We start from the raw sequence: 55,890 nt of genomic DNA, 5'->3' as shown, positions 1-55,890 counted from the left end.
ACCGCCATGACGTCGTTGCCGTCCACGCTCGCGCCCGGTATGCCGTACCCTTCGCTGCGGTCGGCGATGTCGTTGATGTTCATGCCCGCTTTCTGGTAGTTGGAAATGCCGTACATGTTGTTCTCGCAGACGAAAACGACCGGCAGTTTGTGGATCGAGGCGAAGTTGATCCCCTCGTGGAACGTTCCCCGATTCGAGGCCGCGTCTCCGAAGAAGCAGACTGTCACATCGCCTGTCTTGCGGTATTTGCAGGAAAACGCCGCGCCTACGGCGATCGGGAATCCCGCTCCGACGATCCCGTTGGCTCCGAGGATGCCCAGATCCACGTCAGCGATATGCATCGATCCGCCCTTGCCCTTGCAATACCCTGAGGCCTTTCCGAAGAGCTCGGCCATCATCAGATTGACGTCGCCTCCCTTGGCCAGAAGGTGTCCGTGCCCGCGGTGGGTGCTTGTGATGTAGTCGCCCTTCTTCAGATTGGCGCATACTCCCGTGGCGACGGCCTCCTCTCCCACATAAAGGTGGACGAAGCCGGGGATCCTTCCGGCCGCGAAGAGCTCGGCCGCCTTCAGTTCGAAGGAACGGATCATGAACATCGTCCTGTACATGTCCAGAAGTTTCTCTTTCGTGACCTTCATGCCTTTACCTCCTTAAAAAATTCTCGTTCACGCGAGTCCCTGCCGGCCGCTCATTCCACGCAGACAGTCAGAGACGCCAGTGCCACTACGATGGAACTGCCCTTTCCCAACTGAGGAAGATGGAGCCCCTCCGTAACCATTCCCCCCTCCTGAACGGTGAGCTCCACTGTGCCAAAGGGGACCGACTTGATCACTTGTTCCTTATCCAGCAGTTCCGGCGTGGGGCAGCATATCTTCAGGCGAATGCACATGTCGTCCGGTTTCTCCAGCTTGGCTACCTCGAAGATCCCGCAGAGGCAGCTTTTGGAAACAGCGTCGCGCACCGCTCGCTTCGCCGCCTTCGTGACGTCCCCGCCGTGAAGATCCGTCCCCATGCCCAGCTCCACGATGAAACGCTTCATGGGTGCAAAACCTCCTTTCATGTCTTACTGTGAAGTCTCTTCCGAGTGGCGCAACCTCGAGTGACATAATCCGCTTCACCGCACCGGAAACGGATTAAATATTTACAAGAAGAACTAGCATATTTTTTATCTTTGTGTTATATTTTACACCAAAGGAGTTGCTATATCAATGGTGTCGAAAAATAATGTCATAAAAAACGACATACCATTAGAAAAAATGTCATTCGAACAGGACGCGCGCGGCGAGAAGGAAGGGGGAGTGTCGCCTGACGAGAACCTCGAATACGGTTCCTTAGAGTGGTGGCAGAAGACGGTGGACATCGCCAAACTGGAAGAACTCTTCCGAAGCTTCGCCGATCTCTTTCGGGTTGGGGTTTCCCTGCTGACTCCGAAGGGGCGGAAAGTGATCCTGGTGAATGCCTCGGCGTTCTGCGAACACGTACATTCGATACGCAAGGGCAAAGCCATTTGCGACGCGTGCGACAAAAGGGCCATACGAACTTCGCTGAAACAGGGGGACATTCACATGTATACCTGTGCGAACGGTCTGACCGATCTGTGCGCTCCGCTTTATATCAACGGCCGCCTGGCGGGGTTCTTGGCCTCGGGGCAGGTCCATTCCAAGATCGTCGGCAACGCGGAGCTCGAGGCCGTCTCGAAGCGGTGGACCTTTGTGAGGAACGACGAGGAGCGTTCCTTTTTAATCGAGAAGTACCGGCAGCTTCCCATCCTGGATGAAACCGAGCTGAAACGGGCGCTCGAGATCATGCGCCTTCTTTCCACGCAGATCGTCGAATTATGCGAGATCAATCTAGCTCGGCAGAAGATTCTCGAGCAGAGCCTTTTGTTGTCCCAGCAAAGGCAGAGAGGCGCGGATATGGAACACGCGCTCCATCGTGCCCAGCTAAAAGCTCTGAGGAACCAGATCAATCCGCACTTCCTCTTCAACAGTCTGAACTGTATCGCGCGCTTGGCTCTTTTCGAGGCCGCCAAGAAAACGATGGAGATGACCGAGCAGCTCGCGGACTATCTGCGCTATACCCTGCAGGAGCAGAGTGAACATGGATTGGTCTGCTTCGGCGAAGAACTCCAGTGCGTGCGCAGCTACCTTGCAATCTACCGGGTTCGCTTCGGGGATCGCCTCTCTTTCTCCGTCGAGGAGGATCCGGAAGTGCGCGAGTGTCTGGTCCCTTTCATGTTGCTCCAGCCGTTGGTGGAAAACGCCCTGATCCACGGGCTCGAACCCTCGCTTCGGAAGGGGAAGCTCCTCTTGGCGGCGAGAAAAGAAAGGAACTCTCTCCATATCGTTCTGAAAGACAACGGGGTGGGGTTCGAGATGAACCGTTTTCGGGAAGGAATGGGACTGGCAAACGTTCGGAAACGTTTGCACCTCTACTACGAGAAGTCTGCTTCCATAGAAGTCAGGAGTATCCCCCGCGGAGGAACCCGCATCGAACTGCGGCTTCCGGAAAGGCCGGTGAACCTTCCATGAGCTTGGAGTCCGCTGTGTCTGCGCTTGAACTTCCATCGATCCAGCCGTTGAGAGCGCTCGTCGTTGAGGACGAGAAACTGGAGCGCGACGCGCTGGTCCTGCTGCTCCACGGTTTTTTCCCATCGCTCGAGATCGACGAGGCCGGAAACGTTCCTGAATTCGAGCGTCTTGCCCGGGAACGCTCTCCGGACATCGTGCTGCTGGACATCAGCCTTCCCGGCGGGAACGGGATGCTGAGCTTGGAGCGGTTGCGCCGCGGAGGTTTGGGCGCTCAAGTCGTGGTCGTGACGGCCCATAATACCCTCGCGAACCTGGCCCGTGCCTTGGAGGACGAGGTTGCCTCTTTCCTCTGGAAGCCGGTTCGGGCGGAAGCTCTGCGGGAGGCGATGGAAAAGTGCGTCCAGCGCCGGCAGGCGGAGATTCGTCAGACCATGCGCATCAAGGCGCTGGAACAAGGGTTCACGGAGGCGCTCAAAAAGTTGGCGGAGCATGGGAACTTTCTCTCCGCCTCCGTGGAAGGGACGGACGATGCGGAACGCTCGCCTGTGCGGAGAGCCGTGGCTTTCATCCGAGAGGAACCTGGCACAGCGTCGCTGGAGGAAACTGCAAAGCACGTCGGCGTCAGCCCTGGACATCTCAGCCGCCTGTTCCGGGAGGAGGGCGTCCGTTTTATGGACGTCTTGAAGGACGCCAGGATGCAGCGGGCACGAGGTCTCCTTCTCGCGGGGGCTTCCGTGCGGCAAGCTGCCCGGGAATCGGGATACGGCAATGTCGCCTACTTTGGGCTCGCTTTCAAGAAAGTATTTGGAGTCGCGCCGAGCACCTTGCGAAGAAGGCCGGCGTTAACCGGGGAAAATCCCGACTCTTAGGCAGAGCTCTCCCAATCTGTGTGACAAGGAGGAAAGATTATGGCGGAAGGATCAAAGAAGGTCGTGGTCATCGGCGGAGGAACCGGCGGATACGTTGCCGCACTGCGCGCCGCGCAGCTGGGAGCCGCCGTCGTCCTTGTGGAGAAAAATGCGCTGGGAGGAACCTGTCTCAACAGAGGCTGCATTCCGACCAAAGTGCTGCTGCACACGGCGGAGCTGGCCTCGGCCGTCAGGGAGGGAGAGTCCGTCGGTCTCTTCGTAAAAGGGGCTCGCGTCGACTGGAAGGTCCTGATGCAGCGCAAGGCGGAGATCGTCGCGCGCCTCGTCGAGGGAGTCGGTTTTCTGCTGGGAGCCAATGGAGTGGAAGTCGTCCGCGGAAGCGCGGTCTTTCGTTCTCCGAAAGAAATCGTCGTCACGCAGGAGGACGGCGCGGTGCGGTCCCTGTCAGCCGATGCCTTCATCGTCGCGACGGGATCCGTTCCGGCGCTGCCGCCCGTGCCCGGGTTCGACCTGCCCGGGATCCTCACGAGCGACGGAGCTCTGACGCTGGATGCTTTGCCGAAGTCTATCCTCCTTGTCGGCGGCGGCGTCATTGGCGTCGAATTCGCTTCCGTATTCTCCGCGTTGGGGGTCAAGGTCACTGTCGTCGAAATGCTGCCGGAGATCCTGCCGAATATGGATGTCGAACTCGTCGAGTACCTCAGGCAGATTCTGGAGGCCCGGGGCATTCGGATCCTGACTTCCGCCACGGTCAAGGCGGTTCGCCTCACGGAAAACGGATACGCGACAGTCGTCGCGACGGACGCGGAGGAGGAAATCGTCACGGAAAAGGTTTTCGTCTGTACGGGGCGCCGTCCTTTCACGCAGGGACTCGGACTCGAGGAGATCGGGGTCCGCACCGAGCGCGGACGCGTCGCGGTCGATGAACGGATGAGGACCAGCGTCCCCGGCATCTATGCCATCGGCGACTGTGCCTCGCCTATCATGCTGGCGCACGTTGCCTCGACCGAAGGGGAGGTCGCGGCGGAGGTCATCATGGGACACAAAGCGGCTATGGATTACCGCTGCGTCCCGAGCGGCGTCTATACCGCCCCAGAGCTTGCGGGAGTGGGCCCGACGGAGGTGGAGCTGGCCAAGTCGGGACGCCCCTTTACCGTCGGACGCTTCCCGATGAACTCCAACGCCAAGGCGTTGATCGCGGGGATGCCCGACGGGATGGTCAAAGTCCTTGCGGACAAAGAAACCGGCGAGATCCTGGGCATGCACCTTCTGGGGCCCAGGGCTACGGATTTGATCGTGGAAGGGACGCTCGCCATGAAATCCGAGCTGACGGTCGACGAAATCGTTGCCACGATCCACGCGCATCCTACCCTTGGCGAGACGGTCAAGGAAGCGTCGCTGGACGTTTTGAACAGAGCGCTGCACCTGCCGCCCAAGGGATAAGGCCAAGGGAGCAAAGGAGAGGAAACTCTTTATTGCAATATCACCGCCCCGAGGCGATTGATTTTCGGGAGGAGGTGAGGGCAAAAAGACGATCTGCGTCAACATCCGAGGCGTCTGAAGGTAAAACCGGAAAACTACCGTAACGTGAAGAAAGGGAGGGAGTTCTTGTGAGCATTCAGATTGATCTGAAAGGGAAAACCGCGCTGCTCACCGGAGGCGGACGCGGCTTGGGCAAAGCGATTGCGGAAGTGTTGGCAAAAGCGGGCGCCAACGTCTTCATCGGCAACCGGAAGGAAGCCGAGGGCGAGAGCGTCGTCGAGGAACTCCGCAAACTGGGAGTCAAAGCCGATTTCAAAAAGGTGGACGTCTCCGTCGACGCCGAGGTAGAGGAGTTCTTCAGAGCCGGAGAGGCATTTGCCGGCGGCAAAATCGATTTTGTCGTCAACAACGCCGGGGTCATCGAGACGGTTCCTTTTCTGGAGCTGGACGGAGAGGGCGCCAAAAGAGTCTACGACATCAACGTCATCGGACTCTCCAACGTGGTGCGTTGCGCTCTGAAGAAAATGATCGCCCAGAAGGAAGGACGGATCGTCACGACCTCCTCCATCGCAGGAATCGCCCAGCTCGGGATGCTGGAACATTACAGCGCTACGAAGGCGGCCGTCGTTTCTCTGACGAAGAACCTCGCCAAAGTGGCGGCGCCTTATCACATTAACGTCAACAGCGTCGCTCCGGGGATCATTCGCACGAAGATGTGGGAGGAGATTCTGGACTCCATGACAGGCGGTTCCGACAATGCCGATTGCCGCAACAGCACCTTCGACGACAGCGTCAAGAAGCTGATCCCCTTCGGCGTTCCCCAGGTGGAGGAGGACATCGCCGACGCGGTTCTCTTCCTGTGCAGCCATCTGTCCAAGGAAATTACGGGGCAGGTTATCGCGGTAGACGGCGGTACGACGGCTTAGGTCGATTCCGCCGGAGATCGCCCGGAGAGGACACGGTTTTCCGTTTTCGCTGCGAATGCGAAAATGCGTTCGCGCCCGAACGGTGAAACTCGTCGAGGCGTTTTCCGATATTCCCGCGATCCTCTCCGGTTCTTCTTCGGGGGAATTGCGATTCCTTTGTTGAGGTACGCACGATAATTCACGTACGAGAGCGAGAATGAAAAGGATGTTTCAGCATGGCAGTCACGGTTATTTCTCCGTCGCGTTATGTTCAGGGCCGTGGAGCGATGAACGACGTCGGCATGTATGCGGCCAAGCTCGGAAGCAAGGCGCTCTGCTTGATTTCCGCCGGCGGCATCGGCCGCGTCGGCGAGCGGATCAAAAAGAGCTTTGCCCAAAGCGAGGCTTCCGTCGTCTTTGAGAAATTCAACGGCGAATGCTCGCGGACGGAGATCGATCGCCTTGTAAAGCTCGTAAAGGAACAGGGTTTTGACGTGATGATCGGCGTCGGCGGCGGCAAGATTTTCGACACGGCCAAGGCCGCGGCGTACTACGCCGGGATCCCTGTCGCCATTTGCCCTACGGTCGCTTCCACCGACGCGCCCTGCTCCGCCCTTTCGGTCATTTATACCGACGAGGGCGCTTTTGCAGAGTATCTGTTCCTGCCGGCCAATCCCAATCTTGTGCTGATGGACACTGAAGTCATTGCCCAAAGCCCGCTGCGCCTTACCGTCTCCGGCATGGGGGATGCCATGGCTACGTACTTCGAAGCGCGCGCCTGTGTGAACTCCGGCGCCGGCAATTTTGCCGGCGGCACCGTTGGCGTCACATCGTTCGGCATCGCCAAACTGTGTTATGACACGCTCGTCAGCGACGGCTTGAAAGCGAAAATCGCTCTAGAATCACAGGCGCTGACCCCCGCCGTCGAACGCATTATCGAAGCGAACACGCTGCTTTCGGGGCTTGGCTTCGAATCCTGCGGCATCGCCGCCGCGCACGCGATTCACAATGGGCTGACCCAGCTTCCGGAATGCCATCACATGCAGCACGGCGAAAAAGTAAACTTCGGTACGCTGACCCAGCTGGTGATGGAAAACATTCCCGAGGAGGAATTGGCGGAGATGCTCGACTGGATGATCGCCGTCGGATTGCCGGTCACCTTCGCGGAACTCGGCGTCACCGACACCAGCCGCGAACATCTGATGCCGGTGGCGGACGCCGCATGCGCGCCGACGGACACGCTGCACAACATGCCCTTCAAGGTCGACGCGGAAATGGTTTACAACGCCATGATCGCCGCCGACGCTTACGGGCGCAGGGCATTGAACGCCGAACGTTAAGCCGCGCGACGCGTTTGGGTCCTGTCGGAGAAGGCTCGAAAAAACAATCTGTCCATAAAAAAGGTCCCCGTGCAGTGCGGCCGCACGGGGACTTTTCAAGGAAGAAGATCTTACGGAAACGGCGGGATGAATCGAATGAACTTCAGCTACATTCTGAACGACGCTCACGATCCGCGCTACAACCTTGCCCTCGAGGAAGTCCTTTTCGAAGAAGCCGTGAAAACGCGGGAAGGGTTCCTCATGCTTTGGAGCAACGATCCCACCGTCGTCGTGGGGCGGTTTCAGAACACTGCTCAGGAAGTGACGCGCGAGTTCATCGCGCCGCGCGGGATTCACGTCGTGCGGCGCATAACGGGCGGCGGCGCCGTGTATCACGACCGCGGCAACCTCAATTACTCCGTGATCCTGCCGTCTCGTGATGGATCACGGTTGGATATCCAGGCGTTCAGCGTCCCGCTTTTGCAGTATCTTCAGTCTCTGGGAGTTGCGGCGGAACGCTCGGGGCGCAACGACGTGACGGTGAAAGGATGCAAGATCTCCGGCGTGGCGCAGTACGCAGCGGCCGGAATGGTGCTTCACCATGGCACGATCCTCTTCGATTCCCGCCTTGAAGACGTGGAGCGCGCCCTGCGGGTCAAACCGGAGAAATATCAGTCAAAAGGTTTTCGATCCGTCCGCAGCCGCATTACCAACCTTCTGCCGCACCTTCCGCAGAAAATGACGCTCGAGCGTTTTCAGACAGGATTCGCGGCGGCGTTGATCCGTTTTTATCACGCAGAGACCGTGCGCTCGCCTACGGCAGCCGAGGCGCTCAATGCGCGGGAGCTGGCCGTAAGCAAATACGCCTCGTGGAACTGGACATGGGGCAGTTCGCCCGATTTCACCGTGAACAGCGAACGCCGTTTTTCCGGCGGCACCGTGCAGATAGGCCTTGTCGTCAAGGAAGGGTGCGTGGAAGATTGCCGCATTTACGGCGATTTTTTCAGCTTGGGGACTCCCGGAGAAGTCGAAGCGCGCATCCGCGGCCAACGTTATCCTTTTGTCGGATTGGAAGCGCTGCTTCCCGACGAACTGCTCGAGAGGAGTTTTGTCTCCGTTTCGCCCGCGGAGTTCCGCGCTTTCCTTGCCGAATAGAACTGCATGAGCGCACAAGAGTCTGCCTCTTTTCCCCGGGGAATGGGGATTTCGAGGCAGACTCTTTTTCATGGGGAATGTTCCACGTGGAACATTTTGCATGGAATCTTGTTGTCGGCTGCGTTTGTGACAGTTCGCCAAAAAGGCGTCTGTTGGGTTTTGCCGACGCGAGACGGAGCTGTGAGGTTTCGGTGTCCGCTGCCCTATGACGGTTCCGACGGCGCGGCGGCGTTCAGCTTTTTCCACGCGCGCCAGGTGGTGGCGAGTCGGTTTTCGTCGTTCAGCGCGCTCTCGTCGATGCGCGAGGCCAGAGCGGCGTTGTGCGGCGCGGTCTTCACGATTTCGGGGTCGGAGCGGGCTTCGGCGGCGATGGCGGCCATGGTTTCGGCGTAGCCGTCGATGTCGGCCTTTGAATACGTTTCGGCCGGTTCGGGCGTGAACGGCTCGGGGATGACGCGCGGGTGGTGGCTGGAAAAGTAGCTCTGATACCCGTAGTCCACGACGCGGCGGTCGATATCGTCGGTGGTGACGCCGGTCTCGTCGGTCAGCGTCCGCCAGCTGAGGCGGGCCTGTTCCATGCGCCGTTTGCCGGGGGCCCAGGGCAGTTTGAGCCCGTCGATTTCCAGCAGCTTTTTGATCAGATAGTTGTTGTTGAGGATCGACAGCTCGCTGGCCTGTTTCAGCCCGTCGGGGCCGAGGCTGCGGATATAGGCGTAGGCGCGCAGGACCACGGCGGGCACGCCGAGGAACTTGCGCAGATAGCCGACGCTCAGCGGCGCGTCGCCGACAAGATGATATTTTTTGCCGTCGAAGGCGACGCGGGGCAGCGGCAGGAACGGCTCCAGTTTTTTCACGGCTCCCTGAGCGCCGGCGGCCGGCCCTTGGCAGCCGTGCGGCGAGCCGAACGACTTGTGCAGGTTGAAGTGGCACAGGTCGAAGCCGGCCTCGCGGGCGCGGGCGATGCCGAAGGTGCCGTTGGCGTTGGCCTGATCGTAGGCGCACAATCCGCCGGCCCGATGGACGAGATCGACGAATTCGGTGATGCGCTCGTTGTAGATGCCGGTGTCTTCCGGGTTGGTGATCAACAGCCCGGCGGTGCGCGGCGAGACGGCGCTCCTGAGCGCTTCGAAGTCGGGCGTGCCGTCGGGGCCGGGCGTGAGCGTGATCACTTTGTAGCCGAGCGTGGCGGCCGCGCCGGGGTTGGCGGGGTGGGAGAGGATGGTGGTGATGATCTCGTCGCGCTGCGTTCCCTCGCCGCGCGACTCGTGCCAGGCGCGGATCACGGCGACGTTAGCGTAGATGGCCTGGCTGCCGCCGGCGGGCGTCAGGCAGAAGGCGTCCATGCCGGAGATGGCTTTGAGGTATTCGCCCGTGTCGTAAATGATTTTCAGGATCCCCTGCAGCGTGTCCTCGTCCTGGCAGGGATGAAGCTCCGCGAACTGCGGCGAACGCACGAACTGTTCGTGAATCTTGGGGTTGTACTTCATCGTGCAGGTGCCAAGGCCGATGTCGGCGTTCAAATCGGCGCCGACGGTCTCCTGCGAGAGGCGCAGATAGTGCCTCAGCAGCTGCATCTGCGAGATCTCGGGCAGCCGCGGCGCACTTTTGCGCTTCAGCGCCTCCGGGATTAACGACGCGGCGGGGCCGGCGGCCGCGGCGACCTTGGCCTCGGTTTTCGGCACGAGGATGCCGCGCTCGCCCGGAGCGCCCAGCTCCATGATGATCGGTTCGTTCCAGCGGGCTTCGTGAAAGACGGCTTTTTTCATGAACGTTCGCCTCCGGCGATTTCCGCCAGCGCCGCGGCGAGGCGGTCGATCTGCGCCGCCGTCACCGTTTCCGTGACGGCGTAGAGCGCGCTCTGTCCGTACTGCGGGAAGTCGCGGCTCAGGTCCTTGCCGCCGAAAATGCCGCGCGCGAGCAGCTCTTTGTTGACCTGCGCCGCGGTTTTGCCCGCGGCGTCGAAGTTGACGGCGAACTCCTGAAACACGGCGCCGCCGAAGATGTGGACGCGCAGGCCGGGCAGCGGCGACAGCGTTTTGATCGCGTAAGCGGCGCGCTGCATGATCGTCTCGCCCAACTCCTTCATGCCCAGCGGCCCCATGGAGGCGAGGTAGACGCCGGCGACGATCGCCCACAGCCCCGACTCGGTGCCGAAATATTCGCGCGCCTTTTCGCGGCTGCCGTGCGAGCAGCGCGAAAGCAGCGCCCGCCCCCAGCCGAAAGCGTTCGGGTCGGCGGTGGGCGCCAGCCCGTAAAGGTACGTCGGCAGCTCTTCGACGAAGCGGGAATCCTGCGGCCCGGCGATGAAGCCACCGCAGCCGCCGCCCAGCTGCAGGTGCATGCCCAGCGGCTGGATCTCGCCGCAGACGAAATCCGCGCCGTAGTTCATGGGCGATTCGAGCGCGCCCAGCGAAGCGACCTCCGGCATCACGACGCACAGCGCCCCCGCTTCGTGCGCCAGCGCCGCGATGCGCCGCGGCTCTTCCTCGAGAAAGCCGAGATAGGACGGATTTTCGAAAAACACGACGGCCGTCCGGGACGACAGTTTTGCTTTCAGGTCGGACAGGTCCATGCGCCCCGTTTCTCGGTCGGCTTTTACCGGCGTCACGCTTCCCGCGCTGCGGCAATACGTGCGTGCCTGCGAAAGTATCTCGGGATTCATCGTCTCCGGAACCAGCGCCTCGGTTCGCCCCGTCATGCGCATCGCCATGCGCAGCGACGAGCACACGGCCTGCCCGCCGTCGTACGTCGTATAGCTGACCACGTCGGCGTCGAGCAGCTCGCCCATCATGCTGGCGTATTCGAAGATGGCCTGCATCTTGCCGTGATCGGAGTAGGTGTCGCCGCAGTAAGCGGTGAGGAACTCGGCGCGATTGGCGATCTCGTCGCAGAGCGCCGGCACGTGGTGGCGGTAACAGCCCGCGCCGAGAAAGCTGACCGCGTCGGCGCAGCTGACGTTTTGACTCAACAGACCCAGCACATGATCGGCCAGCTCCGCTTCGCTCCCGATGGCCTCGGGCAGGCCGAGACGGCCTTTGAACAGAAGTCTGTCGGGAATGATGCTCCTGTAAATTTCCTCGACCGACGAAATCCCCAGCTCCTTCAGCATCGCCGCCCTGACCGCGGGCACGCCGTTGGGCATGTAAGGATGAACGAACGTTTTCTCCGTCATGATCGCACCTCCCTTGAACGACGCCATCATTTTCAACCTTCCCGCAGAGGGAAGGTCAAGGGGAAGTTGAGAGCGCGGCAGACAACATCCGATTTTACGCATGTGTTGCTGTGCTAAAAGGGTTATTCTTGATTTTATAATATTCCCTGGCATGGAGTACTTCGCGGTAAATATGGCTGATAAAAACTTGCAGTTAAGTGATTATGATGTTATAATCTTATGCAATTCACAGAGTTACATGATTAAATTAAAAGTTTTTATAATGTTATATGGAGGCTGAGCAATGCTGTTGATGAAAGAGATGAACTTTGTTGATTACCGTACCGAGATTGCCAAGACTCGCGCGATGATCCTCCCCGTCGGTGCGTTCGAAGTCTGGGGACCGCACCTTCCCGTCGGCGCTGATACGTTGGTGGCTGAAGAGATCGCCAATCGTATTTCCGAAAAGATTGGCTGGGTCGTCGGCCCTTCGGTTCCCGTTGGCTATTCGGAGAGTCTTTTTGCGCCTGAAGGCGGTACTGTTACGGTTCGTCCCGAATCGCTGCGCAATTATCTTTATGACATTGTCGATAGCCTTGCGGAAACGGGAGTGAACCGTTTCTGCTTTGTCGGTCCCCATCTGGGCAACGTGTCTGTCATTACCGAGATTGCCACACATCTGCGCCGTACCAGGAACGTGAAGTGCTGCCTGATCGACTGGTGGCGGATCATCCAGCCCATTTGCAGGGGGATTCTCAAGTATGACGGCCGTCCTGCCCATGCCCATGCCGCTGAGGCCGGTACCTCCACGTTTATGTATCTGCGTCCCGACTTGGTCAAGGGGGAGCGTCTGAAGGATGTGGGGCTTGTCGCCAACGAATATCCCGATATTCCTCAGTTCATTCCCTTTGTGGAAACGTATCCCGAGGCTCATGTAGGGGATCCCACGCCGGCCAGCGCGGAGAAAGGCGAACAGATCGTCGGCAAAACAGTGGACCGCGTCGTCGAGTTTCTCAAGCAATGGCATTAAAGCGGTTCGATGAATTAGATAAGAAGGAGATTGCGACATAGATGAGAAAATACCTGATGGCCGTGATTCAAATGGATACGCGCGACAATAAAGACGCCAATCTGAAGGCTGCCTGTGACTTTATCGACGAGGCGGCGTCCAAAGGCGCGAAGTTTGTCTCTTTCCCGGAAGTTTTCAATGTAATTGACGAGGGGCAGGAAGCGCCTGAACTTGTTCCCGAAGGACGGACAATTTCCCTGATGGCTGAAAAAGCCCGCCGGCATAATCTCTGGATCCATTGCGGCAGCATCGCCGAAGTGAACCCGGAGGGTGACCGCAAGTTCAACACGACCGCGGTATTGAATCCCCAAGGCAGAATGGTTGCCAAATACCGCAAGCTTCACACGTTCGACATCACCCTTCCCGATGGCAGCGTGGCTGAGGAATCGGCCCGCATCAAACCCGGCCGGGAGATGGTGACGGCTGACACGGAAATGGGTTGTCTCGGGCTGTCGATCTGCTACGATATCCGTTTCCCCGAGCTGTACCGTTATCTGGCCCTGCACGGCGCGCAAATCCTATTCGCGCCGGCCAACTTCCGCATGGCGACGGGGAAGGATCACTGGGAAGCGATTTTGCGCGCCCGCGCTATCGAGAACACCTGTTACGTGGTGGCGGCCGGGCAATACGGCAAAAAACACGGAACGTCCGATTCTTTCGGCAACAGCATGATCATCGACCCATGGGGAACGGTTGTCGCCCGTGCTTCCGAAGGCGCCGGCCTCGCTGTCGGCGAGATTGACCTCGACTATCTCGACAAGGTGCGCTCTCATTTGCCGTCGTTGAAGAATCGCCGCGCCGACGTGTACGACACGGTCAGGAAGTAGGTGTCTGCCATGGAATGGACGCCAGAACTGGTAAAGCGCTTTATGAGCACCGATCCGGCAACTTACGGACATTTTCCCGGCGTCAGCTTCATGATGCCACGCATCAAACCGGTCAGCCGTTCGATGAAAATGATCGGCCCCGCTTACACAGCGCGCATCCTCGGCAAGGATTCCTGCGCCATGTATAAGGCCATTCAAGAGGCTCCCGGAGGCTCTGTGCTGGTCATTGACCGTGCCGGCGACGAGGTCTTTGCCTATGTCGGAGAGATGGTGGCGCGCAACGCTCGGGCTCTCGGTCTGGCAGGGATCGTCATCGACGGCCTGGCGACCGATTCGGTCTGGATCGACCGTATGGGGTTCCCCGTGTTCTGCGCCGGTATCTCGGTAGCGACGACCAACGTATGGGGGCTTTCGGGGCAGTACGACATTCCCGTCAACTGTGGCGGCGCTGTCGTGCATCCCGGCGATATCGTTTTTGGCGACGCCGACGGCGTGATCGTGATGCCTCCCGATAACTCCGAAGCGTACTTGGCCAAAGCCGAAGCGGCGACGGTACGAGAAGCAAAGATGCGTGAGGATTTTGCCGATGGAAAAATTTCGCTGCGCAGCGTCGATCCTCTTATTGAGGCGAACATGGAACAGATTGTCGCCGATATTCGTTCCGGCACGAAGAAAATGTAGTCTCTGCGTCTCTGTGGGGGAGCGGCCCTGTGGCCGCGGATTGAATCTCATCATATTTGTTCTGCAGGAGGGAGAAATATGAGAAAGCTTTTTGTAATGGTTCTGTGCGCTGTGTCTCTGATGGGTGTGTGTGCCATGTCTGCCCCCGCGGCTTTCAAGGACACGATCACGATGGTGAATGAACTGGAGCCGGACACGCTGGACCCTCGGCGCGGCAACGGCATTTCCAACAACATCGTCATGACGCTGATCTACGATTCGCTGGTGGATCTTGACCGCGAGGGCAAGGAGATTCCCCGTCTGGCGACGAGCTGGGAATTCATCGACAGGACGCACCTGAGGATGCATCTGCGCCGCGGCGTGGTGTTTTCCAACGGATACCCGCTGACTGCCGAGGACGTCCTCTTCAGCCTGGCGCGCACCAAGGACGATTCCACCTCCTATTCGACGATGATCTGGTACGATGAAAAGAACTCCCGGGCCGAAGATCCCTACACGGTGGTCCTGTCCATGCACCAGCCTTACGCTCCCGTGTTCAACGTGCTGGCCAGCGGACGTTGCTGGATCGGCTGCAAGAAGGCCATGGAGGAAATGGGCGAAAAGGATTATGCCCGCGCTCCTGTCGGTTCCGGCGCTTACAAGCTGGTCAAGTGGACCAACGGCGCCAGCATGCTCTTCGAACGCAACGAAAAGTATTGGGGCACTCCCGCCAAAACGAAGAAAGTCCTGCTCAAGTTCGTTCCCGAACCCGCTTCTCGCGTGATTGAGCTGGAGACCGGCGCCGCCGACTTCGCGTTTTACATCAACGGGTCTGACATCGATCGCGTCAATGCGATTGACGGCTGCCACGTCGAATCGGGGCGCTCCGAAAAGTATTATCTGATCACGATGGCCATGAACCACCCGATTCTGTCGAACCAGAAAGTCCGTCATGCTCTGTCCTACGCCATTGACATTCCCGCTTTGGCCGACGCGGCCTTCGACGGTCACGCCCATGCCATGACAGGCGTATATCCCTCCATCGTCGAGGGCTGGAAAGATATGGGCGGTTGGGAATACAACCCGGAGAAAGCCAAGCAGCTTCTGGCCGAGGCCGGCTATCCCAACGGCTTCGACGTCGAGCTGCACCTTCTGCCTGAAGCTCTGTATCAGCAGATGGGGGAGATTGTTCAGGCGTACTGGGCAGCCGTGGGCGTGAACGCTCACATCGAACAGAGCGCCCTGGCGACCCGTGAGGCGCAGGGGCCATGGGAGGCCTCGATCCGTACGGCGACGGCCAACGAGATCTCCAATATTCTCATCATTTACGAGAAAGAATTCGGTTCGCGCCTGGCTCCCAACGACGTGAAACTTGACGGCATGCTTAAGAAGTTGAAGACGTTGTACGATCGGGAGGAACGGAAGGTCCTGCTCGGCGAGATTCAGGATTACCTCTATGAGAAACGCTATTCCATTCCCTTTGCCGAAGCCGACACGATCTTCGGCGTCAGCGACAAGGTCAAGAACTTCGTCATGCCTACGACGATATTCCGTGTCAACGTCAAGGACTGGGAGGTCGAAGAGTAGTATTCGCGCCTCGTCTTTACGTGCCACGCTTGGGCAGCCGGACTCTTCCGAAGAATCCGGCTGCTTTTTAGAATGAGTTTTTTACGAGGAAGGGGAAATCCGGCGCATGCTTAAATTCATCGGCAAACGCATCCTGATGATGGTCCCGGTCATGCTGGGCGTCGTTCTGCTGGTCTTCAGCATGATGTACTTTTCTCCCGGAAAGCCTGAGGATTACATCCTCGGTGACATGGCGACCGTAGAGGACAAGGCAAAATTCCGGGCTGAAAACGGCTTGAACGATCCATTCATCATCCAGTATTTCAACTACATCAGGAAGGCCCTGACGGGGGATCTGGGCATTTCCTACACGACGAAGCAGCCTGTGGTCACCGAGATCATGAGCCGCTTCCCGACCACATTTCAGCTGGCTTTTTTCAGCACGTTGATCGCGGTGGCTCTGGGAATCGTCACCGGCATTATTTCGGCGGTCAAACAGTATACTATATGGGATAACATTTGCCGCGTATTGGCCATGATCGGCGTGTCCATGCCGAACTTCTGGCAGGGATTGCTGCTGATCATTCTCTTTTCGGTTGTTCTGAGGTGGTTCCCGTCGTCAGGATTCAGCAGCTGGAAACACGTGGTGCTCCCGGCGCTGACCATTGGCACTTCCTCGGCGGCCTCAGTGATGCGCATGACCCGTTCCAGCATGTTGGAGGCCATTCGTCAGGATTATGTGCGCACGGCTCGTTCCAAGGGACAGTCCGAAGTGAAAGTCGTTTGGCACCATGCTTTCCGCAACGCGATCATCCCCGTCATGACGGTGGTGGGCGTCAACTTCGGCAAGATGTTGGGCGGAGCGGCGATCAGCGAGGTTGTGTTCGCCATCCCCGGGCTAGGAAACTTGATCATCGGCGCCATCAGGGTGAAGAACGCGCCGCTGGTTCAGGGAGGCATTATGTTCATCGCTTTGGCCATGTCAATCGTCAATCTGGTCATCGACGTGCTTTACGCCTACGTGGATCCGCGCATTCGTTCGCAATATCTGAAGCCGCGGCGGTCGCGTCTTGGCAGGAAATCAGCAAAGGAGGGAGCGTAGATGTCTGATTTCGAGAAAAAAACAGCGGTGTTTGAAAATCCCGCCGAACGCGAAGAAATTTCCATCAGCAGCCGCGGACAGCTGAAAGACATTTGCAAACGATTCCTGAAGAATCGAGCCGCTGTGCTCGGGCTGGTCATCATCGTCATCCTCGTCGTCTGCGCGTTGTTTCCCGGTCAGATCAGCGGATTCGATTATGCCCGCCCCAATCTTCGCATGCGTTATCTGCCGCTGTCGGCGGAGCACTGGATGGGGACCGACGAGCTGGGGCGCGATATCTTTACCCGCGTGATCTGGGGCTGCCGCACGTCTCTAACGATTGGATTGAGCTCGGTTGTGATCGCCTGTGTCATTGGCACGACGGTGGGCTGTGTGGCTGGATTTTACGGCGGTTGGCTTGACAACGTGCTGATGCGCTGTATCGATGTGCTGCTGGCGGTTCCCAACTTGCTGCTGGGCATCTCTATCGTGGCCGCGTTGGGGAACAGCATTCCCAACCTGATCCTAGCCATCGGTCTTGGGCTGATGTCGAGTTTTGCGCGCGTCACCCGCTCGGCCGTGATCACGGTACGCGGCGAGCAGTATATCGAAGCGGCCCGTTCCACGGGGGCCTCGAATTTGCGCATCATCTGGAAATATGTGCTGCCGAACGCCATGGCGCCGATCATCGTCCAGGTGTCCATGGGCATCGCGACGGCGATTCTAACCATTTCCGGTCTGAGCTTCATCGGTTTGGGAGTGCCGGCGCCGACGCCCGAGTGGGGCGGCATGCTTTCCACCGGCCGTCAGTTCATCCGCGACCACTGGAACCTGATCACGTTCCCCGGAGTGGCCATCATGATCACGGTGTTCGCCTTCAACCTGTTCGGCGACGGTCTGCGCGACGCGCTGGATCCCCGTTTGAAATCCTGATGAGCGGAGGCCGACACGATGAGTGAAAACGACAAGAACCTCCTTGAAGTCAGAGATCTGACGATTCATTATTTCGTCGATAAAACGGTGGTCAAAGCGGTCAACGGCATCAGTTTTGCCCTGGCGCAGGGAGAATCTCTCGGCCTGGTCGGCGAAACCGGCGCCGGGAAAACCACGACGGCTCTCGGCATTATGCGTTTGGTCCCCAATCCTCCCGGACGTATCGTCGGCGGCTCTATCCTCTACAAAGGGGAGGATCTCTGCAAGAAATCCGAAGAGGAGATGCGCAAGATCCGCGGTCACGAGATCTCCATGATCTTTCAGGATCCGATGACGGCGCTGAACCCCGTACTGACCGTCGGCGACCAGATCGCCGAGGTCATCGGCCTGCACCGGAAGATCACCAGGAAGGAAGCGCTGCGCAAGGCCATGGAAATGATGGAAATGGTCGGCATCGAGGGCGGACGCTGCCACGAATATCCCCATCAGTTTTCCGGCGGCATGCAGCAGCGCATTGTCATCGCCATTGCGCTGGCCTGCAATCCTTCGCTGCTGCTGGCCGACGAGCCGACGACGGCGCTGGATGTGACGATCCAGGAACAGGTGCTGCACCTCATCGAAACGCTCAAGAAGCGTTTCGGCACGTCGTTGGTGCTGATCACCCATGATCTTGGCGTTGTGGCCGAAGTCTGCGATCGAGTGGGCATTGTCTACGCCGGAAACATCGTGGAGTACGGCACGCTGGAGCATATCTACAACCATACGTCGCATCCCTATACGCAGGGACTGTTCGGCTCGATCCCCAACTTCGACAAAAAAGTTCGCCGCCTCAAACCGATCGCCGGTCTGATGCCCGACCCGGCCAACCTGCCCGACGGATGCGTATTCGCCGAGCGTTGTCCAGGGGGGCAGGAGTCTTGCCGTCACGGCGTCATTCCAAATGTGGAAATTGCGCCCGGCCATTTTGTACGCTGCCTGAACTTTGCGGGCAGAGGGGAGTAGCCATGTCCGCGATTCTTGAAGTCTACAATCTGAGAAAGTATTTCGAGACGCCCCGCGGTTTGCTGCACGCCGTGGACGACGTGTCCTTTGCAATCGAGCGAGGCAAAACCCTCGGCGTCGTGGGTGAATCGGGCTGCGGCAAATCTACGTTGGGGCGTACCGTGATCCACTTACAGGAACCGACATCTGGCACGATTGTCTTTGAAGGGAGGGATATCAGCCACGTTGATGAACATCAGCTCAAAAACCTGCGCGAAGACATGCAGATGATTTTTCAGGATCCCTTTTCTTCGTTGAATCCGCGTATGTCCGTCGGCCAGCTGATCGCCGAGCCTCTGTTGATCTATAAGAAACACGGAACTGAACGCGAGCTAGCTCGTCACGTCGCTCAACTGATGGATACCGTCGGCCTGGCGCGCCGTCTGGCGAACTCCTATCCCCACGAGCTCGACGGCGGCCGTCGGCAGCGCATTGGAGTGGCCCGCGCCCTGGCGCTGGAGCCGAAGTTCATCGTCTGCGACGAACCCGTGTCGGCACTGGACGTGTCCATTCAGGCGCAGATCATCAACCTGATGCAGGATCTTCAGGAAGCCATGAACCTCACCTATATGTTCATCACCCACGACATGTCGGTTGTCCGCCATGTTTCTGACGATATCATGGTCATGTATCTGGGCAGCATGGTGGAGTTTGCCGATTCGGAAGAAATGTTCAACATTCGTTTGCATCCCTACACGCAGGCCTTGTTGGCCGCCGTCCCCATACCGGTGATCGGAGCGAAGAAGGAGCGTTCGTTGCTGAAAGGCGAGATTACCTCGCCTGTCGGACTCGGTGACGAATGCCGTTTTGCGAAACGCTGTCCTTATGTCGAGGACCACTGCTTTCGGGAAACGCCCAAGCTCGACGAGCTCCGCCCCCACCACTTTGTTGCCTGCCACCGGGCGCGGGAAATCAATCAGCTGAGCTTGGACGAGCGCTTGTAGCTTATACTATTTCTCAATGACAAGGCCAAACACAAGGACGCGGCGAGGAAGAGTTACGCAGACCGCGCAGCGGTCGAGGTAGTCCTGAGCGACGGGACCTCCTCGCAGCGCCCGGCAAACTATATTAACGCCTTTTATCAAGAGATAGTATTAATCGGAAATGCTGGATTTTTTGTAAAACCCTGTAAATAACTGTTGGGATGACACAAACGGTAACGTTTGCGCCATCCCAACAGTTTTAAGGCGTGCTTTATGCGTGCCGATAGAATGCCCGGATTACGTGCGTCAATAGTTAAGTGTAGAATCCATCTCGTATTCCCATTTATCGGTAAAAACATATTGATTGCTGACCCAGACAGGTTTCCCCTGGTTGTCGGAAAGGAAACGACGAACTCTTAGAACCGGAGTGTGCTCAGCAACCTTCAAATAGTCCGTGATCTTTTTAGGCGGGATACGAACGGCAAGTTTCTCGTGAACGCGGCAAATCATGGTGTTGAATTTAGAGGTCAGCATCTCTTTCATGGAGATAAAATCTCCTGCCGCTTTGAAAATGGAGAGGTCAAAACGCTGCGGAAGATAATGCTCAAAGACGAAAACGGGAGTTTCTTCGATACATTGACTGCGGATCAAATAAGTCGTTTGTTCCTTTTTGCCCAAATTCAGGAAATTTTGAATGTCCTGATCGTGCGGGACTTTCAGGGAAATCTCCAACGTTTGGGTTGAAAGTCGATCCCAATATTGCTCATACACATTTACGAAGCCTGTGGCGGTAAACCAAGGGTGCGTGCGCACCTGTTTGGTGACAAAAGTCCCCTTGCCTTGGAGGCGGAGAACGAGCCCTTCATTTTCAAGCGCCCCTAGGGCCTATCGTACCGGGGCGCGACTGGTCCCGTAAATTTTCTCGAGTTCGGCTTCTGTCGGCAGCATTGCCCCCGGCTTATAGAGCCCTTCGCAGATTTTGTACTGTAAATCGCGATAAATCTGATAATAAAGAGGTATAGTCATTTCATTGTCTCCGGAAGTGTGCGATAGTTTCCCCTCTCATTATCGATTTTTGAAACAATAAGTCAAGGGTCTCGACTGACATGGCTGTTCAGTGATAATGTCATACTATTTCTTTATTAACCGAGGTTGAACTCGGGGGCGCTGCGGGAGAAATTCGCACGGTAAGCGCGCGGCCTGCGTAACGCGCCGTGCGGGGCTCCCTTGGGGGCGCTCAGCGCTTCGTCCGGTCCAATTCGGTCCAGCCGAAATCCGCCGCTTCGGGTTGCCAGCGCAGCAGCAGCGAAGAATCAGCAAGGTGCACGACGGCCCAGCACGGCGCGACGAAACAGAGCTGGGCGTTTTCGGGCAGATCGGGACGGGCTGCGCGCAGAGACTTCTCCAGCGCCGCGCGGTTCAGGCGGTCATTCCACCGTGGTTCGGGAGCCATCAGGCGCATCCGTGCCGCCAGTTCGGCGGCGTCCCGCGTCACTTTGCCGCTGCGGGCGACGACGCCCCAGAGCACGACGGTGCAGACGACGAGCGCCAGCGCGGCCGTGAGCGCCATGACTTTCGCCGACGGGCCGAGAGGATTGGGCTTCATTTAACTGACCGTCTTGCCGCGCAGCTGTCCGCAGGCGGCGTCGATGTCGGCCCCGTGTTCCTTGCGCACCTCGCACTCCACGTTCAGCCCTTTGAGGATCTTCATGAACGGCGCGATGCGGCTGGCCGAAGGGCGGGCGAATTGCGTGCCGGCCACGGGGTTGTACGGGATCAGGTTCACGTAGACCTGCAGGTTCGAGAACAGCGTCGCCAGCTCGTAGGCGCAGTCGGGCGTGTCGTTGACGTTCTTGAGCATGACGTACTCGATGGTGAGGCGCACGCCGGTCTTCTTCTGCCAGTATTCGAGCGCGCTGAACACGGCGCCGAGCGGGAAGCGCTCGTTCACGGGCATGATGCGCGATCTCAACTCGTTGTTAGGCGCGTGCAGCGACAGGCACAGGTAGATGTCCAGCCCTTCGTCGGCGAGGCGGCGGATGCCCTCGGGGATGCCTGACGTGGAGATGGTGACGTGCCGCACGCTCAAGCCCCGCATCTTCGGCTCGAGGAACATGCGCACGGCTTTGACGACGTTCTCGTAATTGAGAAGCGGCTCGCCCATGCCCATGAAGACGACGTTGTTGATGTCGTGCCCGACGTCGGACTCCATGGCCGCGAAATGCGAGACGATCTCGCCGGCGCTGAGGTTGCGCTTGAAGCCCTGCTGCCCCGTGGCGCAAAATTCGCAGCGCAGCGGACAGCCGACCTGAGAGGAGATGCAGGCCGTGTAATGGTTGCCGTGGTCCATCAGCACCGACTCGACGTACTCGCCGTCGTCGAGCCGCCACAGGTACTTGCGCGTGCCGTCGGCGGCCGTCTGCCGCTTGGCCAGCTTCGGCAGCCGGATCTCCAGCAGCTCGGGCAGACGCTCGCGCAGCGCTTTGGACAGATTGGTCATGGCCCTGAAGTCGAAGACTTTCTTCTTGTAGATCCACTGGCACAGCTGGTCGGCCGTGTAACGCGGCATGTCCAGCTCTTCCTGCACGAAACGCTCCCAGTCGGCCAGCGTCATCTCGAAGGCGTTCCGTTTCGTCGCTTTTTCGGGCGCGTTCGTCACGTTCAGTTCGTCGTTTTCCATTGTTCTTTCCCTTTTCCCTTTCATGAAAGCCGCGCGCTCCCCCCAGCGGCAAAGCGCCGCCCGGCCTTTCGATTACGAAAAGCATAACAGTTTTATTCCCCGCTGACAAGGCCGCCGCCGTTTGTCGCGCAAAAAAGGACGCCCGGCGGGGCGTCCTTTCGCTCTATTGTCCCGCGTCGATCCGTTCCATGGCTGTCAGAACTTTTTCGAGGCGAGGCCCGACGGGCACGCGCAGGCGCGCCGCGTTGCGCCCCGCAAAACCTTCGCAGGAAACGGCGAGCACGCCGCGGCGGGCGAACTCGCGCGCCAGGTCGACGTTCGGGTCGGCGTGGACGACCATGCAGATCGCCACGCTGTCGTCCGTGTGCGCGAAGGAAAGGCGCCGCCACGGGCGCAGCAAACGCCTTTTGGCGGCGGCGGTGCGGGCGCGCAGTTCGTTCAGGAATTCCGGCTCGCTCAATGCCGCGGCGGCCACGTGGCGCGAGAGCGACGACACGGCATAGGGATTGGAAAGATTGTTCGCCGCCGCGGCCAGCCCGGGAGGCAGGAGCAGGTAGCCGGCGCGCAGCCCCGCCAGCCCGAATCCCTTGGAGAAGGAGCGGGCGACGATCAGATTGTCGTACGCGTCGAACAGGCTCACGGCCGAACGCCCGCGCGGCACGTAATCGCCGTAGGCTTCGTCGACGAGCACGCAGACGTTCGCCTCCCGCGCCGCGGCGAGGATCCTTTCAAGTTCGGCGGGCGAGATCGCCTGCCCCGTCGGATTGTTGGGATTGTCGAACGCCGCCAGCTTGAAGCGCGGCGACAGCGCCGCTGCAAAACGCGCGGCGCTGAAACGGTAATTTTCCTCCGCTTTCAGCGGCACCGTCTCAAAAAAACAGCCGTGCAGACGCACGTCGGCGCCGTACTCGAAAAACAGCGAAGCGCCGCCCAGCACGCGGTCGTTCGGCTCCAGAAACAGCCGGTTGACGAGATACAGACCGCTGACGGAGCCTTCGGTGAGGACGATGTTTTCGTCTCCCAGCGCGGCGTAATCCTTCCAATAGGCGGCGATTGCCTCCTTCAGTTCGTTGGCGTGGGGATACGGCGCGCACATGTTGAAATCGAGCGTCGCGAAGGCCCGACGCGCCGCCGGCGAAGCCAGTTCGACGTTAACGCCTTCGCCGCAGTCCACCTCGCAGGGCGGCGTTTCCGCTCCGAGCGCGTAGCTGACGCGGGCCTGATTTTTGACAGCGCGGGCGATGCGATATTCCATGGCGTCCTCCTGAAAAAACGTTTATGCGCACATTATAGTACGCCGCCGGCGGAAATCAAAAACGCTCCGTTGGATCATACGTGACCGCGAGCGGAGCGTTTTATACCATTTCTCGATCGAAAAGCCGAATACGAGGGCGCTGCGAGGGAAATCCACAAAGCGAGCAGCGCGGACCGCGCGGCAGTCGGGGTAGTTCCGAGCAACGGAACGCCTTCGCAGCGTCCGGAAAACTGCGTCGACACTTTCCATCAAGAATCAGTATGAGAAGAGAGCCGCCGTGCTATAATAAATAAAATGTTTCTGCAGAGATGTGACTGAAAGGAACGCCGCCATGACCGCCGACGAATTGACAAGACTTTCGCTAAAAGCAAGGGCCGCGGTCGAGCGCGCTTGGAACACGGCCCGCTCGCATTTTCCGCCGCAGCTGATCTGCGATCGTCCCGGCTCCACGCTCGCCGTTTCGCTTACAGGCGCGAAGTGCGCTCTCAACTGCGCTCACTGCGGTGGGCACTACCTCGAGGGGATGACTCCAATTGAAAAAATTGAAGCGGCTCTCGCGACGGGGCGCTATACCAGCTGTCTCCTTTCGGGCGGATGCACGCCGGCCGGCAAGGTTGAAGTCGCCCGCCAGGAAGAACTCGTAATGCGGCTTAAGAGCCGCGGGCTGAAAATCAACGTGCACGCCGGCCTCATCAGCCAGGCCGAGATCGACGTTTTAGCGCCGCTCGCCGATCGGATCTCATTCGATATGGTGACTGACAATCGGACTATCCGTGATGTATTTGGTCTGACGCGTACCGGAGATGATTATATTGATACTTATCGCCGGCTGCGCGCCGCTGGAGCCCGGGTCGTCCCTCACATTTGCGTCGGCCTCTGGGGCGGTCAGGTGCGTGGCGAGTACGACGCGCTGCGCGTGCTCGCCGAACTTGGCGCTGACGCGCTGGTCTTTATCGTTCTCATACCGACCCCCGGCACGGCTTTTGCCGACCGCCAGCCGCCTCCGCTTGAGGATGTCGCGAACGTCTTTGCCCGCGCGCGGGAACTGTTCCCGCGCCAATCGATCAATCTTGGATGCATGCGTCCGGCAGGACGCTACAGAGCCGAACTTGACACGCTTGCCGTCGCCAGCGGTCTCAACCGTCTTGTGAACCCCACGCCGCCGGCGCTGCGCCTGGCGCGCTCGCTCGGCCTTAAGCTCATTGACCGGAAGGAGTGCTGCGTATTGTGAAGATACGTCTGTCAATCGGCACCGCAGCTGTTCTTGGTCTTGCGCGTCTTAAATCCGACGCGCTTCCCACCACAGCGTATCTGATGGATACGGGCGGCAGATGCGCGCATAATTGCGCGTTCTGCGCTCAGGCGCGAGAGGCCGAAACGGGAGAAGATTATCTCTCAAGGGTTATCTGGCCGGTTTATGACTTGGAAGACGTCCTCAGCGGCCTTATCACCGCCGCTCGACGCGGGACTGTTCGCCGTGCGTGCATTCAGGTTACCCTGAACGCCGGTTCCTTTGAGCGCACCCTCGTTATTCTCAAAGCCGTGACGAACGCAGTAGCGCTCCCCGTCAGCGTCTCGACCAATATCACCTCTGCCAGTCAGGTTGATCAGCTGATGGGAAACGAGGCGGCGCGAGTAAGCATTGCGCTTGACGCCGCCACTCAATCCCTTCATGATCAGGTGAAAGGCACGGGCTACGCTCGCAAGGTCCAACTCCTGACCGAATGCGCGAGGCGCTACCCCGGACGAATCACCACGCACTTCATCGTCGGCCTTGGAGAGTCGGAGGAAGACGTGATCGCCGCGATACAAAACATGCACGACCTGAATGTCACCGTGGGGCTTTTCGCCTTCACGCCTCTGCGCGGCACGCGCATGGCGAAGTGCCCGCCCCCTGAGGCCGGCCGCTACCGTCGCGTTCAGCTGGCAAACTGGCTGATCAAAACGAAACGCCGGCGCGTTTCCGACATGTCTTTTTCGAATGGGAAACTCACTGGCATTGACGGAGACATGAAAGAACTGCTATCAGTCCTATCCTCCGGCGAGGCGTTTGAGACGGCGGGATGCCGCGACTGCAACCGTCCTTACTACAACGAAAATCCCGGACACGGCGTGATGTACAACTACCCTCGCCCGCTGAAAAACTCAGAGGTCATCCACGCCTTGAAAGAAACGCGTTTGTTTGCTCAGACAGACCTGAACGATCTGGCCCCCGCCACCGACGGGGAAACAAGGAGGTGCCCTCATGAAATGGCGATTCATTGATACAAAAATCCATTCGGGCGCGTGGAACATGGCGATCGACGAGGCCGTTATGACCTGCTGTGCCGCCGGACGCGTGCCGCCGACTCTCCGTTTTTACCGTTGGGCGCCGCCTGCGCTCACGCTGGGGTATTTTCAAAAGGCCGAACGCGACGTGAACTTCGACGCCTGCGCCCATCTCGGCATCGACGTCGTGCGCCGTCTCACCGGCGGCCGCGCCGTTCTCCACGACCAAGAGTTGACCTACAGCATCATTATGCCTCATGAGGGCTGCCCGCTGCCTGACAGCATCACTGACTCGTATCGCGTGCTCTCCAGAGGACTGGCCGAAGGCTTTCGGATACTCAATTTGCCCGTAACGATGAGTCGTCCGGCGCCGCGAAGCGGTAAACTGGGAAGTTCCGCGGCCTGCTTCGACGCCCTTTCGGTCTGGGAGCTTGAAGCGGACGGCAAAAAAATTGTTGGGAGCGCCCAAGCCCGTCGCTTTGGCTCCGTGCTCCAGCATGGTTCAGTGCTCAACGACCTGAATCCAGAGATGCTTTTTGCAACCATGAAGGACGAAAAACCTCAGAGATTGGAACGGGCCAAGGCGACGTTTCTTGAAAAAGCGACGAGCATACGCCATCTCATTGGCCGCCCGCTTCCGTGGAACGAGCTCTTTGACGCGTTTAAAGAAGGCTTCTTCATCGCGTTGGAGCGCGATCTGGACGCTCATTTCGTGGAAGACGACTTGACTGACGACGAGCTTTCGTTGGCGGAGGATCTGATCGAAAATAAATACGCGACGTGCGATTGGAACCGTCGCCGCTAAACGCATGAAGCGCCGCCGTCCCCTGTGTCGGGGATGGCGGCGCTTCATGCGTATCAGATCCAGTTCAGCTGAAATGCAGGTGCGGCGCGCTTTAATACTGTTCCTTGATCAAAAAAACGAACACGAGGGCGCTGCGAGGGAGATCCACAAATCGAACTGCGCGGGCCGCGCGGCAGTCGAGGCGGTTCCGAGCGACTGAACTCCCTCGCAGCGTCCAAAAAGCTGTGTTAATGCTTTCTGTCAAGAATCAGTATTATGTACAAAAATTCATTTTTGAAATTATGATTGACCTTTTGGCTCTGATGGGGCTATAATGAGACAAAATTTTCTGTCGCAAGGAGTCCGTCATGAAAACTTACGAGGTGAAAATGGGCCGCGGCGTGCAGCGCTGGCAGAGCCCGTATGACTATATCGTCCCGCAGCCGCGCGGCCGCGGCCTGTGCGGCGCGTCATGCTCCGTCGAGGAAGCGCTTGACCGCCCCATCGCTTCTCCCGCGCTGGAGGATCTGGCGAAAGACGCCCGCCGCATCGCCATCGTCGTGCCCGACGTCACGCGCGGCTGGTGCCGCGCCCCCGAGATGAGCGCGGCGGTAAGAAAGCGCCTCGCCGTCAACAAGACGGCCGAAGTGACGTGGATCGTGGGCACGGGGCAGCACCGCGCCGTGGAGGAACGGGACAAAGAACTGGTCTTCGGCGGCGCGATGATGTCAGGCGACCGCTGGCACAGCCACAGCTGCGAAGAAGTCGTGGACACGGGCTTGGTCACGCCGCTGGGCACGCCGGTCACGCTCGATTCGGCCTTCGTCGCCGCCGACTTGGCGGTGCTGGTGGGCGGCATCGCGTTCCACGATATGGCCGGCTTTTCGGGCGGGCGCAAGATGATCATGCCCGGCGTTTCCGGACGCCTTTCGATCGTCAAGAACCACAACCACTGCCTCAAGGACGGCGGGTTGAATCCCGCCACAGACAGCGGCCTGCTGGAACGCAACCCGATGGCGCAGGATCAGCGCGCTTACGCCGATCTGGCGCTGCGCGGCAAAAAGTGCTTTATCCTCAACACGATCGCCGACGGCGCAGGGCAACCGGCGGCGTGGGTGGCCGGCGACGTCTGGAAAGCGTGGGAGACGGGCTGCGAGACGTGCCGCTCCTTCGCTTCGCTGTGGATCCCGCGCAAAGCGGCGCGCGCCGTCTCTTCCTGCGGCGGCTTCCCGCTGGACCTCGACCTTTACCAGGCCACCAAGGCGCTGTTTTCGCCGCTGTCGGCCCTGGAGCCCGGGGCGCCGATCGTGCTCGTCGCCGATCTGGAAGACAGTCTCGGCCCCGGCGATTTCGAAGCGTCGCTGCGCAGTTCGCTGCACGATGCGCCGGCCTTTGTGCGCCGCATGGAAACGGCGTTCACGATCCCCGGATACATCGCCCTGCGCGCCGTGCTGGAACTGCGCGGGCGTCCCGCGGCGCTGGTGACTTCGCGCGAGAACGTGCCTTTTCCCGGGCAGGTTTTCCGCGACATGCAGTCGGCCGAGATGTGGCTGCAGGAACAGTCGGGAACGGGCGGCACCTCGATCCTGATTCCCAGCGGCAACGCCGTCCACGTCTTCGCCGCGGAATAAGCGCGAGAACAAGAGTGCGGATGACTGGATCGAGCTCCAGTCATCCGCACTCGTTTTTTTTGCTGAGGGGGTGCCCCGCGTCTTGGGGACGGCGAGGCGTTTGTGCGCTCTTGATGGGGCGAGAGCTTTCGGTGGTCGCCCGAACGTCGGCCGCCCGCCGCGGTTTTCATCGACGGTCGGGCGGCGTTCGTTCGGCGGCGATTTTCGCTTCGGCGAAGCGGAGCGCGGCGGCGTAGCTTTCCCGGTCGGGGCAGTAAACGCGCATCAGCGTGCCGCGTTTTCCCTTGAGCAGGAGGACGCGCAGGGGGCGAAGCTCGGCGAGGTGGGTGACGTCGCCCCAGCCGACGTGTTTTTCGACGCTGCGCGAAGAGAACGGCGGCGGCTCGATCGGATAGCAGAGGCAGTGGAGCGCTCTCCGTTCCAGCGCTTTGGGGTAGCATTTCAGGTTGTCGCAATGCGCGCCCGTGCGGTCGAAGCGGTAGAGCGCGGCGTAGCGGTTGCGCATGACGAGAAAACAGACGACCGCGTAGAAGATCGCGAGCAGGACGCAGAAGTCGAAGGCGACGATGGCGCCGCTCCATACGTGGGCGGCGGTAACGAATCCGTCGAAGTAAAACTGCGCGGCAAGCAGCACCAGCCAGGCGAGCAGGAAGGCGACCACGAGGATCGAAGCGAAGTCGAGCAGGATCAGCGGATTGGAACCGACCGGCACGCCGACGCGCCAGCTCAGCTCCGGTTCCTGCCGTTTCGTGACGGGAGAAGGCATTTTTCTCTGGAGCCCCTTTTTCTGAAAAGATAAAGTCCCGCGCGGCGAAAAAATCCGTCGCGGGATCTTTTTTTGCCAAGCGTTCACGAGCATTGTAACACAGCCTTCCGTCCCTTTCCACGAGAGAGCGGCGCCCGGCGCGGGGAGGGCGGATTTTCGCTTTTTCAAAGGATGGATAAAATAAATCAGATAAGGTCAAGCTCTTGGATCGCAAAATTTGTGTGAACGCGTCCTTTTTAAGGAAAAACCGCGCGTCGGGGAACGGGCGGGGCCGCCGCCGAGCGGCGAATGTGGTATGATAAATTGCCCCGTATGGGGGCGCACATTCTTTGGCGGAGGAAACGGAGCTGTAATCATGACCAAACACTATCTCGCGATCCTGACGGCCGTCGCCTTTTGGGGCGTTTCGTATATCGTCACCGGGGTATGGGGCAGTTCCGCCGCGGTGAGATCCGCAAGCTGAGCCGGCGGTCGGGGGGATGGAAATGGCTGTAACCGTGCGGGACATTCTCAACATGCCCGAGTTCAAGGGTTTTCGCCTGCTGGCCGGAGCCGGCGGGCTGGGGCGCGAAGTGCTGCGCACGACGGTGGGGGACGCGCCCGACTGTTATAAATGGTCGCAGGGCGGCGAGTTCGTGATCACCTCTGGCTATCCGTTCCGCGACCTGGAAAGCGTGGAGCGTTTGATCCGCGGCTGCTGCGAGTCGGGCAACGCCGCTTTGGGGATCAAGCTGGGGCGTTACCTCGGCGAGCTGCCGCGGCAGGCTCTCGATCTGGCGGAGGCGCTCGGCTTCCCGCTGATCTCCATTCCGCTGGAAATGCCGTTCGCGGAGATCCTTCATCCCGTGCAGTCGCGCGTGATCAGCGATCAGGCGCATCTGCTCCGCTATTCGGGAACGGTGCAGAAGGCTTTCTTCGACCTGAACGTGCAGTGCGCGAGCCTCGAGGATCTGTTGGAAACGTTGCGCAGCTTCACTCATCTCGATCTGGCGCTGCGCTGTACGGAAAGTTCTTTCGACCGCGTCTGCGCCGACGAGGGGCCTTTTCGGGAAGCGCTGGCGTCGCTGCCGCTTCCCGAAGTGCTGAAACGTTATCCGTGGGAGAAAATTTCTCTCTGCGGCGAGAACGTTTCCGCCTGGCTCGTCTTCGACGCTTCCCCCGAACGCCTGCGCGAGCCATGGAGCGAGATCCCCGTCACGCAGGCCAAGGGCGCGCTGCTGCTGTTCTTCCAGCGCTGGAGCTCGGGCGCGCAGGTGGAGCGGCGCTACCGCAACGAGTTCGTCATGGACATCCTCATGAACAATCTGCGCCTCAAGGACGAGGTCTGGAACCGCTCGCGCTCTTTCGGCTGGGATCTGGCCGGCGCCAAGAAGGTCGTGGTCTGCGACATCGACGACTACAAGAACCGCCTCACCCGCGCCATGGCCGCCGGACAGGGGCCGGCCGCTCTGGAGGAGTCGAAGGCGCGCATCTTCGCCGTCTGCCGCGAGTTCATCGGCCGCATGGGCAGGCGCGTCCCGTTTGCCGAGATGAGCGATTCGGCGGCGTTTATCCTTTCCTCGCGGGGAATTTTCGAGGAAGAGCAGCGCCAGTTGGAACGCATTTTGACGCCGATGATGGAGCAGATCGTGGAACAGACGGGTTTTTCCGTCACCGTGGGCGTCGGCGGCCGCTGCGGCGACGTGTTCCTCTGCTGGAAGGGCTACAATCAGGCGCGCATGGCGCTGGAACTGGCGCGGCGGACGTCCGGCGGCAACCGCGTCGCCTGGTGGGACCGCATGGGCGCGCCGCGCGTGCTCGGCGCGGCGCTGCGGGAACCGGCGGCGCGGGAGTTCGTCGAAGCGAGGCTGGGGCCGCTGCTCCGTTTCGACGCGGCGAGAAAGGAAGAGCCGCTGCTGCGCACGCTGGAGACGATGGTCGCCTGCAACTGGAGCGTGAAAAAGAGCGCCGCGGCGCTGGCGCTTCATTACAACACGCTCAAGTACCGCTGGGGAAAGATCTGTTCGCTGCTGAGCGACGATTTTTCCAGCAGCGAAAGCCGTTTCTGCGTGGAACTGGCGATCAAGCTGAAACAAATGGACGATTTCGGCGGCGAATCTTTGTCCTGACAGTTCATTTGTCCCCGGATATTTGATTCGAGAACGAAATATTTAAATTTTATGCTTCTTTTTCGTCGCGCTCGGACGATGAAAAGGAAAACGGGGAAGACGATAATGATCTCCGCGGGCGAAAGTCACACTTTCGCCCGCGGAGATCATTATCATTTTTATTTGTGGGGGAGGCTTTTTGATGCCGCAGGAAGTTTTTCAAGTTGCGAACAACGCGGTGGTGTGGTTCCTGTGCTTTATCGTCGTGGCGGTGGCGCTGATCCAGTCGCTGCTCTACATCCGCCTGTCGCTGAAGGCCGCGGACGCGATCGGTTTCGAACGCCGCAACGTGTACAAGGGATTGTGGACGGGCGCGGTCTCTTCGGTGGGGCCGTCGTTCGCGGTGTTCCTCGTCATGGTCGGCCTGATCAGCGCGGTGGGCGCGCCGATCGCGTGGCTGCGCTGCTCGATCATCGGCTCGGCGCCGATCGAGATGACGGGCGCGATGCTGGGCGCCCAGGCGTACGGCGTGGAGCTCAACTCGCCCCAGTACGATCTGAACGCGCTGGCCGCCTCGTGGTGGACGATGGCCGTCAACGGCATCGGCTGGCTGGTCGTGGCCGCGGTGCTGACGCCCCATCTGGAGAAGGTGCGCGCCAAGTTCGGCGGCGGCGACGCCCGCTGGCTGGTGCTCATCGCCGTGGCGGCGACGACGGGCTGCTACGGGTATCTCAGCGCCGACACGATCGGCAAGGCTCTGCGCAATTACAAAAAGGCGCTCGCCGCGGGCGGCTCGGGCATGGTCCCGCTGCAGCCGATGGTCGCCACGATCGCCGCCGGCATCGCCATGGCGGTCCTGATCCGCGTGTCGAAGAAGCGTCCCAAGCTGCGCGAGTACAATCTCGGTCTGGCCATGCTGGCCGGCATGATCGTGGCCGCGTTCTTTTGATCGCAGGAAGAGAGGGAAAAACTCATGTCTGACAAACTTTCGGCTTTCGGCGGCGTGTGGAACCGTCCGGCCCGCGGCATCGGCGTGACGACGCTGTGGATCGTGATCGCGGCCTGCTTCTTCCCGAATCTTTATTTGTACTTCGTTCACGGCGCGTGGCCCGGCTGGGGCGCGGCGTTCCAGGCCTGGCTGATGATCGTTTCCATCTGCGGCGCCGTGTACTTCATCGAACCGATCTCCTACTTCCCCGTGCTTGGCGAGGTGGGCATCTACATCGCTTTTCTGACGGGCAACATCGGCAATCTGCGCGTGCCCTGCTCGGCGGCGGCTCAGGAAGCCGTCGGCACCGAGAGCGGTTCGCCCGAGGCGCTGATCGTTTCCACCGTGGGATTGACGGGATCGGTGGTCGTCAATCTGTTCTTCGTCACGCTCGCGGCGCTGGCGGGCGCGTCGGTGCTCTCCGTGCTTCCCGCGGGCATCGTCGCCGCGTTCAAAAGCTGCGCCGTGCCGGCCGTCTTCGGCGCCATGTTCGTTTCCTGCGTCATCAAGGAACCGCTGCTGGCCGTCTCCGGCATCGGCATCCCCGGGCTGCTCTTCGCCAGCGGCAGGCCGGCGCTGCAGCATCCGGCGACGCTGATCCTCGGCGCGGTCTTCGGCACGATCGCGGCGGCCCGCGTGCTTTACAAGGCCGGCGTTATCAAGAAGTAAATTCGCCGTTCCGCCTGTCCGCTTCAGGGCAGGCGGAATTTTATGGAAAAAAGAAAGGATGTGCGCAATGAACTCTGTCGTAAAGGACGCCGAAGCGCTTCAGGAGCTGATCCGCGGCTGGCGGCGCGAGCTTCACGCCTTTCCCGAAGTGGGGCTGGAAACGCCGCGGACGGAAGAATACCTGTGCCGCCAGCTCGACGCCATGGGGGCCGAATACCGACGCGGCGTGGGCGGCCACGGCGTCGTCGCCGTGGTCAGGGGAGCGCGGCCGGGCAAATGCCTGATGTTCCGCTGCGACTGCGACGGCCTGCCGATCCGCGAAGAATCGGGCGAGGCGTTTTCGTCGCGCAACGAAAACATGCACGCCTGCGGGCACGACGCCCACAGCGCCATGGGGCTGGGCGCGGTCAAGCTGCTGCTGGCCCGCCGCGGCGAACTGGACGGCGCGGTCAAGGTGCTGTTCCAGCCCGCCGAGGAGATCGGCGCGGGCGCGCGGGCGATGATGGCCGGCGGCTGTCTCGAAGATCCCGCTCCCGCCGCGGCGTTCGCGATCCACGTGTCGATGGGGTCGGGCGAAAACAAAAAAGCCGGCTCCTTCCATTTCATCAAGGGCGCGGCGCTGGCCTGCATGGACAAGTTCGAGATCGACCTGACCGGCAAGGGCAGCCACGGCGCGATCCCGGAGCTGTCGCGCGATCCCGTCGTGGCGGCGGGACGGATCGTCACCGGACTGCAGACGATCGTCAGCCGCAACGCCTGCCCGATGTGCCCGTCGGTCGTTTCGGTGTGCCAGTTCGAGGCCGGCGAGACCGCCAACGTCATCCCCGAGACGGCCCGTCTGGTGGGCACGGCGCGCACGCTGTGGCCGCAGACGCGCGACCTGATCGAGCGGCGCCTGGGCGAGATCGCCCGCCTCACGGCGGAAAGCATGGGCGTGAAAGCCGACGTGAAGTACACGCGCGGCGCGCCGCCGCTGCTGAACGACGAACGGGTCATCGGCGCGGCGCAAAAGACGGCGGCGGCGCTGTTCGGCGACGAAAACGCGCTGTTCGTGAACGAGCCGATGCTGGCCGGCGACGATTTCGCCTTTTATACGGAACATATTCCCGGCGCCATGGCGTTCCTCGTCGTGCCGCCGCCCGACGGGCCCGCGTACAACATGCACAACTGCCATTTCCGCATCAACGACCGCTGGCTGTGGCGCGGCGCGGCGCTGTTCGCGGCGCTGGCGCTCGGCCGTTCCGCAAAAGAGGGCGAATGACATGAAAACGATCCTCGACGAAGCGAAAGAGCTCAGTTCCCAGATCGTCGCCTGGCGGCGCGAGCTGCACCAGTTCCCCGAGCTGGGGCTGGAAACGCCCCAGACCGAAGCCTACATCTGCAAGGCGCTCGACTCGCTCGGCGTACCGTACCGCAAGGGCGTGGGCGGCCACGGCGTCGTCGCCCTGATCGAAGGCCGCCCCGGCAAGTGCTTCACCTGGCGCGCCGACTGCGACGGCCTGCCCGTCGTGGAGCAGACGCCGGTGGACTACGCCTCGAAAAACGGCTGCATGCACGCCTGCGGCCACGACGCGCACACCGCCATGGCGCTGGGCGCGGCATCTCTGCTGATGAAACGCAAAGACGAACTGAACGGCACGGTGAAGATCCTCTTTCAGCCCGGCGAGGAGACCGGCAACGGCGCCAACGCCATGATCGCCGACGGCTGCCTGGAAAATCCCCACACCGATTTCATCGTCGGCCTTCACGCCGGTTCGATCGCGCCGCACGACTGGCCGGCGGGCACGTTCGGCTATTACCCCGGCGCGTTTATGTCCTTCCTCGACAGCTGGCAGTGCACGATCGCCGGCAAGGGAGGACACGGCGCGTTCCCGTCGCTGGCCGTCGATCCCGTGCTGATCGCCGCCCGCGTCATCGACGCCTGGCAGAGCCTCGTCAGCCGCGAACAGAGCGCCACGAAGCCGATGGTCCTGTCGGTCTGCAAGGTGCGCACGCCCGGCGCGGCTTTCAACATCATCCCCGAGACCTGCGTGCTGAGCGGCACGGCACGCGCCCTTTCCGAGGAGGAACGCTGCCGCATCAAAGAGCGCATGAGGAAAATGGCGGAGCTGATCGCCGAAGCGTCGGGAGCGAAAGCCGAACTGGTCTGGACGCGCGGGGCCGCCAACCTCGTCAACGACCCCGAAGCCACCGCAGAAGTCGTCGCCATCGGGCGCGAGCTTTTCGGCGACGAAGCCTTCCTGCGCGTGCCGCTGCCCACCACGGGCGGCGAGGATTTTGCCGGCTATCTGCTCAAAGGTCCCGGCACCTTCCTGCTCATGTACACGCCCTCGTCCCACGGCCCCACGCCGCAGCACAGCCCGCGTTTCGAGATCGACGACGGCATCCTCTGGCGCGGAACCGCCATGGCCGCCGGCAGCGCGATCATGTGGCTGGCGCGCCACGGCCGCTGACACTCTGCTTCGACAAAAAAACGGTTCTTCGGCATTCGTCATGCCGAAGAACCGTTTTTTCGCGAAAGCGAATGTTCCACGTGGAACAATTGATCGAGAACGCAGCGCGGAAGCGCTTTCAGGCGGAGAAAGATTTTTCTCTCACTTGAAAAGCATCAGGATCCCCGAAACGATCAGATAGCCGTAAACGATCAGCCGCAAACGCTTGGGATCGAGACGATGGAAAATTTTGCCGCCGATCCAGGCGCCGATCAGCAGCGAGGCGAGCATGAGGACGTAGACGTGGATCGTCGCGGCGGTAAAGGCGCCGCTGCGCCAGCGCGCGAACGTGGTGACGCAGGCGGTGATGCAGAACTGGGCGCTCAGCGTGGCGCGGTAGGCATCGTTGGTGTCGGTGGCGGCCAGCATGTAGAGGGCGATGGGCGGCCCGCCGACGGCGAAAAGCCCGGAGAGGACGCCGGCGAGCGTGCCGGCGGCGGCGCCGTTGAACAATGTCGGCTTGATGCGGATGCGGTCGCTGAAAAAAATCGAATAGATCCCCAGCGCGATCAGCATCGCGCCGAGACTGTGGACCATGATTTTGTCGGCGGCGCCGACGGACAGCCGCACCGACAGCGGCGCGAAAATCATCGCCGTGACGACGCAGGGCAGCAGAGTCTTCCAGCGGATGTGTCTGAAACTGGAAGCGAGCACGAGAACGGAGGTCGTCGACCCACACAGGCCGGAGAGGGCGACCGCCTGCGCGTAGGGAAAGAGGTAGGGCAGCAGCGACATGTTCACCGGGCCATAACCGAAACCGCAGACAGCCTGAATGACCGCGCCGACCAGGCTGACCGAGAAGGCTGCGGTGAAAGTAAGAGGCGGCATGAAGAAAACTCCTTTTTAAGGGGAATGTATCCACTTTACGCTTTTCGGCGCGCCTTTTCAAGCGCGAAAAAACGAAGGCCGCTTTCCGCAGAGCAATCCTTGTCAGCGATCGAAGTTCAGCGGAAGAGCAGCAGCGCGCCGGAGAAAATCAGGTAAGCGTAAACTATTTTGCGCAACTTCGCCCCGTTGAGTTTATAGAAGACTTTGTTGCCGACGAAAATGCTCAGGCCGACGGCGCCGGCCAGCAGCAGCCAGACCTGCAGCACCTGCGCCGTGATGATGCCGTTGCGCCAGCGCGCCCAGGTGGTGCTGACGTTGATGAAGCAGAAGTACGCGTTCAGCGTGGCGCGGTATTCGCTGTTGGAGTCGGTCCCCGCGAGGAGGTATATGGCCACCGGCGGCCCGCCGACGGAGAAGAGCCCCGAAAAAGCGCCGGCCAGCGCGCCGGCGATGCAGCCGTTGAACGGCGACGCCTTGATGCGGATCCGTCCGCTGAAGAACACCGAATAGATCCCCAGAGCGATGAGGATGACGCCCAGCGAGCGCACGAGCGCCTTTTCGGCGGCGCCGACGGAAAGATAAACCGACAGGCTGGAAAAGAGCATCCCGCAGATCAGGCACGGCGTCAGCTTTTTCCAGCTGATGAAGCGGTACGTGTTGGACAGCAGCAGCAGATCGATCGTCAGCCCGCAGAGAGTGACCACCGATACAGACTGCATGTAGGGCATCAGGTAAGGCCAGATCGACATGGCCACGGCGCCGAGCCCGAAGCCGCAGACGGTGTTGATGATCCCGCCGGCGGCTGCGGAGCTCATCAGGAGCGTGAGGGTGAGGACATTCATGGCAGGTCTCCGTTTCTGGGTGATTTTCCGCTTACTCTACTCCTGAAAAACGATTTGTTCAAGAATTTTCGCGCAAACATCCCGCGGGCGTCCCCTCGATTTCGGCCGCCGGCACGGCCCGGGAGCCGACGGCTGCGGCGGCTTGCAAACGGCTTAGCGCCGGTAGACGATCTCGCCGCCGATCACGGTCGCCACGGGCAGGATCTCGCGGATCTGCGCGATCGGGCAGTCGAAAATGTCGCGGTCGAGCACGGCCAGGTCGGCGACGAAGCCGGGCTTGAGGCGCCCCTTGTCGCGCTCGTGGAACTCGAGATAAGCGCTGCCGGTCGTGTAGGCGTCGATCGCCGTTTCGACGTCGACTTTCTCCCGCGGGAACCAGCCGCCCTCGGGCCGGCCGAGGCGGTCCGTGCGCGTGACGGCGGCGCCGATGCAGGGGAACGGGTTGCAGTCTTCGACCGGCGCGTCGGTGCCGTAGCCGACGGGTATGCCGAGCGCGGCGGCCGTGCCGAAGGCGTAGGACGTGCTTGCCAGTTCCGCGCCGCAGCGGGAGTCGGCGATGTGCATGTCGTAATCGAGGAAGATCGGCTGGTAGGCGACGCAGAGACCGTCTGCGGCGATGCGTTCGAGCAGCGGTCGGTCGGTGATCTGGCAGTGGTTGACGATGTGGCGCAGCGGGTTTTCTCCGATGGGCATGATGCGCTCGTAACAGGCGACCGTGTCGGCGATGGCCCGGTCGCCAATGGCGTGGGTGATGATCTGCACGCCGGCGTCGCGGGCGGCGCGGCAGAAAAGATCCATCTCTTCGTTGGAAAGCGTTTCCACGCCGCGGTTGCCGGGATCGTCGCGGTAGTCGCGGCTCATTTTGGCGCTGCGGCCGCCCAGCGAGCCGTCCTTGAAGAGTTTGAGCGGGCCGATCTCGACATGGGCGGCGGGGGCGTGATATTTTTCGCGCGCGCCGCCGCGCAGAAATTCCTGAAATTCGCCGACGCCGCGGAAGGTCATTTGGTGGCGGTAGCGCAGCGCCGTGCGGCCGCCGGCGTGGGCGCGATCGACGATCTCCATCAGCGCGCCGGCGGGAACGGGAACGAAGCCGGCGTCGTTCGACTGCACGCTGGTGAGGCCATGGGCGACGGCGTAATCGGCGGCTTTGACGAACATGTCTTCGTATTCCGCCGCCGACTTGGGCGGGATCAGCCGGTTCGCGCGGGCGACGGCCTGTTCCTTGAAGACGCCGCTGGGGAAACCGTCCGCTTCCAGTTCGAACTCGCCGTTTTCGTACTGCGGTGAATTTCTGCCCAGGCCGAGCATCTCGATGGCCTTGGTGTTGACGGCGGCGATGTGACGACAGACGCGCTCGACGATCACGGGGACGTCGGTGGAGATTCGGTCGAGGTCGTGCCGGTCGGGCAGGCGCTTTTCGCCTTCGTCGAAAAGGTCCTGGTTCCAGCCGATGCCGGCGACGCTGTGGCGGCACAGCTCGGGATGCCCGGCGAGGAAGCGTTGTCCGCGCGCGACGATCTCGCCGACGGAGCGCGCGCCGTTCAGCCGCAGCTGCGACATCTCCATGCCGACGCCGAGCAGGTGCATGTGGCTGTCGTTGAGGCCGGGGATCACCGTGCGGCCTTCGCAGTCGAAGACCTCCGCGCCGCGCCCGGCGGCCGATCTGATCTCGTCGTTGCGTCCGACGAGGCGGATCACGCCGTCTTCGGCGTAGAGCGCCTGCGCGAAGCGGCCGCGTTCCACGTAGATTTTCCCGTTGACAAGAGCGAATTTTCTCATGTTCCGTTCCTCCGAACGAGGCGTCGCGCCCCGTCATGAAAAAACGCCGCGGAACATTCCGTCCCGCAGCGTGGCGTGTTTTCGGCTACCGCTGTTCTTCCTTTTTGTTTCTGAAGCCGAAGTAGAAATAGACGCAGGCCGCGATGCAGGGAATGGAGAGCCCGGTGACGCAGGTGACGGGGTCGTTGATCAGCGTGTTGACCATCATGCCGAAGTTGATCAGCAGCGTCAGGCAGACGGTGAACGCGCCGCCCCACACCTTGTAGGGGCGTTCCAGATCGGGCAGTTTTTTGCGCAACACCAGCACGGCGGCGATGATCAGCACGTTGATGAGCATCGAGCCGAAAACCACCAGGTTGGTGAGCTGGTCGAGGCTGCGCACCCAGATGTAGGCGATGGAGATGACGCACTGGCAGAGGATCGGCGCCGTGGGGACCTTGTAGGTGGGATGCAGCCTGGCGAACGAGCGGAAGAAATGCCCTTCCTTGGCCATGGCGTAGTAGTTGCGCGGGAAGGCGATAGTCATGCCGTTGATGGAGCCGAGCATGGAGACGACCATGCCCACGGTGACGAGGATGCCGCCCGCGCCGCCCAGCAGGCGCAGGGCGACTTCGGTGCCCAGATAGAGCTTTTTCGCCTCGATCATGGCGCGCATCTCGGCCAGAGGCAGCACGCGGTAAATCGCGTAGTTGAACAGCATGTAGAGCACGGCGATGCCGGAGATGGAAATGATCAGCGACAGCGGCAGGTTGCGCTTCGGGTCCCTGATCTCCTCGGTGACGGCGTTGAGGTTCGTCCAGCCCTCGTAGGCCCACAGCGTCGCCAGCGTGGCGAAGCCGACCATGTTCAGCACCTTGGAGAAGGGGACCGCCCCGTCCATGGGCGTGAAGGAAAGGTCGGGCGAAACGTCGCCCATGAAAAACGCCGAGCCCATGATGATGAAGATGGGGATCAGCTTGGCGACCATCGTGACGTTCTGCAGCACGGAACCGCGCTTGATGCCGAAGCAGTTGTAGGCGGTGAAGGCGATCAGGATGGCGGAAGCGGCGATCTGCGCCGCCACGCCGCCGAGGCCGAACATGGCCGTCAGCGCCACCGCGCCCGCGGCCAACGAAGCGGGGCCCGTCAGGAGCCAGCTGTTGAAGCCGCTGATGAAGCCGACCAGCGGATGATACGCCGTGTTCAGGTACACCGTGACGCCGCCGGCCTTGGGGATCATCGCGCCGAGCTCGGCGAAACACAGGCCGCCCAGCAGCGAGATGACGCCGCCCGCGAACCAGCACAGCAGCGACAGCCCGAGGCTGAAACCGGCCCGCTGCAAAACGTAGGAGCCGAGATAGAAGATGCCGCCGCCGATCATGATGCCGCCGAGGATGCTGACGCCGCCGAACAGCGTGATCTCGCGCTTGAATTCCGTCTTTTCGGAACTGAGCTGAGAAACGAGATTCTGATTGTCCGCCATTTTTTGTTTTTCCCCCTGTTTTATTAAGAAAGATCGTTTCTCCCGATTGCCCCCGTTAAAACACTTTTTCGCCGCCGATATAGGTCGCCGTGACCCTGGCGGCGAGGATGTCGCGTTCCGGGCATTTCAGCAGGTCGCGGTCCACCGTGATGAAGTCGGCGTACATGCCGGGTTTGATCTTGCCCTTCACGTTCTCGTCGCGCGTCGCCCAGGCTCCCGCCGCCGTGTAGCCGTAGAGCGCCTGCTCGCGGCTGAGGATCTGCCGCGGCAAAAACGGCCCCTCGCCGTTCAGGTCGCGGCTGGTGACGGCGCAGTACAGGCCGCGCATGGGATTGAAGTCTTCCACGGGCGCGTCGGTGCCGAACGGCGCGTGCACGCCCGATTCGATGTAATCCTTCCAGGCGTAAGACGTGCTTCCCAGCTCTTTGCCGACGCGGTCGAAAACGATGTGCATGTCGTAATCGATGAAAATCGGCTGGATAAAGGCGATCACGTCGAGCTCCCTGAAGCGCTCCACCTGGCGCCGGTCGGTAATCTGGCAGTGGACGACGCCGTGGCGCGGGTGCACGTAGGGCATCGCCTTGCGGGCGCGCTCGATGGCGCCAAGCGCCATTTCCATGGCGCCGTCGCCGATGGCGTGCATGGCTACGGGCATGTTGTTCTCGTGCGCCTTCAGCACCAGCGCGTCCAGCCCCTCCTGCGTGTAGGTCGGCAGGCCGCGCGTCGAAGGATCGTCGGCGTAGGGCCGGCGCATGTAGGCCGTGCGCGCCCCGAGCGAGCCGTCGGTGAGCAGCTTGACCGTCGAGATCTTGAAGCTGCGGTTGCCGTAGCTGTCGTCGCAGCCCTTGCGGTCGAAGAATTCGTCGAGCTCGGCCTTGGTGGGCAGCAGCGCCTGCTCGCCCCAGCGCACCTTGAGCCGCCCGTCTTCCGAAGCGTCGCGCAGCAGGCGCATCATCTCGTAGGCGCAGCCGTCGGGCGTGTATTTGAAGTCGTCCGACTGGATGCTGGTGATGCCGCGGGCGAACAGATCCTTCTGGCAGGCCAGCACCATGTCCAGCAGCGTTTTCAAATCGGGCGCGGGCAGGTTGGCCTTGATGTTGTCCACGACGTGCTCCTTGACGACGCCATTGGGCGTGCCGTCGGGATTTTTGCCGGCGAAATCGTCCATCTTTTCCGCCGCGGCCTTGTCGAGCCCCACCAGCTCCATGGCTTTGGAGTTGAGCACGCCGATGTGGAAGCACGCGCGCATGACCAGCAGCGGATAGTCCGCCGTCACCGCGTCGAGATCGGCCGCCGTGGGATAGCGCTTTTCGTCGGTGAAATAATCGTGGTTCCAGCCCTCGCCGAGCAGCCACAGTCCCGAGGCCGGGTCGTACTTCTCCAGCCCCTTCTTCATGCGCGCGGCGATCTCGCCGACGGACTTCGTGCCGCGCAGATCGACCGAGCCCAGCTTGGATTTCGCGTAATGGAGGAAATGCATGTGGCTGTCGTTGAAGCCCGGCATCAAAAACGCCCCGCGGCAGTCCAGCACTTCGAGATCTTTTTGCGGATGCTCTTTCAGATACGCTTCCGCCCCCCGGTCGCTGCCCGCGTACGCGAAGAAATCCCCGACGACGACCGCCGCTTCGGCGGCCGGGTTTTCGCGGTCCATGGTGGCGATCGCCGCATTGCGGATCCATAACGACATGCGCAAACACCTCGCCTTGTTTGTATGATACCGTCAGCTTTTGACGGACGTTTCTTGGTTATTAAAAATTTTTTATGCGATTTTGGGGAATTATAACAATGGCGCCTCACGGTGTCAACGTGAGATCCGGTATCAGTCCGCTTCTCTGATGGCCCAGCCGTGGTCGAGCGGTCCCGAACCGCGGCCGAGATTCAGCCCGGCCCGCAGCGCGCCGGTGACGTAAGCTTTGGCGCGGCGCACGCTTTCTTCGACGCTGCGGCCCATGGCGAGATTACAGGCGATGGCCGACGAGAGCGTGCAGCCCGTGCCGTGCGTGTTGGGATTGTCCAGGCGCGGCGAATTCAGCCAGACGAGGCGTCCTTCGCTGAGGAGCAGGTCGTCGGCGCAGTCGGTCAGATGGCCGCCCTTGATCAGCACGGCGCCGCCCAAGCCGGAGGCGAGGCGCCGCGCCGCCCGTTCCATGTCGCCGTGATCGACGATGGCGAAGCCGCAGAGCGCTTCCGCCTCGGGAATGTTGGGCGTGATCACCGTTCCCAATGGCAGCAGCTCGCCCCGCAGCGCGGCGGTCGCGTCTTCGTCGAGCAGGCGCGAGCCGCTGGTGGCGACCATAACGGGATCGACGACGATGTTGCGCGCGTCGAACTTCTTCAGCCGGGCGGCGATGGCCGAGATGATGGCGGCGCTGGACACCATGCCGATTTTCACGGCGTCGGGGCGGATGTCGTCGAAAACGCAGTCGATCTGCTGCGCCACGAATTCCGGCGAAGCTTCGAGCACGCCGAAGACGCCCGTGGTGTTCTGGGCGGTCAGCGCCGTGATCGCGCTCATGCCGTACACTTTGTGGGCGATCATGGTCTTGAGGTCGGCCTGGACGCCGGCGCCGCCGGAACAGTCGGAACCGGCGATCGTGAGAACTTTGTATACCATCGGAAAGACTCCTTTGCGAAAAAATTTCAGGCGCCGAAAATTTCGTCGGCGAGTCGGCGCAGGCGGCGCGCCGACGCTTCGACGTCGGGCGCGGCGAAGAGCGCCGAGACGACGGCCGCGCCGCACAGCCCCGTGCCTTTCAGCTGCGGCATGTTGTCCGCCGTGACGCCGCCGATGCCCACGACGGGAATGGAGACGGCGGCGGCGATGCGTTTCAGCTCGCCCAGCGGCAGCGCGGCGGCGTTGTCCTTGGTGTCGGTCGGAAACAACGCCCCCGAGCCGAGGTAATCGGCGCCGTCCCGTTCGGCGGCGACGGCTTCCGCCGCGCTGTGGGCCGAGACGCCGATGATTTTGCGCGGGCCAAGTCGCAGGCGTGCCGCGCGCGGATCCGCGTCGTCCTGTCCGAGATGGACGCCGTCGGCGTCGCAGGCCAGGGCGATCTCGACGCGGTCGTTGATGATCAGCGGCGCGCCGTACCTTTTCGCGACGGATTTGATCGCCAGGGCTTCGGCCAGGAAACGGTCGTGGTCCAGGTTTTTCTCGCGCAGCTGCACCATCGTGGCGCCGCCGCGCAGCGCTTCTTCCACGGCCTGGGCCAGCGTCTTTGCGCCCAGCCAGTGGCGGTCGGTGACGGCGTAGAGGCGCAGCGATTCTCTTGGGCAGTTCATGAGTTTCCCTTCTTTCGTCAGATGTGTTCACTGGAGGCGTTCGCCGCGGGGACGGTTTCCGCCGCAGATAAAGGACGAGGGAAAACCGGCGTGCCGGCTCTCCCTCGTCCTTTTCAGAAAGCGCTTCCTTCGCCGGCATGATCCCGTATCAGGTTCAAAGGGTCGAGGCCGCGCGGCCTCCTCCCAGCCCGTCTGTGCGGGCTCCCCTGCGTGATGAAGTTCCCGTTTGAAATTATAGTTCCTGCGGCGCCCGCGTCAAGTGCGCAGCGCTTCTTCCAGGCGGCCGTCCTGCCACAGGACGACGAGCGTGCCGCGGGCGACGGCGACGGAGCTTTCCCGGCCGGTGAATTCGTTGCTGACGCCGAGAGCGACGGAACTTTCCAGCGCGGCGTCCGTCAGTTCGTATTTGAGGCCCCGCAGCGTGACGCCGCAGGCCGGTTCGCTCAGGCAGAACAGCGAGAGGTAACCGCGGTGCGCGGCGCTGAAGCGCAGCTCGCCGTCGGTCAGCGCCGTGGCGATCTCGTTTTTTCCGATCAGAAAACCGCGCGCGCCGCGACGCGAGAGATACATCAGCGTCTGCAAGTTGGCGAGCGTATGCGCCAATCGTCCGCCGAGGCCGCCCAGCAGCGCGAAGCGCTTGTAGCCGCGTCCCAGGCCTTCCTTGACGGCGAGCGTCATGTCGGTGTCGTCCTTGACGGGATTGCAGCGCACGACGTTGCGGTGTTCGGGCACATAGCCCAGCGAGTCGAAATCGCCCAGCGCCATGTCGATCGGCGCGCCGAGGCGGCGCAGCGCTTCATAGCCGCCGTCGGCGGCGATCACGTAATCGCCGGGCAGGGGCGCGAAAGCGGGGGCGTAAAACTCGCCGGCCCCCGCGACCCAGCAGACGTTCTCATTCATGGACGGGCGGCGCCTGATCGCCGGCCGCCGCTTTTTGGACGGCGGCGCGCTTTGCTTTTTCCGCGGCGTAGAAGTCGCCGTAGAGCTTTTTGTACACTTCGTAGTTGCCGAGGACTTTTTTGACGTAATCGTTGGTCTCGCGGAAGGGGACGCTTTCCATCCAGGCGTCCTGCTCCCAGTCGCCGCGTTCGGCGTTCCATTTGTTCACGTTACCGCCGCCGGCGTTGTAGGCCGATACGGCCCAGTCGAGGCGCTCGAAACGGGCGATCAGGCCGCCGATGTGCGAGGTCCCCATGGCGATGTTGTCGGCAGGCTTGTAGGAACTGTACTTTTTCAGGCCGATCTTTTTGGCTTCCGCGGCGGCCGTGGCCGGCATGAGCTGCATCAGCCCGGCCGCGCCCACCCAGCTGGTGGCGCGGGGGTCGAACGAGCTTTCCTGCTTCATGATCGACCAGACCAGGAGCGGATCGACGCCGAACTTTTCGGCCTGCGCTTCGACGGCGGCGCGATAGGGGCGCGGGTAGACGAGCTCCAGCAGGGGGCGGGGAATCTCGCGCCCTTTCAGTTTGCTCTCGATGGCGCCGTGCAGGTCGGCGTACGCCTGCCCCTCGAGGCCGAGCCAGCGGGCCAGCTGAGAGCGGCGCATCCGGCTGGGCAGGTCGTTTTTGCCGGTCAGCAGCATGCGGGCGTGGGTCATGAAGCCCCAGCGTTCCAGCTCGCTCGCGGGCGCGGGGGCGAGGTCCTTCGGCAGCGGCGCGTCGGCGATTTTGAGCGAGCCGCCGTCGAAGGCCATAAAGCTGTAGATGCTCAGGGCGTGATCGTCTCCCAGTTCTTTTTCGCATTTTTCCGCTTCGGCGCCGCGGTTCAGATCGTTCAGCGCTCTGACGCTCCAGTAAAGCAGGCGGGCGGCGCTCAGGTCGCCGGGCTGGGCGGCCGGGCGCTTCCAAATTTTCAGCGCCGTCTCGTAGTCTTTGCGGCGGAAGGCATCCCAGCCTTTGCCCCAGAGCAGCGCGTTCGCGCGTGTCCCGCTGGGGAAGCGTTTGATGTAGTCGTCGCGGGCTTCTTCGGCTTTGCTCCAGCGGCTGGTGGCCAGCGAGTAGAGCGCCGACGCGGCGCGGAACGGGTCTTCGTCGCCGGCGGCTTTGAGCATGACGGCCAGAGCCACTTTTTCCGCCGCGCCGCCGATCATCAGCGACAGGCGCGAGAGCGAGCGGGCCACGTAATCGCCGTCTTTTTTGAAGACGAGTTTCTCGAAAAGCGGCGCCGCCAGCTGCGGCTTCCCCAAGCGCTGATAGCACATGGCCAGGTAGTAGGCCCCCGACTCGCCGTAAGCGCCGCCCCATTTGAGCTGGCTCAGGTGCTTGACGCCGTCCTGGTAGCGGTTGGCGAGGTAGGCGGCGTAGCCGAGGCGGTAGCTGCGCTGCAGCGACGAAGGCGCTTTTTCGGCGATCCTGAGCGCCGCGGCGTTGCGCGGCTCCAATTTGAGCAGGCGCAGCGCGTCGGCGGACTTCATGCGGCCGAGCTGCGCCAGCTCGCCCAGCATCTCCGCTCCCTGATCGTCGCTGCCGGTCGCGTCGGCCATGCGGCGCAGCCATTTTTCCTTTTCGTCGACGTTCTCGGTGAGACGGAAGAGCAGATACATGGCGTAGTAGCGCGCCAGCCGCGGCGTGGATTTTGCCTTGTAGAGCTCCAGCCCGGCTTGATAGGCCTCATGGGGCCGTTCGGTGCGTTCCAGCGCGAGCGCTTTGAGCAGGCTCGCATAGGGGGCGACGCTTCTGGGATAGCGGCTGCCGATCTGTTCCATCAGTTCCAGAGCGTCGCCCCAGCGCGACTGGTACCAGAGCGCGTTCGCCGCCAACGACAGGGCGCGGGGCGAGAGCTTTTCCCGCTGTTCGAGCAACGTTTCGACGGACTTCCAGTTGCGGGCCAAAAAGAATTTCTCCGCCGCCTGCTCCGCGGCGGAAACCGGCGGCTCGGCGGCCGCCGTCAGCGGCAGGACTGCGAGCACCAGAAACGCCAGAAGCGTCCGAATGATTTTTTTCATGGTCAAACCTCCTGTTCGCCCTCGGAAAGAGAGCGCGGTTTCGAAGATCCTTTATTATAATACATGAAGACGGGGCGGGCTGTCATAAAACGGCGCCATCCATTATAATCGGTGCGGAATCCCCGCTGAAGGAGGGACGAACGTTTCATGATTTCAAAAGGCCTGATGGAATTGATTTTTTCCGCATCGAGCATCGAGCGTTGGAACGACCATCCGCGCACGGCCCAGTTCACCGAGATCGACAAGCAGGCGCACAAGGCGATGATCGCCTATTTCATCGCCCGCGCCGAGGAGGACCGCGGCCGCGCCGTCGATTGGAACCGGCTCATCGCCAACGGCGCGTTCAGCTTTTTGCACCGCGTGCTCGTCACCGACATCAAGCCGCCCGTCTTCCACCGCCTCATGCAGGACCGTGCGCAGCAGCGTCAGCTCAACGATTGGGTCTACGCCCAGCTCGAGCCGCTGTTGTCGCCGCTCGATTATCCGCTGTGCGAGCAGTGCCGCGCCTATCTCGGCTCGGAGCCCGACAGCCTCGAAGACCGCATCCTCGGCGCCGCACACTATATCGCCACGCGCTGGGAGTTCGGCTTCATCTACTATTGGAGCAAGCCGCTGTACGGCATCGAAAAAACGCGCGAAGAGATCATGGGCGAGATCGAAAAATACCGCGATCTGGCCGCGGTGAGCGACATCCTTTCGTCGGAGGGCGGCGCCTTCAACGACCTGATCAGCCTCGTCGGGCAGCTGCAGTTCCAGAAACGCTGGGCGCAGATCCAGCGCCTGCCGCCCACGTCGGTGCTCGGCCATCTGCTCGTGGTCGCGCTGCTGAGCTGGCTCATCTCGCTCGAAATCGGCGCGGGCGCGCGGCGGCGGCGCAACGACTTTTACGGCGGCCTCTTCCACGACCTGCCCGAGGTGCTGACGCGCGACATCATTTCGCCCGTGAAGCGCTCCGTCAAGGGGCTCGACGAGCTGGTCAAAAAGCTGGAACGCCGCGGCGTCGAAGAGAACCTGTTCCCGTTGTTGCCGCCGGCGTGGCGCGACGACGTGCTCTACATGGTCATGGACGAGTTCGAAAACCGCGTCCGCACGAACGGCCGCGTGCGCATCATCGGCCGCGACCTCGCCGGCGCCGAGGGGCGCGACGAGATGGACCCCGTCGACGGCCGCGTCATCGAAGTTTGCGACAAGCTGTCGGCCTACATCGAAGCGCGCGAATCGATCCGCATCGGCGTGCGCCCCGCGGCGCTCGAAGAAGCGTCCATGCGCCTGTACGATTCTTTCGCCTCGCGCCGGGTGGCCGGCTACGAGGTGAAGGCGCTTTTCGACAGTTTCAAATAAACGGCGTTTTTATCCGAAGGAGAGGGAGTCTATGATTTACGCGCATATCGACGACGCGGGGAATTACGGCGGCCTCGGCGAGGTCTTCGCCTGGGCCGTGCGCCAGCTGGCCCGCGCCGATCTGAAAGATTTGCCGGCCGGCAGGACGGAGCTGATCCCCGGCAAGGCGTGGTTTTCCATCGACGAGCCGGAGACGAAGCCGCTCGAGCAGGCGCTTTTCGAGGCGCACCGCGAGTTCGTGGACGTGCAGATGACGATCGCCGGAGACGAACTGATCGGCTGCGCGCCGCTGGGCCGGGTGACGCCGCTTGGGGAGTACGACGAAAAGCGCGACATCCAGTTCTTCCGCGGCGAAGGGCTGGTGCTGGACTGCACGGGCGGCATGTTCGCCGTCTTCTTCCCCGAAGACGCCCATCGTCCCTGCGTGGCGCCGGGGACGCCGCGGCGGATCCGCAAGATCGTGGCGAAGATCCACCGCTCGCTGATCCCTCACGGGGAATTGCCGTAGCGTATGACCATCCGGAGTGGCGAAACGAAGGACAAAAGAGCGCGGGATGCCGACGAATCAGGATTCGTCGGCATCCCGCGCTCTTTTGTCCCCTGCGGAGCGAGTCCCTTGAGCTTGGAGTACGGCACCGGGCCTTGCGCCTGACGCTGATTTTCAATCGAAAAGCGCCATTGAAAATGCCGCGCCGGCGCCCGTGCCGCAAAAAGCGCGCGGCGACGCCTTTGCCCGGTCGGACAGTTCCCGCCGTTTAAAAATCATTAAATTCTATACAGCTTTTTAGAAGTGAACAAAAAATGGTCACTTTCAATTACTGACATTGAGAAAAGACGCGGGTTTCGTAAAATGTTTTCAGAAAGCCTTGAGAGTTCTGTTTTGTGAACGGCGAGGCTGAGCGCCGGTTCGCAGAGGGACCGGTGCGGCTTTCGGGCACGAAGGCCGCGCGTCGGACGAAATTCCACAGCGATTCTGGAAAGAAATTTTCGGTCTTTTGCAAGCCTTTCCCGATGAGCCGAGGAGGAATTTCCATGAGCGGGGTAAAACAGACGAGCAAAGAGCAGCGACTGGAGATCGTGAACTATTGCATTGATCACGGCGCCGACTACCTTCAAGCCATTCGCAAGTACGGCGTCAGTTATGGTCAGGTATATTCTTGGGTCAGCAAGTTCCGCAAATACGGCGAGCGCGGTCTCGACGATCTTCGCGGAACGGGGCGCAGCCATAAGGAAAGCCCGCCCATGGGCGAGCTGGAACGCTTGAAAGTGGAAAACCGCTGTCTGAAGGCCAGCATCAGAAACTTGAAAGCCGAACGCCGCATGCTGAAAAAGCACGTGAAATATCTCGAACGAAAAGAGACTTCCAGCTGCGAGTAGGACTGCGTTCAGGGAAATCATGGAAAAGGATGGTTTCCTGCACGATAGAGAACACGGTTTCACGGTCCGGGGAAGACTCGGAGGAACGAGACGGAAAAGAGCGAAGAGGAATGAGGAAACGAGGCCACTCCTTCCGAAAGCTTTTTGCGAACTCTTTCCTGACGGTCCGTTCTCGGCCGGGAAGAGACGCCATAAGGCGTCGCCAATCATTCGTTTCAGGAGGAGATTTTTTATGAGTATGAAGAAAATGCTCGCCGTAGTGGCCGCCGCGTCGCTGGCGGCCGTAGCCGCGCCCGCGTTCGCCGCGAATCCGTTCAGCGACGTGCCGATGAACCACTGGGCGTACGACGCCGTGGAGCAGCTGAGCGCGAAGGGCATCCTGGAAGGTTATCCGAACGGCACGTTCAAGGGCAACCGCGCCATGACCCGCTACGAGATCGCGACGATGGTGGCGCGCATGATGGCTACGGGCGGCCTGAGCGGCGAAGACCTGGAGAAACTCAAGGCGCTGGTGGTGGAGTTCCAGCCCGAGCTGGAAGCGCTGGGCGTGAAAGTGGACGGCTTCGACAGCCGCCTCTCCGCGCTTGAGAAGGGCCTCGGCGGCCTGAGGATCTGGGGGCAGCTGCGCTTCGACTATCACGGTTGGGATAACGACGGCGGTTCCGGCGTGATGGACGACGGCTTCCAGTACAACCGTGCCCGTCTGTTCATGCACAAGGATCTGTCTGACGGCGTGAGCTTTGAAATGCGTTGGCACGACGATAAGATCGACCGCTACTGGGTCACCGTCAAGGATCTGTTCGGCGCCGAAGGGCTGACTGCCAAGCTGGGCGCTTTCGCCAACGACTGGGAAAACGAAGACGGCCTGCATGTGACCACGCCGATGTGGGATGACGAATCCAACTTCTTCGATACCACGATCCGCGGCGCCGATCTGAAGTACAACCGTGGCGGCCTCACCGTCGAGGGCTTTGCCGCCAGCAACGTCGGAGCGGGCGATAAGGGCGTTTACACCGACAACGTCGGCGACGAAGTTTACGGAGCCCGCCTGAAGTACGAGAGCGAACGTTTCTTCGTCAGCGCCAACGGCTATTGGTTCAACGGCGACGGCACGGGGGACGCCAAGGACCTGAATATGGATGCTTATTGGTTCGGACTCGGTTTCAACTTCGGCCAGGGACTGAAGCTCAGCGGCGCTTACTTCATGGAAGATATCGACGACGCTGTTGACGATGATCCCAAGGCCTGGAAGGTCATCCTCGACGTCAGCCAGGACGTGCTGAAATTCACCGACCTGCGCGCCGAGTACATGCAGTATGACAAGGGCTGGATCTATCAGAACGGCGCCGCTCCCTTCACGCTGAACACCAATTTCGACATCAACAAAATCAGCGGCTCTTCGCCCATCGCCGAAGATCTTGAAGTCTGGAAGGTTTCCGCTGTCCAGATGTGGGGCGCGAAATTCAGCACGTACGAGCGTTATGGAAAGTACGATATGGACGACTACGGAGACGCCAAGGAGTGGACCGTCGGCGTTGGTTATCAGTACAGCCCGAACCTGGCCTTCTATCTTGACTACACCGATTTCGACGGCCGCATGAACGGCACTACGGTTGATCCGACGTACGATAACAATCTGGTCCGTTTCCGCACATTCCTGAACTTCTAAACTGAATCAACGAGCTTTCTTACTGTGTTCCGCGAGGCGGAATGCGGTAAAGGAAAGAAGGCGGCCCGAAACGGGCCGCCTTCTTTGTTCCACGGAAAGCAGGAAATATTTTCAGGGATCGTTTTTTATCAGGAAAGAGCGAGCGAATTTCGTGGAGAGTTCCGAAAAAAGTTAACTGTAGTTTTTACGGATGACATAAACCGGTCTTCAGACAGTACAATAGATTTTATTGAGTTCGTGCCACGGTACAAGACCTTCTGCAGGGAGAGAGAGCCGCTACTGAGCGCTTCGAAACGGGGCAGCGGAGACTGCTCATGGCAAGTGAGCGGAGGTGCAGCCATGATTAATTACACAGAGAAAGCGATTCACGATACGTTCGTGCAGATCCTTAAGGAGACCAATTACGGCAAGCTTACGGTGAAGAACATTACCGATCGCTGCGAGATCAGCCGCAACACCTTTTATTATTACTACGACAGCATTCAATCGCTGATGGAAGCGGTACTGAAGGAATGGCTGGCGCCTGTCGGCGAGGACCGCGAACTAAACGGCCTGTACGACAGCGTGGCGTCGCTGGTGAGCAATTGTTTGGCCCATCGCAGAGAGATTCTGCGGATTTTTCACTCGGTCTACAAGACGATCCTGATGCGGGATATTGAGACGTTTGTGAAGCACGGTGCCGCGCGATTCGTACGGGAAAAGCAGCAGAACCATCCCTTTTATGAAAAGGATCGCACAACGCTGGTTTCATTCTATGAGCATGTATTGATGGGATTTTTTATGTACTGGTTGCACGATGGCATGAACTCTGATATTCGTTCCTTCACGTCGGTGCTGGACGTGTTTTTTTCGCCGCGCGCCGCTTCGGAAGGAGCGAATGAATCTGAACCGTCGCCGAAAAGCTCGAGCGGCGGGGATAATGGATAAGGAAAATAAGGCAGGCATGAACGGACACACCCCTGCTTGTGATGCCATTTCTTGATAATAAAGAATCAACAGAGCTCGCGGGGCGCTCCGGGGGAGTCCAGCCGCTCGAACATACTGGACCGCTCCGCGGTCTGCGCAACTCGCTTTGCGGCTCTCCCTCGGAGTGCCGCAAGAGTCAGCCTTTCAATTAAGAAATAGCATGATATAAAAATGCAGACAGTCCCGGGGCTCTGATGGACTGTCTGCATTTTTGTGTTAAAGATTCTGCGACTGTAATGTTCGCTGTTTTTCGCCGGCGCTGGAAATGCTCACGTCCATGTGCGGGTAGGCCATGCGCAACCCTTCCTGCGCGAAGACTTCCTGGATGGCCTCGCGGAGTTCGCTGCTGACTTTCATGCCGCTGGCGATCTTCTGGTTGACCCAGAAGTAAAGCGAGAAGTTGAGCTCACTGTCGCCGAAATCGGCGAAATAGACCCACGGAGCGGGATTCTTGAGGATCTTGGGGTTGGCGTCGGCGATGCGCAGGACCACGTCCTTGACTTTCTTCGCCGGCGTGCCGTACTCGACGCCGAAATCGACGCTGACCCGCAGCAGCGCGTCGGACAGGCTCCAGTTGATGAGCTGGTTGTCGAGCAGCTGGCTGTTGGGGACGACGACTTCCTTTTCGTCGAACGTGCGGATCAGTGTGGAGCGCACGCCCAGGTCGGTGACGGTGCCGGAGACGCCGGCCACTTCGATGACGTCGCCGATGCGGAAGGGGCGGTTGAGCGTCAGCAGGATGCCGCCCATGAGGTTCTTGAACATGTTCTGAGCGCCGAAACCGATGGCGATGGCGACGGCGCCGCCGAGGAACGCGAAGGCCGTCAGCGGGATGCCGACGATGTGCAGCGCCGTCAGGAAGATGGCGATGCCGGCGAGGTAGAACACGAAACGGTCGAAGGTGCGGCGGCTGGTCTCGTCGAACTTGAAATATTTGCCCACGACCCACGAGAACATGTGCACCAGTTTGCGGGCCCCCCACGTGCCGAAGACGATGATGGCGAGCGCGATCAGAAATTCCTTGAGGCGCACGGCGTAGCCGCCGCTCTGCCACAGTTCGGTGTTCAGCAGCGTGGCGGCGTGCGTTTTCCAGAAGGCGTGGATCTTGTCGAAGGTGGACACGGTCTTGTAGGTCTCCTGCAGTTCGCCGACGAAAGCGCGTTCCTGCGCGGACAGCGAGATGACGGCGGCGGTGTAACTGAGGCAGCTGTCGATAGAGGCCTGCACGGCGGAGCTGTATTTTTTCAGCCCCGGCAGATATTTGGCCTCGGTCATTTCGCTGTCGAGCATCTTGCTGATAGCGGACTGGCGGCTCTGCAGCGAGAGCAGATCCTTCTGTACGTCGAGCAGGTTGTTTTCGAGGGTTTTGATTTCGGCGTTCATGTTTTTGACGACGGCGGGAATGGTCGTTTCGTCGACGGCGCCACGGCCCAGGTCGTAGCGCAGAGTCCACAGGCGCTTGCGCTCGGCGTAGAGCACCAGCGTCTCCTGAAGCTGTTCGAGCTGCAGGCGGTAGCGGTCGCGCTCGGCGGTGCGATAGCTCATTTCCAGTTGGGCGGCGCCTTTGTCTTTGTCGTCGGCGACGGCGGCGTATCTCATCTCGGCGGTCTCGGCGGCGGCTTCCGCCTGTTTGAGCTGGCGGTTCAAGGCCGGACGCGAGTCTTCCAGCTTTTTGATCTCGGCGTTCAGCGCGGCGATCTGGGCGGCGAAACCCTCCGCGCTCAGGTCGAGGTTCTCGCGGATATATTTTTGCAGATAGCCGCGGCGCTGATACTGCAGCTCGTATTTCGCGAGGGCGGTAGCGGCGCGTTCTTTTTCGAAACCGTCGAGAATCAGCTGGGTCCGGGCGCTTTCCAGCAGATACGCGGCGCCCTGAAGCTGCCAGGAAGTTTTCTGATTCTGGTCTTTCTGGTAGTTGTCGCGGGCAAGACGCCACGACGCTTCGCGCTCCTCGACGAGCTTTTGCGAGGCCGCGGCGTACGAGTCGAAACGCGCCAGACTTTCTTTGGCGTCGTCGATTTGTTTGCGGATATCGTCGAGGTTGCCGATGTAGGAATCGTAGTAGCTGAGCTTGTAAGGCGGTTTGTCGTTCAGCGACAGTTCGGGCGAACTGGTGTCGCCCTTCTGTCGGGCCAGATCGGCGTCGTCCTGCTTTTTGCGGCTGATGGCGTTGATGATGCGCGGGTAAGCGTTTTTGAGCAGCGTCAGGGTCTCAATGCGGCGGGTGACGTCTTCGGCGGTGACGCCGAAACGGGCGGCGGCTTCGTCGGTGGTGAGGTGTTCCCATTCGGCGAAAAGCCGTTCGACCTCGGCGAGGCGCTTGTTGCAGGCTTCCGCATCGGCGGCGGAAGGGACGTAGGGCTGGGGGATTTCGTCTTTGGCGGCGGTCTGGTCGGCGGACGCCGCCCCTTCGGCGGGCTCCGCGCCGCCGGTGACGACCGACAGCGCGTCGACGGCTCCGGCCGGCCGGACGAAAGCGCACGCGAACAAAAGCGCGGCGGCGAACGGGAAGATTTTTTTCATCGGCAACACTCCTTGAATCCTGATAGGTCTCATTGAGAAATTATAAGCCAATATGTCCGAGAATGCGAATCGGTAAAATCGCCTATTTTAAGTGCCCGCTTGACTTGGAGTTCGCTTCATGTGGTAAACTTTCGTCGAACAGCCGCGGGAGGTTCCGGGGGGAGCCGTTCCGGTGAAAAAATTCGCAGGGGGGATTTTCACAATGGGAAATAAAAAGTCGATCGTCTGGTTCGCGCCCTTTACGTCCGGCGTCAGCAAGGTGGACGTGCTGAAAAAGGCCGTCGAGGCCGTGGATTTCAAAAAGACCGTCGCCAAGGACGCGCTCACGGCCGTAAAGTTGCACTTTGGCGAGAAAGGCAACGACACCTATCTGCGCCCCATCTTTATCCGCGCCGTCGTGGACGAGGTCAAGAAGTGCGGCGGCAAGCCGTTTCTCGTCGACAGCAACACGCTCTACGTGGGCAGCCGCAAGAATTCCGTCGATCACCTGATCACCGCCATCGAGAACGGCTTCGGCTACGAAGTCACCGGAGCGCCGCTGATCATCGCCGACGGCCTGAAGAGCAACGATTTCCGCGAGGTGGAGATCGACGGCCAGTACTTCCAAAAGGTCGAAGTCTCGTCCGCCGTCGCCGAAGCCGACGCGCTCATCGTCGTCTCGCACTTCAAGGGACATGTGGCGGCCGGCTACGGCGGCACGATCAAGAACCTCGCCATGGGCTGCGCGCCGGCCCGCGGCAAAAAGGCCCAGCACGCCGTCCATCTCGAAGTCGACGAGGAAAAGTGCATCGGCTGCGGACGCTGCTTCCGCAACTGCCCCGGGCACGCCATCACGATGGAGAAGGACGCCGCCGGCAAAACGACGTCGCATATCCACGCCGAACCGTGTTTGGGATGCTGCGAGTGCATGACCGTCTGTCCCACCCAGGCCGTCGGCATGATCTGGACGGCCGACGAGGACAAGTCGAGCTTCAACTGCCGCATGGCCGAGTACGCCTGGGGCGCGATCAAAGACAAAACACGCCCGCTGTTCATCAACGTCATGATGGACATCACGCCGCTGTGCGACTGCTGCGGCTGGAGCGACACTCCCATCGTCCCCAACATCGGCATCGCCGCCAGCACCGATCCCGTGGCGCTTGACAAAGCCTGCTACGACATGGTCATGGCCGCTTCGGGGTCGGCTGTGGAAGAACATCATTTCCACGAAGGCGACGACAAGTTCCAGCTTCTTCATCCGGCCGCCGCGCCGCACGCCCAGTTCGAGCACGGCGCGAAGATCGGCATGGGCTCGTTGGACTACGAGCTGAGGACGATCCACATCGAAGAAGGCGAAGGCGAATAGAGCCCGCCGCGAAAAAAACGATACGAAAAAAGCCGGCGATCGGAGCGACCGCCGGCTTTTTTCGTATCGTGCGCCCCGCGTGGAACGCGGCTCGCCGTATCTGTTTTATTAAAAAGTGCCTTTCATTTTTCTTTTTGCAAAAACGCCGCAAAGCTGGTAAAGTGAGCGCGAAGGGACGGGGAGGGCATGGAAGAAAAACGTCGGGGCACGTTGAGGCGGGTGATCCGTCTGGCGCTGCCGGCTGTTTTCGAAAACGTGATGTTCACGCTGGTGAATATCGTCGACGTGGCCATGGTCGGTTCGCTGGGGGCCGTGGCGACGGCGGCCGCGGCGCTGAACGCGCAGCCGATGTGGCTGGCCTACGCGGTGACGATGATCGCCGCCGGCGGCGCCTCCGTGC

Annotated in this window: 50 protein-coding genes and 1 riboswitch (1 of these 51 only partly in view); of the genes, 30 read left to right on the top strand and 20 right to left on the bottom strand. The window is 60.9% G+C overall.

Annotated features, from left to right (window positions below; translation table 11 throughout):
- Positions 1-638, bottom strand: partial view of a thiamine pyrophosphate-dependent dehydrogenase E1 component subunit alpha gene (locus HMPREF7215_RS07915; protein ID WP_009165274.1) — the 5' portion only. 322 nt of this gene lie to the left of the window's left edge; only the first 638 of its 960 coding nucleotides appear in the window; the start codon lies at positions 636-638; its stop codon lies beyond the left edge, outside the window.
- A 50-nt stretch (positions 639-688) separates the two neighbouring features.
- Positions 689-1,039 carry a Lin0512 family protein gene (locus tag HMPREF7215_RS07910; protein WP_009165273.1) on the bottom strand — a complete coding sequence of 117 codons (351 nt, stop codon included), beginning with the start codon at positions 1,037-1,039 and terminating at the stop codon, positions 689-691.
- Positions 1,040-1,298: 259 nt separating this feature from the next.
- Between HMPREF7215_RS07910 and HMPREF7215_RS07905 the strand changes: the two genes are divergently transcribed.
- From HMPREF7215_RS07905 to HMPREF7215_RS07880, 6 genes are all read left to right on the top strand, one after another.
- Positions 1,299-2,531 carry a sensor histidine kinase gene (locus tag HMPREF7215_RS07905; RefSeq protein ID WP_198004583.1) on the top strand — a complete coding sequence of 411 codons (1,233 nt, stop codon included), beginning with the start codon at positions 1,299-1,301 and terminating at the stop codon, positions 2,529-2,531.
- Positions 2,528-3,400 carry a helix-turn-helix domain-containing protein gene (locus tag HMPREF7215_RS07900; protein ID WP_040550921.1) on the top strand — a complete coding sequence of 291 codons (873 nt, stop codon included), beginning with the start codon at positions 2,528-2,530 and terminating at the stop codon, positions 3,398-3,400. Before HMPREF7215_RS07905 ends, HMPREF7215_RS07900 begins: the two co-directional genes overlap by 4 nt.
- A 39-nt stretch (positions 3,401-3,439) precedes the next feature.
- Entirely contained in the window at positions 3,440-4,843 is a 1,404-nt protein-coding gene (gene lpdA / locus HMPREF7215_RS07895; RefSeq protein WP_009165270.1) for a dihydrolipoyl dehydrogenase, read from the top strand.
- Between the two features lie 167 nt (positions 4,844-5,010).
- Positions 5,011-5,808, top strand: coding sequence for an SDR family NAD(P)-dependent oxidoreductase (locus HMPREF7215_RS07890; protein ID WP_009165269.1), 798 nt, complete (start codon positions 5,011-5,013; stop codon positions 5,806-5,808).
- Between the two features lie 215 nt (positions 5,809-6,023).
- Entirely contained in the window at positions 6,024-7,127 is a 1,104-nt protein-coding gene (locus HMPREF7215_RS07885) for a glycerol dehydrogenase (RefSeq protein WP_009165268.1), read from the top strand.
- A gap of 135 nt (positions 7,128-7,262) precedes the next feature.
- Positions 7,263-8,261 (top strand): lipoate--protein ligase, encoded by a 999-nt coding sequence (locus HMPREF7215_RS07880; RefSeq protein WP_009165267.1) that lies wholly within the window; start codon positions 7,263-7,265, stop codon positions 8,259-8,261.
- Between the two features lie 203 nt (positions 8,262-8,464).
- Here the strand turns inward: HMPREF7215_RS07880 and gcvPB are convergent, their stop codons facing one another.
- Together gcvPB and gcvPA are read right to left on the bottom strand one after the other, a co-directional pair.
- Positions 8,465-10,027, bottom strand: a complete 1,563-nt coding sequence (gene gcvPB / locus HMPREF7215_RS07875; protein WP_009165266.1) for an aminomethyl-transferring glycine dehydrogenase subunit GcvPB — start codon at positions 10,025-10,027, stop codon at positions 8,465-8,467.
- A complete protein-coding gene (gene gcvPA / locus HMPREF7215_RS07870) occupies positions 10,024-11,433 on the bottom strand; it encodes an aminomethyl-transferring glycine dehydrogenase subunit GcvPA (protein WP_040550936.1) in 1,410 nt (469 codons plus the stop codon). The genes gcvPB and gcvPA overlap by 4 nt, the downstream gene beginning before the upstream one ends.
- Positions 11,434-11,716: 283 nt before the next feature.
- Here gcvPA and HMPREF7215_RS07865 point away from each other — a divergent pair, with 283 nt between their 5' ends.
- The 8 genes from HMPREF7215_RS07865 (at position 11,717) to HMPREF7215_RS07830 (ending at position 19,533) form a co-directional block, all read left to right on the top strand.
- Positions 11,717-12,442 (top strand): creatininase family protein, encoded by a 726-nt coding sequence (locus HMPREF7215_RS07865; protein WP_009165263.1) that lies wholly within the window; start codon positions 11,717-11,719, stop codon positions 12,440-12,442.
- A gap of 41 nt (positions 12,443-12,483) precedes the next feature.
- Positions 12,484-13,308, top strand: a complete 825-nt coding sequence (locus tag HMPREF7215_RS07860; protein WP_009165262.1) for a carbon-nitrogen hydrolase family protein — start codon at positions 12,484-12,486, stop codon at positions 13,306-13,308.
- A 9-nt stretch (positions 13,309-13,317) separates the two neighbouring features.
- Positions 13,318-13,989 (top strand): RraA family protein, encoded by a 672-nt coding sequence (locus HMPREF7215_RS07855; RefSeq protein WP_009165261.1) that lies wholly within the window; start codon positions 13,318-13,320, stop codon positions 13,987-13,989.
- Between the two features lie 78 nt (positions 13,990-14,067).
- Positions 14,068-15,555, top strand: coding sequence for an ABC transporter substrate-binding protein (locus HMPREF7215_RS07850; protein WP_009165260.1), 1,488 nt, complete (start codon positions 14,068-14,070; stop codon positions 15,553-15,555).
- Positions 15,556-15,661: 106 nt separating this feature from the next.
- Positions 15,662-16,636, top strand: a complete 975-nt coding sequence (locus HMPREF7215_RS07845; protein WP_009165259.1) for an ABC transporter permease — start codon at positions 15,662-15,664, stop codon at positions 16,634-16,636.
- Entirely contained in the window at positions 16,637-17,548 is a 912-nt protein-coding gene (locus HMPREF7215_RS07840; RefSeq protein ID WP_009165258.1) for an ABC transporter permease, read from the top strand.
- 18 nt (positions 17,549-17,566) lie between these two features.
- Positions 17,567-18,550, top strand: a complete 984-nt coding sequence (locus HMPREF7215_RS07835; RefSeq protein WP_009165257.1) for an ABC transporter ATP-binding protein — start codon at positions 17,567-17,569, stop codon at positions 18,548-18,550.
- A gap of 2 nt (positions 18,551-18,552) precedes the next feature.
- Complete coding sequence (locus tag HMPREF7215_RS07830) at positions 18,553-19,533, top strand: ABC transporter ATP-binding protein (protein WP_009165256.1); 981 nt, start codon at positions 18,553-18,555, stop codon at positions 19,531-19,533.
- A 285-nt stretch (positions 19,534-19,818) separates the two neighbouring features.
- On the opposite strand, the gene HMPREF7215_RS12470 is transcribed toward HMPREF7215_RS07830, so the two are convergent.
- From HMPREF7215_RS12470 to HMPREF7215_RS07810, 5 genes are all read right to left on the bottom strand, one after another.
- The gene (locus HMPREF7215_RS12470; RefSeq protein WP_198004582.1) at positions 19,819-20,283 is read right to left on the bottom strand and encodes a UTRA domain-containing protein; all 465 of its coding nucleotides are present in this window, start codon (positions 20,281-20,283) and stop codon (positions 19,819-19,821) included.
- Between the two features lie 114 nt (positions 20,284-20,397).
- A complete protein-coding gene (locus HMPREF7215_RS14070; protein WP_009165253.1) occupies positions 20,398-20,538 on the bottom strand; it encodes a GntR family transcriptional regulator in 141 nt (46 codons plus the stop codon).
- A gap of 211 nt (positions 20,539-20,749) precedes the next feature.
- On the bottom strand, positions 20,750-21,118 hold the full coding sequence (locus HMPREF7215_RS07820) for a hypothetical protein (RefSeq protein WP_009165252.1): 369 nt from the start codon (positions 21,116-21,118) through the stop codon (positions 20,750-20,752).
- The gene (gene rlmN, locus HMPREF7215_RS07815; protein WP_156797489.1) at positions 21,119-22,192 is read right to left on the bottom strand and encodes a dual-specificity RNA methyltransferase RlmN; all 1,074 of its coding nucleotides are present in this window, start codon (positions 22,190-22,192) and stop codon (positions 21,119-21,121) included.
- A gap of 163 nt (positions 22,193-22,355) precedes the next feature.
- The gene (locus tag HMPREF7215_RS07810; protein WP_009165250.1) at positions 22,356-23,447 is read right to left on the bottom strand and encodes an aminotransferase class I/II-fold pyridoxal phosphate-dependent enzyme; all 1,092 of its coding nucleotides are present in this window, start codon (positions 23,445-23,447) and stop codon (positions 22,356-22,358) included.
- A gap of 331 nt (positions 23,448-23,778) precedes the next feature.
- Here HMPREF7215_RS07810 and HMPREF7215_RS07805 point away from each other — a divergent pair, with 331 nt between their 5' ends.
- The 4 genes from HMPREF7215_RS07805 to HMPREF7215_RS07790 all read left to right on the top strand — a co-directional run bounded on the left by HMPREF7215_RS07805 (position 23,779) and on the right by HMPREF7215_RS07790 (position 28,130).
- Positions 23,779-24,678, top strand: coding sequence for a radical SAM protein (locus HMPREF7215_RS07805; protein ID WP_009165249.1), 900 nt, complete (start codon positions 23,779-23,781; stop codon positions 24,676-24,678).
- A complete protein-coding gene (locus tag HMPREF7215_RS07800; protein WP_232205544.1) occupies positions 24,663-25,712 on the top strand; it encodes a radical SAM protein in 1,050 nt (349 codons plus the stop codon). The genes HMPREF7215_RS07805 and HMPREF7215_RS07800 overlap by 16 nt, the downstream gene beginning before the upstream one ends.
- Positions 25,693-26,520: a lipoate--protein ligase family protein gene (locus HMPREF7215_RS07795; RefSeq protein WP_009165247.1), complete on the top strand. Its 828-nt coding sequence runs from the start codon at positions 25,693-25,695 to the stop codon at positions 26,518-26,520. Before HMPREF7215_RS07800 ends, HMPREF7215_RS07795 begins: the two co-directional genes overlap by 20 nt.
- A 347-nt stretch (positions 26,521-26,867) precedes the next feature.
- Positions 26,868-28,130 carry a lactate racemase domain-containing protein gene (locus HMPREF7215_RS07790; protein WP_009165245.1) on the top strand — a complete coding sequence of 421 codons (1,263 nt, stop codon included), beginning with the start codon at positions 26,868-26,870 and terminating at the stop codon, positions 28,128-28,130.
- Positions 28,131-28,296: 166 nt separating this feature from the next.
- Here the strand turns inward: HMPREF7215_RS07790 and HMPREF7215_RS07785 are convergent, their stop codons facing one another.
- Entirely contained in the window at positions 28,297-28,896 is a 600-nt protein-coding gene (locus tag HMPREF7215_RS07785) for a hypothetical protein (RefSeq protein WP_156797488.1), read from the bottom strand.
- A 485-nt stretch (positions 28,897-29,381) separates the two neighbouring features.
- Here HMPREF7215_RS07785 and HMPREF7215_RS07780 point away from each other — a divergent pair, with 485 nt between their 5' ends.
- The 5 genes from HMPREF7215_RS07780 to HMPREF7215_RS07760 all read left to right on the top strand — a co-directional run bounded on the left by HMPREF7215_RS07780 (position 29,382) and on the right by HMPREF7215_RS07760 (position 35,093).
- A complete protein-coding gene (locus HMPREF7215_RS07780; RefSeq protein ID WP_198004581.1) occupies positions 29,382-31,004 on the top strand; it encodes a PucR family transcriptional regulator in 1,623 nt (540 codons plus the stop codon).
- 181 nt (positions 31,005-31,185) lie between these two features.
- Positions 31,186-31,932, top strand: a complete 747-nt coding sequence (locus HMPREF7215_RS07775; RefSeq protein ID WP_009165241.1) for a DUF5058 family protein — start codon at positions 31,186-31,188, stop codon at positions 31,930-31,932.
- 24 nt (positions 31,933-31,956) lie between these two features.
- Positions 31,957-32,640, top strand: coding sequence for a hypothetical protein (locus tag HMPREF7215_RS07770; protein WP_009165240.1), 684 nt, complete (start codon positions 31,957-31,959; stop codon positions 32,638-32,640).
- 67 nt (positions 32,641-32,707) lie between these two features.
- Positions 32,708-33,901 (top strand): M20 metallopeptidase family protein, encoded by a 1,194-nt coding sequence (locus tag HMPREF7215_RS07765; protein WP_009165239.1) that lies wholly within the window; start codon positions 32,708-32,710, stop codon positions 33,899-33,901.
- Between the two features lies 1 nt (position 33,902).
- Positions 33,903-35,093, top strand: a complete 1,191-nt coding sequence (locus tag HMPREF7215_RS07760; protein WP_009165238.1) for a M20 metallopeptidase family protein — start codon at positions 33,903-33,905, stop codon at positions 35,091-35,093.
- A gap of 141 nt (positions 35,094-35,234) precedes the next feature.
- Here the strand turns inward: HMPREF7215_RS07760 and HMPREF7215_RS07755 are convergent, their stop codons facing one another.
- The 9 genes from HMPREF7215_RS07755 to HMPREF7215_RS12465 form a co-directional block, all read right to left on the bottom strand.
- Positions 35,235-35,960 carry a sulfite exporter TauE/SafE family protein gene (locus HMPREF7215_RS07755; RefSeq protein WP_009165236.1) on the bottom strand — a complete coding sequence of 242 codons (726 nt, stop codon included), beginning with the start codon at positions 35,958-35,960 and terminating at the stop codon, positions 35,235-35,237.
- A 116-nt stretch (positions 35,961-36,076) separates the two neighbouring features.
- Positions 36,077-36,802 carry a sulfite exporter TauE/SafE family protein gene (locus tag HMPREF7215_RS07750; protein ID WP_009165235.1) on the bottom strand — a complete coding sequence of 242 codons (726 nt, stop codon included), beginning with the start codon at positions 36,800-36,802 and terminating at the stop codon, positions 36,077-36,079.
- Between the two features lie 153 nt (positions 36,803-36,955).
- A complete protein-coding gene (locus tag HMPREF7215_RS07745; protein ID WP_009165234.1) occupies positions 36,956-38,581 on the bottom strand; it encodes an amidohydrolase in 1,626 nt (541 codons plus the stop codon).
- Between the two features lie 85 nt (positions 38,582-38,666).
- Positions 38,667-40,043, bottom strand: coding sequence for an APC family permease (locus HMPREF7215_RS07740; RefSeq protein WP_009165233.1), 1,377 nt, complete (start codon positions 40,041-40,043; stop codon positions 38,667-38,669).
- A 55-nt stretch (positions 40,044-40,098) separates the two neighbouring features.
- Positions 40,099-41,730 carry an amidohydrolase gene (locus HMPREF7215_RS07735; RefSeq protein WP_009165232.1) on the bottom strand — a complete coding sequence of 544 codons (1,632 nt, stop codon included), beginning with the start codon at positions 41,728-41,730 and terminating at the stop codon, positions 40,099-40,101.
- Between the two features lie 132 nt (positions 41,731-41,862).
- Positions 41,863-42,657: a bifunctional hydroxymethylpyrimidine kinase/phosphomethylpyrimidine kinase gene (gene thiD / locus HMPREF7215_RS07730; RefSeq protein WP_009165231.1), complete on the bottom strand. Its 795-nt coding sequence runs from the start codon at positions 42,655-42,657 to the stop codon at positions 41,863-41,865.
- Positions 42,658-42,683: 26 nt separating this feature from the next.
- Positions 42,684-43,325, bottom strand: coding sequence for a thiamine phosphate synthase (gene thiE, locus HMPREF7215_RS07725; RefSeq protein WP_009165230.1), 642 nt, complete (start codon positions 43,323-43,325; stop codon positions 42,684-42,686).
- A 107-nt stretch (positions 43,326-43,432) separates the two neighbouring features.
- Positions 43,433-43,543: riboswitch (TPP riboswitch) on the bottom strand.
- Positions 43,544-43,580: 37 nt separating this feature from the next.
- Positions 43,581-44,225, bottom strand: coding sequence for a thiamine diphosphokinase (locus tag HMPREF7215_RS07720; RefSeq protein ID WP_009165228.1), 645 nt, complete (start codon positions 44,223-44,225; stop codon positions 43,581-43,583).
- The gene (locus HMPREF7215_RS12465; protein ID WP_009165227.1) at positions 44,218-46,269 is read right to left on the bottom strand and encodes a lytic transglycosylase domain-containing protein; all 2,052 of its coding nucleotides are present in this window, start codon (positions 46,267-46,269) and stop codon (positions 44,218-44,220) included. Before HMPREF7215_RS12465 ends, HMPREF7215_RS07720 begins: the two co-directional genes overlap by 8 nt.
- 147 nt (positions 46,270-46,416) lie before the next feature.
- Between HMPREF7215_RS12465 and HMPREF7215_RS07710 the strand changes: the two genes are divergently transcribed.
- From HMPREF7215_RS07710 to HMPREF7215_RS07690, 5 genes are all read left to right on the top strand, one after another.
- Complete coding sequence (locus tag HMPREF7215_RS07710; RefSeq protein WP_009165225.1) at positions 46,417-47,610, top strand: HD domain-containing protein; 1,194 nt, start codon at positions 46,417-46,419, stop codon at positions 47,608-47,610.
- A gap of 31 nt (positions 47,611-47,641) precedes the next feature.
- Positions 47,642-48,118 carry a NanQ anomerase/TabA/YiaL family protein gene (locus HMPREF7215_RS07705; RefSeq protein ID WP_009165224.1) on the top strand — a complete coding sequence of 159 codons (477 nt, stop codon included), beginning with the start codon at positions 47,642-47,644 and terminating at the stop codon, positions 48,116-48,118.
- Between the two features lie 524 nt (positions 48,119-48,642).
- Complete coding sequence (locus HMPREF7215_RS07700; RefSeq protein ID WP_009165222.1) at positions 48,643-48,987, top strand: helix-turn-helix domain-containing protein; 345 nt, start codon at positions 48,643-48,645, stop codon at positions 48,985-48,987.
- Positions 48,988-49,219: 232 nt separating this feature from the next.
- On the top strand, positions 49,220-50,656 hold the full coding sequence (locus HMPREF7215_RS07695; protein WP_009165221.1) for a porin: 1,437 nt from the start codon (positions 49,220-49,222) through the stop codon (positions 50,654-50,656).
- A 339-nt stretch (positions 50,657-50,995) separates the two neighbouring features.
- Positions 50,996-51,583 carry a TetR/AcrR family transcriptional regulator gene (locus tag HMPREF7215_RS07690; RefSeq protein WP_009165220.1) on the top strand — a complete coding sequence of 196 codons (588 nt, stop codon included), beginning with the start codon at positions 50,996-50,998 and terminating at the stop codon, positions 51,581-51,583.
- A 255-nt stretch (positions 51,584-51,838) separates the two neighbouring features.
- Here the strand turns inward: HMPREF7215_RS07690 and HMPREF7215_RS13935 are convergent, their stop codons facing one another.
- Positions 51,839-54,145, bottom strand: a complete 2,307-nt coding sequence (locus tag HMPREF7215_RS13935; protein ID WP_009165219.1) for a mechanosensitive ion channel domain-containing protein — start codon at positions 54,143-54,145, stop codon at positions 51,839-51,841.
- Between the two features lie 202 nt (positions 54,146-54,347).
- On the opposite strand from HMPREF7215_RS13935, the gene HMPREF7215_RS07680 reads away from it, so the two are divergent.
- Positions 54,348-55,490, top strand: coding sequence for a DUF362 domain-containing protein (locus tag HMPREF7215_RS07680; RefSeq protein ID WP_050768894.1), 1,143 nt, complete (start codon positions 54,348-54,350; stop codon positions 55,488-55,490).
- A gap of 186 nt (positions 55,491-55,676) precedes the next feature.
- The coding region (locus HMPREF7215_RS07675) for a hypothetical protein (protein ID WP_040550915.1) at positions 55,677-55,890 on the top strand (214 nt) is incomplete at its 3' end.

The organism is Pyramidobacter piscolens W5455, assembly GCF_000177335.1.
GTDB classification, from domain to species: Bacteria; Synergistota; Synergistia; order Synergistales; family Dethiosulfovibrionaceae; genus Pyramidobacter; species Pyramidobacter piscolens.
The sequence above is the reverse complement of the archived record's forward strand: the minus strand, read 5'-3'. Positions and strand labels throughout refer to the sequence as shown.

What these genes read in the sequence shown, in the direction of transcription:
- HMPREF7215_RS07835 (WP_009165257.1), top strand. Translation starts at nt 17,567, where the DNA reads ATGAGTGAAAACGACAAGAACCTCCTTGAAGTCAGAGATCTGACGATT.
- HMPREF7215_RS07735 (WP_009165232.1), bottom strand. Translation starts at nt 41,730, where the DNA reads ATGTCGTTATGGATCCGCAATGCGGCGATCGCCACCATGGACCGCGAA.
- HMPREF7215_RS07840 (WP_009165258.1), top strand. Translation starts at nt 16,637, where the DNA reads ATGTCTGATTTCGAGAAAAAAACAGCGGTGTTTGAAAATCCCGCCGAA.
- HMPREF7215_RS07880 (WP_009165267.1), top strand. Translation starts at nt 7,263, where the DNA reads ATGAACTTCAGCTACATTCTGAACGACGCTCACGATCCGCGCTACAAC.
- HMPREF7215_RS07690 (WP_009165220.1), top strand. Translation starts at nt 50,996, where the DNA reads ATGATTAATTACACAGAGAAAGCGATTCACGATACGTTCGTGCAGATC.
- HMPREF7215_RS07760 (WP_009165238.1), top strand. Translation starts at nt 33,903, where the DNA reads ATGAAAACGATCCTCGACGAAGCGAAAGAGCTCAGTTCCCAGATCGTC.
- HMPREF7215_RS07745 (WP_009165234.1), bottom strand. Translation starts at nt 38,581, where the DNA reads ATGAGAAAATTCGCTCTTGTCAACGGGAAAATCTACGTGGAACGCGGC.
- HMPREF7215_RS07785 (WP_156797488.1), bottom strand. Translation starts at nt 28,896, where the DNA reads ATGCCTTCTCCCGTCACGAAACGGCAGGAACCGGAGCTGAGCTGGCGC.
- HMPREF7215_RS07700 (WP_009165222.1), top strand. Translation starts at nt 48,643, where the DNA reads ATGAGCGGGGTAAAACAGACGAGCAAAGAGCAGCGACTGGAGATCGTG.
- HMPREF7215_RS07850 (WP_009165260.1), top strand. Translation starts at nt 14,068, where the DNA reads ATGAGAAAGCTTTTTGTAATGGTTCTGTGCGCTGTGTCTCTGATGGGT.
- HMPREF7215_RS07680 (WP_050768894.1), top strand. Translation starts at nt 54,348, where the DNA reads ATGGGAAATAAAAAGTCGATCGTCTGGTTCGCGCCCTTTACGTCCGGC.
- HMPREF7215_RS14070 (WP_009165253.1), bottom strand. Translation starts at nt 20,538, where the DNA reads ATGACTATACCTCTTTATTATCAGATTTATCGCGATTTACAGTACAAA.
- HMPREF7215_RS07710 (WP_009165225.1), top strand. Translation starts at nt 46,417, where the DNA reads ATGATTTCAAAAGGCCTGATGGAATTGATTTTTTCCGCATCGAGCATC.
- HMPREF7215_RS07865 (WP_009165263.1), top strand. Translation starts at nt 11,717, where the DNA reads ATGCTGTTGATGAAAGAGATGAACTTTGTTGATTACCGTACCGAGATT.
- HMPREF7215_RS07705 (WP_009165224.1), top strand. Translation starts at nt 47,642, where the DNA reads ATGATTTACGCGCATATCGACGACGCGGGGAATTACGGCGGCCTCGGC.
- thiD (WP_009165231.1), bottom strand. Translation starts at nt 42,657, where the DNA reads ATGGTATACAAAGTTCTCACGATCGCCGGTTCCGACTGTTCCGGCGGC.
- HMPREF7215_RS07755 (WP_009165236.1), bottom strand. Translation starts at nt 35,960, where the DNA reads ATGCCGCCTCTTACTTTCACCGCAGCCTTCTCGGTCAGCCTGGTCGGC.
- HMPREF7215_RS07750 (WP_009165235.1), bottom strand. Translation starts at nt 36,802, where the DNA reads ATGAATGTCCTCACCCTCACGCTCCTGATGAGCTCCGCAGCCGCCGGC.
- HMPREF7215_RS07820 (WP_009165252.1), bottom strand. Translation starts at nt 21,118, where the DNA reads ATGAAGCCCAATCCTCTCGGCCCGTCGGCGAAAGTCATGGCGCTCACG.
- HMPREF7215_RS07720 (WP_009165228.1), bottom strand. Translation starts at nt 44,225, where the DNA reads ATGAATGAGAACGTCTGCTGGGTCGCGGGGGCCGGCGAGTTTTACGCC.
- HMPREF7215_RS12465 (WP_009165227.1), bottom strand. Translation starts at nt 46,269, where the DNA reads ATGAAAAAAATCATTCGGACGCTTCTGGCGTTTCTGGTGCTCGCAGTC.
- HMPREF7215_RS07795 (WP_009165247.1), top strand. Translation starts at nt 25,693, where the DNA reads ATGAAATGGCGATTCATTGATACAAAAATCCATTCGGGCGCGTGGAAC.
- gcvPB (WP_009165266.1), bottom strand. Translation starts at nt 10,027, where the DNA reads ATGAAAAAAGCCGTCTTTCACGAAGCCCGCTGGAACGAACCGATCATC.
- HMPREF7215_RS07695 (WP_009165221.1), top strand. Translation starts at nt 49,220, where the DNA reads ATGAGTATGAAGAAAATGCTCGCCGTAGTGGCCGCCGCGTCGCTGGCG.
- HMPREF7215_RS07885 (WP_009165268.1), top strand. Translation starts at nt 6,024, where the DNA reads ATGGCAGTCACGGTTATTTCTCCGTCGCGTTATGTTCAGGGCCGTGGA.
- HMPREF7215_RS07900 (WP_040550921.1), top strand. Translation starts at nt 2,528, where the DNA reads ATGAGCTTGGAGTCCGCTGTGTCTGCGCTTGAACTTCCATCGATCCAG.
- HMPREF7215_RS07740 (WP_009165233.1), bottom strand. Translation starts at nt 40,043, where the DNA reads ATGGCGGACAATCAGAATCTCGTTTCTCAGCTCAGTTCCGAAAAGACG.
- HMPREF7215_RS07810 (WP_009165250.1), bottom strand. Translation starts at nt 23,447, where the DNA reads ATGGAATATCGCATCGCCCGCGCTGTCAAAAATCAGGCCCGCGTCAGC.
- HMPREF7215_RS07765 (WP_009165239.1), top strand. Translation starts at nt 32,708, where the DNA reads ATGAACTCTGTCGTAAAGGACGCCGAAGCGCTTCAGGAGCTGATCCGC.
- thiE (WP_009165230.1), bottom strand. Translation starts at nt 43,325, where the DNA reads ATGAACTGCCCAAGAGAATCGCTGCGCCTCTACGCCGTCACCGACCGC.
- gcvPA (WP_040550936.1), bottom strand. Translation starts at nt 11,433, where the DNA reads ATGACGGAGAAAACGTTCGTTCATCCTTACATGCCCAACGGCGTGCCC.
- HMPREF7215_RS07790 (WP_009165245.1), top strand. Translation starts at nt 26,868, where the DNA reads ATGAAAACTTACGAGGTGAAAATGGGCCGCGGCGTGCAGCGCTGGCAG.
- HMPREF7215_RS13935 (WP_009165219.1), bottom strand. Translation starts at nt 54,145, where the DNA reads ATGAAAAAAATCTTCCCGTTCGCCGCCGCGCTTTTGTTCGCGTGCGCT.
- HMPREF7215_RS07780 (WP_198004581.1), top strand. Translation starts at nt 29,382, where the DNA reads ATGGCTGTAACCGTGCGGGACATTCTCAACATGCCCGAGTTCAAGGGT.
- lpdA (WP_009165270.1), top strand. Translation starts at nt 3,440, where the DNA reads ATGGCGGAAGGATCAAAGAAGGTCGTGGTCATCGGCGGAGGAACCGGC.
- HMPREF7215_RS07830 (WP_009165256.1), top strand. Translation starts at nt 18,553, where the DNA reads ATGTCCGCGATTCTTGAAGTCTACAATCTGAGAAAGTATTTCGAGACG.
- HMPREF7215_RS07910 (WP_009165273.1), bottom strand. Translation starts at nt 1,039, where the DNA reads ATGAAGCGTTTCATCGTGGAGCTGGGCATGGGGACGGATCTTCACGGC.
- HMPREF7215_RS07775 (WP_009165241.1), top strand. Translation starts at nt 31,186, where the DNA reads ATGCCGCAGGAAGTTTTTCAAGTTGCGAACAACGCGGTGGTGTGGTTC.
- HMPREF7215_RS07805 (WP_009165249.1), top strand. Translation starts at nt 23,779, where the DNA reads ATGACCGCCGACGAATTGACAAGACTTTCGCTAAAAGCAAGGGCCGCG.
- HMPREF7215_RS07770 (WP_009165240.1), top strand. Translation starts at nt 31,957, where the DNA reads ATGTCTGACAAACTTTCGGCTTTCGGCGGCGTGTGGAACCGTCCGGCC.
- HMPREF7215_RS07845 (WP_009165259.1), top strand. Translation starts at nt 15,662, where the DNA reads ATGCTTAAATTCATCGGCAAACGCATCCTGATGATGGTCCCGGTCATG.
- rlmN (WP_156797489.1), bottom strand. Translation starts at nt 22,192, where the DNA reads ATGGAAAACGACGAACTGAACGTGACGAACGCGCCCGAAAAAGCGACG.
- HMPREF7215_RS07860 (WP_009165262.1), top strand. Translation starts at nt 12,484, where the DNA reads ATGAGAAAATACCTGATGGCCGTGATTCAAATGGATACGCGCGACAAT.
- HMPREF7215_RS07855 (WP_009165261.1), top strand. Translation starts at nt 13,318, where the DNA reads ATGGAATGGACGCCAGAACTGGTAAAGCGCTTTATGAGCACCGATCCG.